The 56,543-nt window shown below is 61.0% G+C and carries 49 protein-coding genes and 2 pseudogenes (2 of these 51 cut by a window edge); 20 read left to right on the plus strand and 31 right to left on the minus strand.

All coding sequences use genetic code 11. The annotated features are described in order from the left end of the window. Nucleotides 1-820: the 3' portion of a hypothetical protein gene (locus J3P92_RS12095; RefSeq protein WP_434650921.1), read on the plus strand. Its footprint begins 245 nt before the window's first position; 820 of the gene's 1,065 nt are visible here — the last part of the coding sequence; its start codon lies beyond the left edge, outside the window; the stop codon is at nucleotides 818-820. A gap of 172 nt (nucleotides 821-992) precedes the next feature. On the opposite strand, the pseudogene J3P92_RS12100 reads toward J3P92_RS12095, so the two are convergent. The 7 genes and pseudogenes from J3P92_RS12100 to J3P92_RS12130 all read right to left on the minus strand — a co-directional run. Next, a pseudogene (locus J3P92_RS12100) lies at nucleotides 993-1,520 on the minus strand (methyl-accepting chemotaxis protein); the annotation flags it as partial. Between the two features lie 378 nt (nucleotides 1,521-1,898). After that, nucleotides 1,899-2,984: pseudogene (locus J3P92_RS12105) on the minus strand (cache domain-containing protein); the annotation flags it as partial. A 105-nt stretch (nucleotides 2,985-3,089) separates the two neighbouring features. Next, nucleotides 3,090-4,034 carry a GNAT family N-acetyltransferase gene (locus tag J3P92_RS12110; protein WP_434650922.1) on the minus strand — a complete coding sequence of 315 codons (945 nt, stop codon included), beginning with the start codon at nucleotides 4,032-4,034 and terminating at the stop codon, nucleotides 3,090-3,092. Beyond that, nucleotides 4,031-5,305 (minus strand): phenylacetate--CoA ligase family protein, encoded by a 1,275-nt coding sequence (locus J3P92_RS12115; RefSeq protein ID WP_434650924.1) that lies wholly within the window; start codon nucleotides 5,303-5,305, stop codon nucleotides 4,031-4,033. The genes J3P92_RS12110 and J3P92_RS12115 overlap by 4 nt, the downstream gene beginning before the upstream one ends. Nucleotides 5,306-5,353: 48 nt before the next feature. Continuing rightward, nucleotides 5,354-7,768: an acyl-CoA reductase gene (locus J3P92_RS12120; RefSeq protein ID WP_434650926.1), complete on the minus strand. Its 2,415-nt coding sequence runs from the start codon at nucleotides 7,766-7,768 to the stop codon at nucleotides 5,354-5,356. A 1-nt stretch (nucleotide 7,769) separates the two neighbouring features. Further along, nucleotides 7,770-8,897 (minus strand): acyl-protein synthase, encoded by a 1,128-nt coding sequence (locus J3P92_RS12125; RefSeq protein WP_434650928.1) that lies wholly within the window; start codon nucleotides 8,895-8,897, stop codon nucleotides 7,770-7,772. Nucleotides 8,898-8,921: 24 nt separating this feature from the next. Then, nucleotides 8,922-10,157, minus strand: a complete 1,236-nt coding sequence (locus tag J3P92_RS12130) for an MFS transporter (RefSeq protein ID WP_434650930.1) — start codon at nucleotides 10,155-10,157, stop codon at nucleotides 8,922-8,924. Between the two features lie 258 nt (nucleotides 10,158-10,415). On the opposite strand from J3P92_RS12130, the gene J3P92_RS12135 reads away from it, so the two are divergent. Continuing rightward, a complete protein-coding gene (locus J3P92_RS12135) occupies nucleotides 10,416-10,604 on the plus strand; it encodes a hypothetical protein (protein ID WP_186631798.1) in 189 nt (62 codons plus the stop codon). A 7-nt stretch (nucleotides 10,605-10,611) separates the two neighbouring features. On the opposite strand, the gene J3P92_RS12140 is transcribed toward J3P92_RS12135, so the two are convergent. Next, the gene (locus J3P92_RS12140; protein WP_434563878.1) at nucleotides 10,612-10,992 is read right to left on the minus strand and encodes a fe2+ zn2+ uptake regulation protein; all 381 of its coding nucleotides are present in this window, start codon (nucleotides 10,990-10,992) and stop codon (nucleotides 10,612-10,614) included. 294 nt (nucleotides 10,993-11,286) lie between these two features. Between J3P92_RS12140 and pvdQ the strand changes: the two genes are divergently transcribed. Continuing rightward, nucleotides 11,287-13,635 carry a bifunctional acylase PvdQ gene (pvdQ, locus tag J3P92_RS12145; protein WP_434650932.1) on the plus strand — a complete coding sequence of 783 codons (2,349 nt, stop codon included), beginning with the start codon at nucleotides 11,287-11,289 and terminating at the stop codon, nucleotides 13,633-13,635. A 44-nt stretch (nucleotides 13,636-13,679) separates the two neighbouring features. On the opposite strand, the gene J3P92_RS12150 is transcribed toward pvdQ, so the two are convergent. Together J3P92_RS12150 and J3P92_RS12155 are read right to left on the minus strand one after the other, a co-directional pair. Next, nucleotides 13,680-14,678 (minus strand): FecR family protein, encoded by a 999-nt coding sequence (locus tag J3P92_RS12150; protein ID WP_434650934.1) that lies wholly within the window; start codon nucleotides 14,676-14,678, stop codon nucleotides 13,680-13,682. Between the two features lie 190 nt (nucleotides 14,679-14,868). Next, entirely contained in the window at nucleotides 14,869-19,161 is a 4,293-nt protein-coding gene (locus J3P92_RS12155; protein ID WP_434651120.1) for a dermonecrotic toxin domain-containing protein, read from the minus strand. A 776-nt stretch (nucleotides 19,162-19,937) separates the two neighbouring features. Between J3P92_RS12155 and J3P92_RS12160 the strand changes: the two genes are divergently transcribed. Then, entirely contained in the window at nucleotides 19,938-20,969 is a 1,032-nt protein-coding gene (locus J3P92_RS12160; RefSeq protein WP_420766821.1) for an Ldh family oxidoreductase, read from the plus strand. Between the two features lie 60 nt (nucleotides 20,970-21,029). On the opposite strand, the gene J3P92_RS12165 is transcribed toward J3P92_RS12160, so the two are convergent. Then, on the minus strand, nucleotides 21,030-21,347 hold the full coding sequence (locus J3P92_RS12165; RefSeq protein WP_420766822.1) for a DUF883 family protein: 318 nt from the start codon (nucleotides 21,345-21,347) through the stop codon (nucleotides 21,030-21,032). Nucleotides 21,348-21,511: 164 nt separating this feature from the next. On the opposite strand from J3P92_RS12165, the gene J3P92_RS12170 reads away from it, so the two are divergent. Further along, nucleotides 21,512-21,766, plus strand: coding sequence for a hypothetical protein (locus J3P92_RS12170; RefSeq protein ID WP_039591001.1), 255 nt, complete (start codon nucleotides 21,512-21,514; stop codon nucleotides 21,764-21,766). A 4-nt stretch (nucleotides 21,767-21,770) separates the two neighbouring features. Here the strand turns inward: J3P92_RS12170 and J3P92_RS12175 are convergent, their stop codons facing one another. Next, nucleotides 21,771-22,679, minus strand: coding sequence for a LysR substrate-binding domain-containing protein (locus tag J3P92_RS12175; protein WP_434650937.1), 909 nt, complete (start codon nucleotides 22,677-22,679; stop codon nucleotides 21,771-21,773). A gap of 84 nt (nucleotides 22,680-22,763) precedes the next feature. Between J3P92_RS12175 and J3P92_RS12180 the strand changes: the two genes are divergently transcribed. Next, nucleotides 22,764-23,687, plus strand: a complete 924-nt coding sequence (locus tag J3P92_RS12180) for a carbon-nitrogen hydrolase family protein (RefSeq protein WP_420766824.1) — start codon at nucleotides 22,764-22,766, stop codon at nucleotides 23,685-23,687. Between the two features lies 1 nt (nucleotide 23,688). Here J3P92_RS12180 and J3P92_RS12185 read toward each other — a convergent pair whose 3' ends face one another. Then, the gene (locus J3P92_RS12185) at nucleotides 23,689-24,159 is read right to left on the minus strand and encodes an LEA type 2 family protein (protein ID WP_434563890.1); all 471 of its coding nucleotides are present in this window, start codon (nucleotides 24,157-24,159) and stop codon (nucleotides 23,689-23,691) included. A gap of 147 nt (nucleotides 24,160-24,306) precedes the next feature. On the opposite strand from J3P92_RS12185, the gene J3P92_RS12190 reads away from it, so the two are divergent. The 4 genes from J3P92_RS12190 to J3P92_RS12205 all read left to right on the plus strand — a co-directional run bounded on the left by J3P92_RS12190 (nucleotide 24,307) and on the right by J3P92_RS12205 (nucleotide 27,180). Continuing rightward, nucleotides 24,307-25,023, plus strand: a complete 717-nt coding sequence (locus tag J3P92_RS12190; protein ID WP_434563892.1) for a helix-turn-helix transcriptional regulator — start codon at nucleotides 24,307-24,309, stop codon at nucleotides 25,021-25,023. 51 nt (nucleotides 25,024-25,074) lie between these two features. Then, nucleotides 25,075-25,416 (plus strand): nuclear transport factor 2 family protein, encoded by a 342-nt coding sequence (locus J3P92_RS12195; protein WP_434611252.1) that lies wholly within the window; start codon nucleotides 25,075-25,077, stop codon nucleotides 25,414-25,416. Between the two features lie 93 nt (nucleotides 25,417-25,509). Continuing rightward, on the plus strand, nucleotides 25,510-26,631 hold the full coding sequence (zapE, locus tag J3P92_RS12200) for a cell division protein ZapE (protein WP_434650939.1): 1,122 nt from the start codon (nucleotides 25,510-25,512) through the stop codon (nucleotides 26,629-26,631). Between the two features lie 54 nt (nucleotides 26,632-26,685). After that, nucleotides 26,686-27,180, plus strand: a complete 495-nt coding sequence (locus J3P92_RS12205; protein WP_420766829.1) for a GNAT family N-acetyltransferase — start codon at nucleotides 26,686-26,688, stop codon at nucleotides 27,178-27,180. A 17-nt stretch (nucleotides 27,181-27,197) separates the two neighbouring features. Here J3P92_RS12205 and J3P92_RS12210 read toward each other — a convergent pair whose 3' ends face one another. Continuing rightward, nucleotides 27,198-28,937: a phosphoethanolamine transferase CptA gene (locus tag J3P92_RS12210; protein ID WP_434650940.1), complete on the minus strand. Its 1,740-nt coding sequence runs from the start codon at nucleotides 28,935-28,937 to the stop codon at nucleotides 27,198-27,200. A gap of 269 nt (nucleotides 28,938-29,206) precedes the next feature. Next, nucleotides 29,207-29,380 (minus strand): DUF6026 family protein, encoded by a 174-nt coding sequence (locus tag J3P92_RS12215; protein WP_196304772.1) that lies wholly within the window; start codon nucleotides 29,378-29,380, stop codon nucleotides 29,207-29,209. Nucleotides 29,381-29,653: 273 nt separating this feature from the next. Here J3P92_RS12215 and gnd point away from each other — a divergent pair, with 273 nt between their 5' ends. The 4 genes from gnd to nhaA all read left to right on the plus strand — a co-directional run bounded on the left by gnd (nucleotide 29,654) and on the right by nhaA (nucleotide 34,322). Next, nucleotides 29,654-30,634, plus strand: coding sequence for a phosphogluconate dehydrogenase (NAD(+)-dependent, decarboxylating) (gnd, locus tag J3P92_RS12220; protein WP_434563898.1), 981 nt, complete (start codon nucleotides 29,654-29,656; stop codon nucleotides 30,632-30,634). Beyond that, nucleotides 30,631-32,151, plus strand: coding sequence for a glucose-6-phosphate dehydrogenase (gene zwf / locus J3P92_RS12225; RefSeq protein ID WP_434563900.1), 1,521 nt, complete (start codon nucleotides 30,631-30,633; stop codon nucleotides 32,149-32,151). The genes gnd and zwf overlap by 4 nt, the downstream gene beginning before the upstream one ends. Further along, a complete protein-coding gene (locus J3P92_RS12230; protein ID WP_420766833.1) occupies nucleotides 32,148-32,969 on the plus strand; it encodes an HAD family hydrolase in 822 nt (273 codons plus the stop codon). The genes zwf and J3P92_RS12230 overlap by 4 nt, the downstream gene beginning before the upstream one ends. Nucleotides 32,970-33,176: 207 nt before the next feature. Further along, nucleotides 33,177-34,322: a Na+/H+ antiporter NhaA gene (gene nhaA, locus J3P92_RS12235; RefSeq protein WP_434650942.1), complete on the plus strand. Its 1,146-nt coding sequence runs from the start codon at nucleotides 33,177-33,179 to the stop codon at nucleotides 34,320-34,322. Between the two features lie 113 nt (nucleotides 34,323-34,435). Here the strand turns inward: nhaA and J3P92_RS12240 are convergent, their stop codons facing one another. Continuing rightward, a complete protein-coding gene (locus tag J3P92_RS12240; RefSeq protein WP_030142711.1) occupies nucleotides 34,436-34,702 on the minus strand; it encodes a hypothetical protein in 267 nt (88 codons plus the stop codon). 343 nt (nucleotides 34,703-35,045) lie between these two features. Here J3P92_RS12240 and J3P92_RS12245 point away from each other — a divergent pair, with 343 nt between their 5' ends. Continuing rightward, a complete protein-coding gene (locus tag J3P92_RS12245) occupies nucleotides 35,046-36,371 on the plus strand; it encodes a sigma-54 dependent transcriptional regulator (protein ID WP_420766835.1) in 1,326 nt (441 codons plus the stop codon). A gap of 285 nt (nucleotides 36,372-36,656) precedes the next feature. Here the strand turns inward: J3P92_RS12245 and J3P92_RS12250 are convergent, their stop codons facing one another. The 9 genes from J3P92_RS12250 to J3P92_RS12290 all read right to left on the minus strand — a co-directional run bounded on the left by J3P92_RS12250 (nucleotide 36,657) and on the right by J3P92_RS12290 (nucleotide 44,859). After that, the gene (locus J3P92_RS12250; protein WP_434563902.1) at nucleotides 36,657-37,940 is read right to left on the minus strand and encodes a hypothetical protein; all 1,284 of its coding nucleotides are present in this window, start codon (nucleotides 37,938-37,940) and stop codon (nucleotides 36,657-36,659) included. A gap of 46 nt (nucleotides 37,941-37,986) precedes the next feature. Beyond that, nucleotides 37,987-38,733 carry a hypothetical protein gene (locus tag J3P92_RS12255; protein WP_420766837.1) on the minus strand — a complete coding sequence of 249 codons (747 nt, stop codon included), beginning with the start codon at nucleotides 38,731-38,733 and terminating at the stop codon, nucleotides 37,987-37,989. Between the two features lie 58 nt (nucleotides 38,734-38,791). Continuing rightward, on the minus strand, nucleotides 38,792-39,472 hold the full coding sequence (locus J3P92_RS12260) for a C39 family peptidase (protein WP_434650944.1): 681 nt from the start codon (nucleotides 39,470-39,472) through the stop codon (nucleotides 38,792-38,794). A gap of 76 nt (nucleotides 39,473-39,548) precedes the next feature. After that, complete coding sequence (locus J3P92_RS12265) at nucleotides 39,549-40,514, minus strand: heme utilization protein (protein ID WP_434650946.1); 966 nt, start codon at nucleotides 40,512-40,514, stop codon at nucleotides 39,549-39,551. A 60-nt stretch (nucleotides 40,515-40,574) separates the two neighbouring features. Continuing rightward, a complete protein-coding gene (locus tag J3P92_RS12270; RefSeq protein ID WP_434650948.1) occupies nucleotides 40,575-41,150 on the minus strand; it encodes an adhesin in 576 nt (191 codons plus the stop codon). A 1-nt stretch (nucleotide 41,151) separates the two neighbouring features. Then, on the minus strand, nucleotides 41,152-41,598 hold the full coding sequence (locus tag J3P92_RS12275) for a hypothetical protein (RefSeq protein WP_434650951.1): 447 nt from the start codon (nucleotides 41,596-41,598) through the stop codon (nucleotides 41,152-41,154). 306 nt (nucleotides 41,599-41,904) lie between these two features. Further along, entirely contained in the window at nucleotides 41,905-42,429 is a 525-nt protein-coding gene (locus J3P92_RS12280) for an AAA family ATPase (protein ID WP_434650953.1), read from the minus strand. Continuing rightward, on the minus strand, nucleotides 42,426-42,989 hold the full coding sequence (pnuC, locus tag J3P92_RS12285) for a nicotinamide riboside transporter PnuC (RefSeq protein ID WP_420766843.1): 564 nt from the start codon (nucleotides 42,987-42,989) through the stop codon (nucleotides 42,426-42,428). The genes J3P92_RS12280 and pnuC overlap by 4 nt, the downstream gene beginning before the upstream one ends. A 235-nt stretch (nucleotides 42,990-43,224) precedes the next feature. Beyond that, nucleotides 43,225-44,859, minus strand: coding sequence for a methyl-accepting chemotaxis protein (locus tag J3P92_RS12290; RefSeq protein WP_434650955.1), 1,635 nt, complete (start codon nucleotides 44,857-44,859; stop codon nucleotides 43,225-43,227). A gap of 276 nt (nucleotides 44,860-45,135) precedes the next feature. Here J3P92_RS12290 and J3P92_RS12295 point away from each other — a divergent pair, with 276 nt between their 5' ends. Next, a complete protein-coding gene (locus J3P92_RS12295) occupies nucleotides 45,136-45,966 on the plus strand; it encodes an undecaprenyl-diphosphate phosphatase (protein ID WP_420766845.1) in 831 nt (276 codons plus the stop codon). After that, a complete protein-coding gene (locus tag J3P92_RS12300; RefSeq protein WP_434650957.1) occupies nucleotides 45,963-46,385 on the plus strand; it encodes a DUF1294 domain-containing protein in 423 nt (140 codons plus the stop codon). The genes J3P92_RS12295 and J3P92_RS12300 overlap by 4 nt, the downstream gene beginning before the upstream one ends. A 4-nt stretch (nucleotides 46,386-46,389) precedes the next feature. Here J3P92_RS12300 and J3P92_RS12305 read toward each other — a convergent pair whose 3' ends face one another. Both J3P92_RS12305 and J3P92_RS12310 read right to left on the minus strand, forming a co-directional pair. After that, nucleotides 46,390-46,740 carry an MmcQ/YjbR family DNA-binding protein gene (locus tag J3P92_RS12305; RefSeq protein ID WP_434650959.1) on the minus strand — a complete coding sequence of 117 codons (351 nt, stop codon included), beginning with the start codon at nucleotides 46,738-46,740 and terminating at the stop codon, nucleotides 46,390-46,392. Beyond that, nucleotides 46,737-47,645 (minus strand): LysR substrate-binding domain-containing protein, encoded by a 909-nt coding sequence (locus J3P92_RS12310; RefSeq protein WP_420766848.1) that lies wholly within the window; start codon nucleotides 47,643-47,645, stop codon nucleotides 46,737-46,739. Before J3P92_RS12310 ends, J3P92_RS12305 begins: the two co-directional genes overlap by 4 nt. Before the next feature lie 129 nt (nucleotides 47,646-47,774). On the opposite strand from J3P92_RS12310, the gene J3P92_RS12315 reads away from it, so the two are divergent. Continuing rightward, the gene (locus tag J3P92_RS12315; protein WP_434650961.1) at nucleotides 47,775-48,383 is read left to right on the plus strand and encodes an FMN-dependent NADH-azoreductase; all 609 of its coding nucleotides are present in this window, start codon (nucleotides 47,775-47,777) and stop codon (nucleotides 48,381-48,383) included. 183 nt (nucleotides 48,384-48,566) lie between these two features. Further along, the gene (locus J3P92_RS12320; protein WP_434650963.1) at nucleotides 48,567-49,604 is read left to right on the plus strand and encodes an alpha/beta hydrolase family protein; all 1,038 of its coding nucleotides are present in this window, start codon (nucleotides 48,567-48,569) and stop codon (nucleotides 49,602-49,604) included. Here J3P92_RS12320 and J3P92_RS12325 read toward each other — a convergent pair. Continuing rightward, the gene (locus J3P92_RS12325) at nucleotides 49,598-50,791 is read right to left on the minus strand and encodes an MFS transporter (protein WP_420766851.1); all 1,194 of its coding nucleotides are present in this window, start codon (nucleotides 50,789-50,791) and stop codon (nucleotides 49,598-49,600) included. The genes J3P92_RS12320 and J3P92_RS12325 overlap by 7 nt on opposite strands. 342 nt (nucleotides 50,792-51,133) lie before the next feature. After that, the gene (locus tag J3P92_RS12330) at nucleotides 51,134-52,720 is read right to left on the minus strand and encodes an ABC-F family ATPase (protein WP_420766852.1); all 1,587 of its coding nucleotides are present in this window, start codon (nucleotides 52,718-52,720) and stop codon (nucleotides 51,134-51,136) included. Nucleotides 52,721-53,124: 404 nt separating this feature from the next. Between J3P92_RS12330 and lpxO the strand changes: the two genes are divergently transcribed. Next, on the plus strand, nucleotides 53,125-54,024 hold the full coding sequence (gene lpxO / locus J3P92_RS12335; protein ID WP_434650965.1) for a lipid A hydroxylase LpxO: 900 nt from the start codon (nucleotides 53,125-53,127) through the stop codon (nucleotides 54,022-54,024). 5 nt (nucleotides 54,025-54,029) lie between these two features. Here the strand turns inward: lpxO and ligD are convergent, their stop codons facing one another. Further along, on the minus strand, nucleotides 54,030-56,018 hold the full coding sequence (gene ligD / locus J3P92_RS12340) for a DNA ligase D (protein WP_434650967.1): 1,989 nt from the start codon (nucleotides 56,016-56,018) through the stop codon (nucleotides 54,030-54,032). Nucleotides 56,019-56,051: 33 nt separating this feature from the next. Continuing rightward, a protein-coding gene (locus J3P92_RS12345) for a Ku protein (protein ID WP_420766855.1) crosses the window boundary here: on the minus strand, nucleotides 56,052-56,543 show its 3' portion. The gene runs 399 nt beyond the window's last position; only the last 492 of its 891 coding nucleotides appear in the window; the start codon falls outside the window, past its right edge; the stop codon is at nucleotides 56,052-56,054.

Genomic DNA, 56,543 nt, shown 5'->3' on the forward strand with positions numbered 1-56,543 from the left:
CGCCTCGGTAGGGCAAAAGATTGAACTGTTCGACGGAAACACGTCCATAGGAGAATTTATGGCTGTCGCTGGTAACTGGACCAGCACGGCAATTACGGTGGCGGTCGGTGAACATAACTTCAAGGCCACAGGCCTTTACGGTGATCGTCCGACGTCGGCTGTTCGTCGTCTTAGGGTGATAGAACCCTTGGTGATAGATAACCGCATCGCCAATCTTGATGGCTTCTTCCTGTACTACAACGGAGCACGAAACAGCACACCGATGCCGGCGGGCACAACGGTTACTCGCACCCCCTCGCGTGGAAATCCTCCGTATGCATACAGCACGTCAAATACCGGTGTTGCCACTGTGAATGATCAGGGGGTCGTGGTCGGTGGAGGAAACGGCGAGGCGACCATTACAATAACCGACGCCTACGGGCAAACTGCGTCATATACAGTGAGCCGCTCAAATGCTTGGACACTAAGATCGACACGCTCCATTCGAGGCGGCCAGGCGCAGGGCTGGGCAAACGGTCAGGGCGCGCAAAGTTCTTTTAACCAAAATCCCTATCCCGATGGCGGCACTATGCAGGCAATCCGCACTTATTATGAGCGGGACCTAGGCTGGAACTACAACAACTGGACCGGCCGCTATGATAGCGGTAATCCATTATGGCCATGTTTTGCAAACATCTATCAAGGCACCAAATCTACATCGACCATTGAAAGTTACTTAGGTGCTTATTGTCGGGTGCCTTATAACCAAGGCACATTGTTGCTTTCAGAGCGAACTGAGTTGGGTGAGCCCCCCGAGCCACCTGAGCCATCTGGAAGTTAACCCGGTCGGGGCTCGCTGGGCTGTGTCCAAGCGCCACCTTCGCCTTCGTAGATGGGCTTGGAGAGGCCGCTTTCAATCGCCACAGCGGCAGGCGCAATGCCCTTTAACGTTGAACTGAAAGGGGGCCTGCTATCAACCCTGACAGGAGGCCCCCTTTTACTCAGGCGATGTTTCAGCGAACCTTGAACCGCCCCATGATCGCATTCACCCGGCTGTTGGCTTCCAGCAACTGACGGGTGTTGTTCTCGCTGGCCAGGCCGCTTTCCACCAGCTCTTCGACCATGTGCCGGATCTGCACCATGCTCCGGTTGATCTCTTCGGTCACTGCACTTTGCTGCTCTGCGGCGGTGGCGATCTGGGTGCTGAGGCTGTTGATCTGGCTGACGGAGCCGGCCATTTCGTCCAGGCCCGAGTTCACTCGGGAGGTGGCGTCGGCAGCCGATTGGCAACTGGTCTGGGTGTTTTCCATGGCCGCGACCGACGAGCTCACGCCTTGGGTCAGGCGCGTCAGCATTTCGTTGATCTCCGAAGTGCTGGCCTGGGTGCGGGCGGCGAGGGCGCGGACTTCGTCGGCGACCACCGCGAAGCCACGGCCTTGCTCGCCAGCCCGGGCGGCTTCGATGGCGGCGTTGAGCGCCAGCAGGTTGGTCTGCCCGGCGATGGCCCCGATCACCCCGAGGATCTCGGTGATGCGCTGCGCATCCTGCTGCATGCTCTCGACCTTGTGAGTGGCGCTGGCCACTTCCTCGATCAACGCGACGACACTGTTCGATGCCTCGCCGACAACGACGCGGGAGCGATCGGCATGTTCATTGGCCCGCTGGGTGAAGGCGGCCGTCTCGGCGGCATTCTGCGCCACGCTTTCGGCCGTGGAACTCATTTCGGTGATGGCCGTTACCGTCTGGTCGGTCTCCGAGGCATGGCGCATCAGGATTTCACTGGTGTGGGCCGAAGTCTGCTGCAGCTTGTCCAGGCTAGATGCCATGGCGCCGGTGGCCTGGGTGACTTCGCCGATCATGTCTTGCAGGTACGCGATAAAGCGGTTGACCGAATGACCGATGGCGCCCAGTTCGTCTTCGGCGCGGATGGTGATGCGGCGGGTCAGGTCGGCGTCGCCCGTGGACAGCGCATCGATGTTGCCCTTGAGCACTTTCATGCGGTTGGTCAATTGGCGGATCGCATACAGCTGCATCAGCACCAACAGGATCACCATGGGTATCTGCAACAGACTCAGCGTGTTCAATACGTCATCACGTTGGGCTGTGATCAGGCGGGTCGGCAGGGCAGTGGCGAGGAACCAGGGCGAGCCTTCGATAGGCCGCATGAAGAACGTGCTGGCTTCACCGTTGTTGTCGAATTCGACGCGCTGCGGTTGGTCACGGTTGGCCAGGCCAGCCTTGACCTGGGCGGCAAATGGCGAGCCAGCCGCCAGTTCGCTGATGTTCTTGAGCACGATCGGGCCGCTGATCCGCGAGCTGTTGCTGATGATCTTGCCGTCGCTTTCCACGATCAGCATCTCGGCGTTCAGTTCTGCTTCCTTGCGTGCGATCAGCTCGTTGAAAAAGCCGAGGGTCACGTCGATGGTGGAGACGCCATACGGCGCGCCATTCTTCTGGATGGCCATGGCGCAGTTGGTCCGGGGTTCGGCGCTCGCGTCGTCCTTGTAGGCTGCCGCCCAGGCGCATTTGCCAGGGGGAGTGGCCATGCCGCCCTTGTGCCAGGGTTGCTCGTAGTAGTTCGGCGCAGCATCGCTGTTCCAGAAGGTGTTGACGATCAGCTTGCCGGAAGCGTCGCGGTGCCAGAACGTGCTGAATTTGCTGCGACCTTCGGCGCGCTGGTTGGGCAAAGGCCAGATCCCGCCGCCGAACACTTTCAGCTCACCGTACTGGTCCACCAGGCCTGGCAGTACCTTGTCGATGGCATCGCTGTCGAGCAAGGGGATGGTCTGGGTAATGCTGCGTTGCTGGGCCTGGACCTTGTTCAGTTCGCCCTGGATCTGCTCGGCGACCTCGGCAATGCGGTTCAGCGCCACTTGTTCCTCGGTGTGGCGCAGCTTGGGTGCGACGAGGTAACTGATGCCGACGACCGTCAGGATGGATAACACCAGAATGAACAGAACCAAAAACAACGTGTAGCGGGCCTGAATGGTGCGCAATGAGGGCATGTGGGTGTTCCTTGCACGGGGCGACTTTCGGAAACAAATGGGATGAACGTTCCAATATATGTCGGCTTCTCTGCCAGGAGCTTGAGTGTGGGGCCTGACCAGCCGTCAGGCGGCGGAATGGGCCTGGGCGTTTTTCCAGGTTTGAGCGTGAGCCTGCAATTCATCGTGAAGGCGTTGCATGGGGGCCGAGTGCAGGCTGAGCCTGCGCGGATGTGCAACTCGGTGGAACAGCGCCTGCCAACCTTGCCCGGCGTCCGTGGGCATCATCCCAGTGAAGAAAAAACCCGCAGCCAGCAGCAGCTGGTGGTCGGCGCAAAAGTGTCGACCGAGGCCGATTCGGACCGAAAGCGGCCAATGGGCGGGCAAGCGCCGAAGCTGCCCGACGAGGCATGTATCCACCCGATCCGCCACGATCTCGATCCGGCCGGGTAAATGGCTAAGCCGCAACGGATGAATGCGCTGCGGCCTATCCACAAGGGTGGTCCCGAAACGCGTTTCCAAAGCGCCCATCAGCCATTGGTGGGGCGCGGGCCATTGAAGACGTGGCAGCGGTCGAGGGTGGTCGCCGATCACTTGGCAGCCGATCACGATGGTTTCGGCCTGGTCCGTGGCGAACGGAGAGGGCACGAAGTCGGGTAGCAGGCCGACGTCATGAAAACCCAGTCGTTGGGACAGCCGTTGGCTGTAGGGATGGCTGGTGACCTGCTTGATCGATAGCCTGGCGAGCCCGAGCTGCCGGCAACCGTCCAGTAATTGTTGCCCCAGCCGCGAGGCGATCTGCCTGCCCTGCAACTCGGGGTCCACCGCAACCAGCGCCAGCTCGGCATCTTGAGTGGCGTGTCCCTGGCGGCACAACGCGGCATGACCGACCACGCGCCCGTCGACCACCGCCACCTGCGAATGCCAGCGCCCCTTGAGATTGTGCTGGCAGATCATTTGCGGCATGTAGACGTCAGGGGAGACGTAGTGATCGCCGTACACCCGACGAAACAGCTCGCACGTACCGGCGCTGTCGGTGGCTTGGAACGGCCTGAATACCAGAAGGCTCATCCGGCATCCTCCGCTGCCCGCGAACCGTATACCCGACGATCGATGATCGACAGGTGCTTGCCGGAACGGGGGTGGCGCTCCAGGTCCTGTGCGGTACAGGCCTGGGTATCCACATGAAGTCGATCGAGGCCTGGATATTGCTCGATCAAGGCCGCTTTAAGCGCATGGGATCGCGTTGGGCCTGCATCCTCGGCTTTTTCCGGCAGCCACTTGAGCAACACGCAGTCATTGCCCTGGCTGTGCTCGATGATCAGTTGCCACTGCACACTGCCGGCCACGCGCCGCGCGATGTCGCTTATTTCTTCGGGAAACAGCGACAACACGCCAACACGCACGCGCCGGCTCTCTGCGCTGCGTCCTCGAAGGGCGAATTTGCGCCCCGGCGTGCCTGCCGGCTCGCACCAACTGGCGCGGTCTCCCACCGGGTATCGGACAATGGGCATGAGGGTCCGGTTGAAATTCGTCACCACCAGGTTTCCGGCTTGGCCAATGGCCTCGATCGCTTCCCCGCTCAGGTCGTCGACGATTTCCACCCGCGTGTGCTGATCGAATACCCGGTGCTCGCCCAAGCCGCAATCAGGCGTGCTCGCACCTACCAGTCCGGCATCCACGCTGGCGTATCCGATGGACGCGAAACGCGCGCCCGGGAAGGCGCGCTTCAATGTCGGCATCTGGCTTTCGAACAGGTTTTCCCCACCAAAGAGCACGGTGGTGATCTGTGGCAGTCTGCGCCCTTTGCCAATGACATGGCTGGCGAAGGCCAGCAAGTGCGCAGGCACGCCCACGAGTACGTTGATGCGGTGTCCAGCAATGGCGTCGGCCAACACATCGAGTTCCACCGAGCCGGAGAAGGGAAACTCGGTAATCGCAACATCGACGCTGCACAGGGCGCCGTGGATGAACAGGAAACTGGCGTAGAGATCCCCCGAGAAAAACAGATTGGCAATGCGATCTCCCGCAGCCAATTGGGCTGTCAAGCTGCGCCCGAAGCAATCGAGCATCAGTTGCCATTCTGCGTGGGTATACACCGATAACTTGCCTTCGCTGGTCGTACCGCCGGTCTTGAAGACCAGTGCGTCCTTAACGCGGCTGGTCAACACCGGCCAATGGTCCAGGTCGTGGCTGCCTTTCCAATACTCGCTGAGATTGACGATCGGCAACTGGTGGAACTCGCAGCCATGGACGGGTAGATGGCTCAGCTGCGTGCGATAGAACATCGAATGCGTGCGGATATGGTTGAGCCATTGGTCGTAGGTTAATGGGGCGCTCATCGGAATATTCTCAAGGCTATGGGTCGGCTTATCGGGTACCGGGCGAAATCAACGGCCGGCTAACCTGCAATCGATCACCAGCGGGACTTTGCCGCTGTGCTTGTTATGTTCGAACCGCTCAACCGGGCGGTGCTCGACGTCCAGAACCACCAACCCGGCGTTGACCGACGTGCGCAGCGCTGCGAGGCCCAGCACCTGGCGCCGTACCGTTTCGGCGTCGCCATCGGTACGAATCAGCAAACGCTCACCGCCACAGCCCGCATGGCTCAGAACGATCTGGATGGCCGTCTGCGCGTGCTCGGACAGGTCCCGGGTATTGATGAACTCCGTGGCGATGCGCACCAGTTGGCCGTGGCGCTCGCGCAGCTCGAATCTGGGCGACTCCAGGCCACACGCGCATGGGCCGGGTAGCCAGCGCCCTAGGTCGCCGACTTCGTATCGCTGGAGCGGGCGCGCCTGGCGTACGCGGGAGGTGAACAGCAAGCGCCCGATACCATCAGGGCCGACCGGCATATCCCGTTCCAGGTCAACGATTTCCAAGGATTGGATATCCTCCATCAGATGAAACACACCGTCGCCGCTGGCTATGCAGGCATGCCCGAGGGGGCCCGCATCGACGCTGCCGTAGATTGCCGAGCGAACGCAGGTGACGCCGCATTGCTCGAACAGGAGACGACAGTCCTGCCCCAGGTGTTCGCCACCAAGCATGATCTTGCGCACACCGCCGTAGCCTTGAAGGACTGATTGCTGGCTTGAGAACAGACGATGCAACGTGCTGGGCATGCCCATGAGCGTGTTGATTCGATGCTCGACGATCAACTGCGCGATCTCTGCAAAGTTGTCATCCGGCGGCGCACTCATCGGGTAATGCACGACATCCATCTGTTCGAGGATTTTGGTGAAACTGAGGAACCCACCGTACAGGCTGCCGCCATAGAACAGGTTCACCACTCGATCGTACGTCGGGTCGAGCCCCGCGGCGCGCACCCCATCGGCGGCGGCCCGCATGTGGCGGTCGAAATCACGATGGCTATAGGGGGACAAAACCGGCGCACCGCTGCTGCCGCCGGAACGGAAGAACAGCTGTGCCTGAGGGGCCGGGGGCAGCGCCACGAACGCTGCTTTGTCCATGATGGGCGTCGAAGGGGTCAGCGCCAATGGGCTCGCGGCGGCATCCAGCGTGACGCGATGGCTGGCAATGCCTGCATCAAGGCTGACCGATACCCGGCGACTCAATCGTTGCAGCCCGTAGACCCCATCGTGGGGCTCGCCGTCGTAACCTTGCTGGATTTCCCCCGTGGAGGTCACCCGGCCAACCCCAGCGGTCATCAGGCGCCGAACCAGCCCAGGAGCGCGTTCCGGCTCGCAGATGAGGGCGCAGCTCTGCAGCACATTGCGCCATGGCAGCAAGGTTTCGGCGAGCAGCACTTGCGGCATCGGCCGTAGCAGGAGCGTGCGAAACAATGGCGAAGGTTGCAGTTCGCGGTGGTGCTCCCAGAGAATGCGCCAGCCATTGCCCGTCCAGACCTGGCCGGTTTCGTTGGCAAAGCTGAAGTCCAGGCGGGCCAGTGCCGTACGGGTGGTGATCTCACTGGCTTCGGCGGCGGTGGTCTCCAGGGTGGGCCAGCGCCCGGTCCGGCGTTCGAACGCGGCGGCCAGGGCGCTTCCCACTGCTTGCAATTGCCCAGGATCATCGCTGTCCACCAGCAGCCATTGCGGGCTGGAGCAGGCCTGCTGGTCGAGGCGGCAGACTTCGTCCACCAGCGCATCCAAGGCCTGCTCGCTGGCGGCCAGAGGCGTGATATAGGCGAAGCTGATCCGGTGGCCCCAATCGATCCAGCGACAACCCGTTGGAATGCGCTCGCGCAATGCCTTCAAGGCAGCTTCGCCGCCCCAGGCACTGACGCCATTGGCAACGGCAAAAAGACGCCCGGTTTGTTCAGAGGGCACCGGCAATACCGCCAGATAACCACGTAACCGGCCGCCTGGATCGCACGCCAGGAACGCCGCTAGGAGTTGCGCCGTCAGGTCGCCCTCGCGGGTGCTGGGGCGCAGCCAATTGACGTTGCCCGCAAGTAGGCCTTCCAGCACCGCGCAAAACCCCAGCAACGGCGAGTTGCCCGGCGTGACATGAACCACCAGGCCCAAGGGCTGCCAACTCTCGAAGGGCCCGTCGCAATAATCGATTCGCCGTAGCGAACGTGCATCGACGCCCAGCTCCCGTTCCAGCTTGAAGCTCAACGACTTGCGAGCGCAGAAAGCAATCAGGGCCTGGCGCTGGTCCTCGTCCAGCAGCGGGCTTCGGTCTGCCGCACGCAGCCATTGCGCGAACGCCTCGGCACAGTCGATAACCTCCTCGCTGCGAGGTGGCGTTTCCAGCAAGACGGGCAGTTGCGCTTGGAGGCGTTCAAGCGCTGCATCGAGCGCCAGCCCGGCGTTCAGTTGGCCGTTGATGAGGTACATATCAGTTTTCCTTGATCAATTCGGCAGCGGCCATGGCGCAGCTTCGGCTGGCACTGGTGCCGGCCCGGCCATGCAGCTCGAACCACTGGGTTTGAAGGCCGCACTTGCAGTTGGCCGGGTGCAGGGTCGCCAGATCACTCATCACCACGGCGTGCGCGGGGCTTGACGAGATGTAGGGCGAAACGAACGACAACAACCCTGGTTCGCCGAACGGCTGGACACTGAAGTCCGAGGGGTGGCGTATGAAGACTTTGGAATAGACCGGCACGTGGAACCGATGATGGGCGCACTCGATGTAAGGCACCGCGTGCTCGACCGCACCGTAGCCGTCGCGGCAGCGTTGGACCTCGATGCCGAGTTGCTGTGTGATGCGCTCGTAAACGTGACGTCGGGGGATTTCCTCGGCCGCCTGTTTCTTCCAGCCGCCGCCCAGGAAGACCAGCGAACCGGCGGCGAGCTTCAGGTCTTGCATGCCGGTTTCACGCATGCGCTCAAGCACATGCCAGAGCAGCACCGGGAAGCCGAAGATGCGCACCGGCAGGCCCTCTTCGGCGAAAGATTGCAGGGTGCCGATGGCGCCGAAGACGTCGAATTCGTGGCCTTTTCCCGTGCATCGCAAGGCGTAGGCGATCCGATTGGCCGGTGCGAAGCGGCACAGGAACTGGTCGGTGTAGGCCGTGCCCAGGCGATTGGCCGCTTCGGGCTCATGGCTGAAGAGCAAGTAGTTGCACGGCGAGTCGGGTGTCGACCAGCCGTAATACTCAAAGATGTTTGCCACCATGCCTTGGGCCGCCGCCATGCTGCGCTCGTCGTAACGCATGCGACTTTTCTGCCCGCTGGTGCCCGAGGACGTGAGTTCCAATGCACCTTCGGCGGTGGGGCTGAGCAGTAGTCGCTGCTTGAAATAGCTGGCGTAAATGGGCGGCAGGCGCGACCAGTCAGTCAAACGGTCCAGGTCGTCGGCCCGAAGCCCGTTGGTGTTGAGCCAATGTTCGTAGCCTGGCGTGTGGTGGCTATGGAACAGGCTTATTTCAGCCATGGCTCTGTCGAACAGCCCCGGTGGCAGCGAATCGCCGTCATACGGCTGGGGCCATGCGCACAGCGCATCGGCATGGGGAAAGTGAATCATCGGGTCATCCTATGGGAAGGCAAATCAAGGAAGAGCAGCGGGGCGCGAGGTGAACAGGCGCAGCACGACAGGACAGCTGAGCCCGGCGATGCCGACCATCAGCGCGAAGGACTCAAGGTTCGCCCCGGCACCCAGCAGCGCCAACAGCGACCCTGTCGCGCTCATCACGGCGATGGAGATCATCCCGACCATGGCCGAAACCAAGCCCTTGCTATCGTCGGTGGCGAACAGGGCCAGTCGATACAGCGCGGCATTGCCCATGCCGAGCCCGATGGCATACAGCGACAGCCCACTGACCAGGACGGGAACGGACAGGGCGAACTGACTGCCGGCCACCAGCGCGGTCAGGCCTGTACACAACGGCCACAAGCTGTAGCGGACCACCCGATGCACCCCAGCCCGTTCCACCAGGGCGTTGAGGACGAGATTGCCGAGGATGACCGCCGCGAAAACCGGAATCTGCCAAACCCCATACGCCAAGGGGGACAGGCCTTGTCCTTGGATCAACAGCAGGGGCGACAGGCCGATCCAGGCAATCAGCGGCAGGCTCATCAACCCCAGCGCGACACTGGCCGACATGAAGCGACCGTGGCCCAGCAGCGCTGCGTATCGCCTTACGAGCGAACGCAGGTCGAATGCTTCGACGACCGGTGTTTCAGCGCCGGCATGTGTGCCAGGGGGCGTTCGCGGCATGAACCCCCACAAAGCCAACCAGCTGACCAGCCCGAGACCGGCCAGCAACATGAACAGCTCGCGCCACGACAGCCATTGCAGCAGCAGCCCGCCCGCCAAAGGGCCTAAAAGCGGTGAAAGAAGGGCGAGATTGCCCAGCATGGCCATGACCTTCACGGCGGCGGATTCGCAGAATATTTCCTGTATGGCGGGGTAGCTGACTGCAATCACGAAGCCCAGCCCCATCCCCTGGACCAGACGAAGCCCATTGAAACCCTGCATGCCGGTGACCTGGGTGATCGCCACGCAAGCCAGCACGAACCCGGCACACCCCACGAGCATGAAGGGGCGCCGCCCATGACGATCCGACAACGGGCCGATCAGCCACGGCAGCAGGACGCCGCCCAGCAGGTACAGATTGAACGCGTGGGGAATCTGATCGGGGGATGCATCGAGGTCCTGGGTCACGGTGAGCATGGCGGGCATGATCAAGTCGCTGGCCATGTAAGTGAGGAACTCGAAAAGAGCGATGGCCAGGCAGAAACCTGTCAGGCGAAAGGGTGAAAGAAGGGTGGGCTGATTTGGCATGGATTCCCAACGTCGGTTCTCGGAAAGAAGGAAATTTCTTCTTTTCCGAGCGTACGTTGGCGAGATCCAGGATCGAAAGACGACTTTTCCCATAATGAGCCAAGGAAAGTAGACGGGTAGGTGTGGGAAAGGTCTCTTTCGTTGCGCGAATATGCCCAGGCGGTTGTACCATGCGATCCTGGCTGCCTAGCCACCTTGCCTATGGTGGAAGAAACGCAAGGCTAGGGGGCAGAACGGAAAACTTCAGGAAACTGGCAAATGACTCATTCGCAACGTTTGAAATACTCGATTCTGGTGGTTCTCGTCGTACTGGCGATCATGCTCGGACTGTCCTGGATGCAAGGCAAGGGCATGATCAGCGAGCAGCTGTTTCAATACATCGCCATTGCCGTGGCGGTCATCGTCGTGGTGATCAACGGCGTGATGCGACGCAAGGTCAAGCCTTGAGCGCCGCTCATTCTTCGGTGTTGAGCAGGGCCACGGCCTGGTGGTGCAAGCTGTAGCTTTTATCCGAATTGAGCGTGACCACGCCTTCGCCGCACAGGCGCTTTAGCACCTCACGCACGCTCAGAAAGGACAAGGGAATGTCCAGCCCCAACAATTGGCTATGGACGCCGCGTACACCCAGCCGGCGGTTTTCATCGGCGGCCTTGAGCAAGGCGTCGATGACCTTCAAGCGAATCAGGCTCGTCCTGAGCCCATAGCTCTTGAGCAGACGCTTGATCTGCTCGTTGCCGCCTCGTTCCGCTGGCCCAGGGAACGTACGGTTTGTGGCTGTCATCGTGACACGGGCCGATCCTGGCTTGCCCTCCATGGGCATTTGCGCGTTATGCATGTAAAGACTCCTTACCAGCCTGACAGAAAAGATCATCAACGCTCTCCTGTATAGGACGAACGAGAGCGGCCAATCATGAGGACGTGGGTGTGAAAAAAATGCCTGGATACCGTCAAACCCCGGTAGAAGCGGCTTGCCAGCCGATTAATTTTTTTTCATCCGGTTCGTTCTCAAGGTAGGCACATCCGCGTTGAAGCGCGGCGCATGTGAACTTCCAGGCCGGGGCGGACGTACAAGGGCGTATCGGCGGCCGTCCTGGTTTTTGTACGCTATCGATCAGGAGTGAGTGTGGGAATGTCCGGGCAGTTATCGAGGTTTTGCCTTGCCGGTGTCTTGCTGGGGATGTCCCTGGGCTTGAGTACCGTTGTCAGCGCACGAGGCGAGGCCGGGCAGGCCACTGCCGAAATTCGTCGCACCAGTTTTGGCGTGCCGCATATTCGCGCCCAGGATGAGCGGGGGTTGGGATACGGCATCGGCTATGCGTACGCCCAGGACAACCTATGCCTGTTGGCCAATGAGATCGTGACCGTCAACGGCCAACGCTCGCGCTATTTTGGTCCGGAACAGGTCACCGTCGAGCAGCGCGAGAATCGTGCAAGCGACGTGTTTTTTGCGTGGCTCAACACGCCCCGGGCGGTTTCCGGTTTCTGGCAGGCGCAGACGCCCCAGGTCCAGCAGTTGGTGGAAGGTTATGCCGCCGGCTACAACCGCGCGCTGGCTGAGCGCAAGGTCAAAGGCCTGCCGGAACAATGCGCAAGCGAGTGGGTGCGGCCAATCACCGCGCTGGATATTGTCAAGCTCACCCGGCGCCTGTTGGTGGAGGGTGGCGTCGGCCAGTTCACCGAGGCGTTGGCCGGGGCGCAGCCGCCCAAGGCTACGGCAGACGCGGGGGGCTCGGCGTCCGGTTTCGCCATCGCGGCGCAACGGCAACAGCGCTTCGCCCTGGAGCGCGGCAGTAACGCCCTGGCTATCGGCAGCGAACGCTCGTTCAATGGGCGCGGCATGCTGCTGGCTAATCCGCATTTCCCGTGGGTGGGAGGCATGCGTTTTTACCAGATGCATTTGACCATCCCCGGAAAGCTGGACGTGATGGGCGCGGCGTTGCCGGGCCTACCGATGATCAATATCGGCTTCAGCCGGCACTTGGCCTGGACCCATACCGTCGATACGTCCAAGCATTTCACCCTGTATCGGCTACAACTGGACCCCAAGGACCCGACTCGCTACCTGGTGGATGGCAAGTCCGTTGCCATGAGCCAGCAAACGGTCACGGTGGACATCAAGCAGGCCGATGGGCAGGTCAAGCCGGTCTCCCGTGTGGTCTACGGTTCGCAGTTCGGACCGATCGTGCAATGGCCCGGGAAACTGGATTGGGATAACCGGTTCGCCTATAGCCTGCGGGACGCCAACCTGGAAAACGACCGGGTGCTGGCGCAGTGGTACGCGATGAATCGAGCCGTCACGCTCAAGGATCTGCAAGAGGCCGTTCATGGCATTCAGGGGATTCCCTGGGTCAATACCCTGGCCGTTGATGACCAGGGACAAAGCCTCTATATGAACGTCTCGGTGGTGCCCAACGTCGATGCCGGCAAGCTTGCCCGATGCAGCGACCCCAAGGCCGGGCTGCGGCTGATCGTGCTGGACGGTTCACGCGGCGAATGCGCCTGGGATGTGGACCCCAAGGCGGTGCAGAAGGGTACCTATGCGGCGGACAAGCTCCCGCAACTGTTGCGCCGCGATTATGTGCAGAACTCCAACGATTCGGCGTGGATGGTCAATCCGTCGCAGCCGTTGGCCGGTTATTCCCCGGTGATCAGCCAGCAGGACCTGCCACTGGGCCTGCGGGCGCGTTTTGCCCTGGACCGACTGGGACAACTGGAAAAGGCGGGGCCGGTAACGGTGAGCGATTTGCAGGGCATGGTCATGGACGACCGGGTATACCTGGCCGATCAGGTCATGCCGGACCTGCTGGCTTTCTGTGCCGAGAAGCTGGGGGCCGATGCACCGGCCCTGACGCAGGCATGCAGTCAGCTCAAGGCCTGGGACCGTACCGCCAGCCTGGACAGCGGCGTGGGGTTCGTCCATTTCCAGCACATCATGCAGGCATTGCAGGCGGCGCCGGGCATCTGGCGGGTCGCGTTCGACCCGAACGATCCGCAACATACCCCGCGCGGCCTGGCGATCGAAGCATCGCCAGTGGCTGATGCGCTGAGCCAGGCCATGGTCGCATCGGTCCAAGCGGTGGACGCTGCGGGACTGCAAGCGGATAGCCAATGGCGGGACGTGCAGGTGACCCGCAGCGGCGACCGCCGGATACCCATTCACGGTGGACCGGGCGAGCTGGGCATCTATAACGCCATCCAGAGCATGCCGGGCGCGAACGGCCAGCGGGAAGTGGTCAGCGGCACCAGTTATCTGCAAGTGGTGACGTTTGACGGCAACGGACCCAACGCACAGGGACTCTTGGCGTTCTCACTGTCCAGCGATCCTTCATCGCCCTATTCGGCGGACCAGACCCAGGCATTCTCGAAGGGGCAATTAAGTGTGCTGCCTTTCTCTGAACAGCAGATCAAGGCCGACCCGCATTACCAGGCGCAGACCATCCATGAGGGCGCGCAGGCGGGCAGGGTGGCGACGCAATAGCCGTGGGAGCAATCAGGCCGCGTCCCCAAGGGAGGCGGCCTATGTCAGTTTCGGGTAGGACGAGCGATGGCGTTCAATACCAGGTTGCCGTCGCTGTTCTGTGTCAGGTACACCGGCAAGACCTTGGGCAGCGAAGGCACCAGGTTCTTCACTTCGTTCAGGTTGTAGTTTCCACCGATGCGCAGAGTGCCCGTTGCGTTGTCCGCCAGCATCACGGGACGGTCGAGGTAGCGGTTGATCAGCGGCAGCGCGTCGGACAGGGCCAGGTTATCCAGCACCAGCTTGCCACTTCGCCATGCCAGCGAGCTGTCATCGAGGGCGACGTCACGAACCTTCGGCTGGAAATCGCCAGCCCTGTAGCTCGCCTGCATCCCAGGTGACAGTTGCTGGCCGCCCGCTTTGGATGCCCGATGGCTGGTTACCCACACGGAACCTTCCACCAGCGTAACCCGCACTTGATCCTGGTACATCCACACGTTGAAACGGGTCCCGGTCACGCGCACCTGGCCCTGGCCTGCTCGAACGACGAAGGGGTGGCGGCTATCGTGGCGGACATCGAAAAACGCTTCGCCTTTTTTCATCGTGACCCGGCGTTCGTCCTTGTAGTTGGCAAACACCAGCTCGCTTGCGAGGTTGAGCTCTACCTGACTGCCGTCCTCCAGAGTGATGTGACGCACGCTCGAACCTGCCTCGAATCGCTGGTAGGCGTTGGGCAACCACCCCATGTTCCAACCGGTAAAAGCAGCCAGGGGCAGGCCGAGGGCAAGCACCGTCGCCGCGATCGCCATGGAGCCTGCGCGAGACCGCGGGCGCTGGGTCGCAGGGATGGCCATTGGCTCGACGCGCGGCAGATGCTCGGCAACGCCCCAGATTTCCAGCATGGCTGCGTATTCAAAGGCGTGCAGCGGATCGGCGTCGTGCCATTGCTTGAACGCCAGCCGTTCGGCATCCGTGCAGTCGTCCGCATGCAGACGCATGCACCAATGCGCGGCCGCATCGGTGATGGCATCGTATTCGGCTTCCGGGAGTGTACGTTCGGTCATGGGCTCTTCCTGGTTTGCCGCATTCTAACCCTCGGGGCCCATTGCCGAGAACAGGGATGATGGCATTTGCACGGCATGCATGGAGTTTTCCGTTGGTCAGACGTAGGAGCGTCCAGGTCCGGGTCGTACTGTCGCACACATGCCGTGAAAAAAAGATCAACGGCCTTGGCATGCCCACGGCTCAACGCACTCAAGTGGAACGCGATGGACTCGGATCGAGCTGGCGCCCCAATTCACAAATCAGCAGCGTGACCGAATCGGCGTTACGGAGTATGACGTCGATGCGCTTGTCCGGCAAAACCGGGTTCAAGAACGCGTTTCGTGCTTCGTCCATGCTCCGTGTGTCGGTGACTTTCAAAATGGTCTTGGCAATGTCTTTATACATTGGCAACAACTCCAGCCCCTTGTAGCTGTTGTCGGTACTGTCCCACTGTCTGAACAGCTTGGATTTTGCCGTGCCCAGGGAGAGCCCATTGAGTTGCAGCTCCTTCTGCGTGTCATAGCGTGTTTGCCCCAGGTGGGTCGAGGTTGAAATCAAGTCGGGAAACGGCAGCGCAGCGTCCAGGTAGATGATGTCGATCGTGTCGATGAGCTGATGGGATATCTCGTGGATAAGCGTCGCGCCTTGGGCATGCGCGTCGACGTTGAAGAACGCCGGCACCACGGTCTTGTACCAGTCCAGCCCCGGTTCGAAGAAAAACTGCGTCAGGTAGATTCGCCCGCGGGCCGCAGGTTCGAGCACAAATGCGGTTGCCCGGTCTTCCAGGTATTTCAAATTGCCAATGACGATACGGCTGGCGTTCTGCTGTTCCCAGGTGGGGTCGGCCAACGCCCTGCATATCGGGGAAATGGCGGTCTCCACTTTGCCGATCAGGGCGCTGTCGACCTGTCGGACCCCAAAGAACGACATCAGGAAGCTATCTAGCCGAGAACCTGGCAAAGGCTGCTTTTTGAACTGCTCTAGATTGAGCAAGGCGTTCAGCGAATAGAATCTGGCGGTTTCCACTGCCTGTACGATGACGTTGGCGCGATAAGGAGACTTCTTGCGTATCTCAGCCATCCCGCGCGCTTCGATGTTCAAGGATCCCTTTGCCTTGAAATCGCTATAGGTCACCGCCATTTTCGACCCCGCCTTGCCGAAACGAATGGTCTGTCGCTGTGGGTCGATTGCCCATGTCGTTTCGTCGGCGCTATACCTTAGCAACGGTCCTTGGTCATCACCGTGGATAATGCGCCAGCCCCGGCCGGCCCTTGCCACTTGATAGACCTTGCCGGCCAGGGGCACGTAGAACTTGCCGCCGTCGTTTGATTCATAGGTGCCGTCGGCCCGGTTCTGCTGGAGCGCCCAGAGGCTGATGCCTATGGCTTCGAAGGCCTGTAAGTCGGTGCGCAGTGGCGCGGTGCAGGCGATTTCCTGCCACCCGGGCGTCGAGGAGCCGCTTGGCGAGGCCGGTTCGGCGGGATCGAGGAGACCGAATGTATCGTCGCGATTGAGCAAACCCAGCGACACCATTTCCGCGGCGCCGGCGATGAAATCATGCAGGCCGGTTTTCCAGTCGTGCTGCTGCAGGGCTTCGGCCGAACCCTTGAAGTCCTGATAGCTCTCCCAAAGCGTTTCCAGGAACGTCAACCTGGCCGGTAGCTGCCTACCCACCAATCCGATCCCAGAACTGAACAGGTGCAGCACCGTTGCCCAGTCGAATGGGCGATGGTCCTGGTTCTTCGTCCCCAGCATATCCAGTAGCAACGTCGCGTTGTCGTTGTACAGGGTTTCGAATACATCGGTGTCGATCGGATTCGAAGCGAGGGTAATCTCCGACAGTTGCCCGAGGGTGGCGGTAAACAGATTCCGGAAGGTGGCTCGCTGGTCTTCGGGCAGCCGGCGGACCAGCAGGTCCTGAAGCGCGCCGGGGGCATTGAGGGCGGCGACGATGCTTGGTTCATCCTTGAACTCGGCCAGGGAATGCCCCTCGTGGTAGGGAGCATATAAAACATGAGGGTCCGCCGGATCGGCGCTCGAGCTGATCACATAGAGCCCGAGCGCCCTTACCGCGGCGGCGCCGCCGGTCTTGATCAGCTCCAGTGGACGTATGAACGCACCGGCACCCCTGACCGCTCGACGGGCGATGGCGTCCGGCATGTCCAGGACCTGGAGGATCAAGTCGAACGCCTTCGGGGAAATGTGCTGTTGCAGAAGACGTGAGTGAGCGTATTGCAACAATTGCCATGGCAGCTGCTGGCGAAAGCGTCGCTTCCTGGGCTGGACATCGGAAATTGCGCCGCAAAGCGCTTGTTTCACCTGATGTTTGTAAGTGCTCTGGATATCGAGCGACGACAACATCTGCCGCACCGCCAGTTCGTTCAGGCTGTCTGGCAATGATTGCGTGGAGGTCGAGGAAACCTTGAAGCCCTTGCTGGTGACATCGATGGGGTGCAAGGCAAAGTCGGTCAATGAACTGGCAGGGCCGACCACCGCCAGGTTTGGCGTGATCTGGATGGTTTCGGGGTTGAGTCTGTCCTCGGGGAAACGTGCGTCCAGCAGTGCTTGCAGACGATTATGCACGTAGGTACGCAGGGGTTCGATGCCGTCCAGGTAATCCTTGCCATCGGCTACGCTGCTTTTGTATTGCTCCAGGATCTCGACGTGCAAACGTTGATCCTCGAGGGGGGCAGCGCCGAGCCAGGCGGGCAGTTTTTGCCGGTATTTGCTGGCCTGGGCGATGGCCGTGGCGCGTTTCAGGTTGGTGGGCGCTCCTTTTTCCAGCAGGGCTTCAAGACCGTTTGCCAGTGCCGAGCGGGTCAGTTGCCAATCCCCGCTTTTCAGGGCACTCAGGTAGGCGTACTCAGTCTCGAAAAGGTGGATGAACGAGGTCATTCGATTCATCAGAACGTTGTCTTCGATCAGTTCGTAGGTGTCCAGTTGATAGCGTCGGTGGGGCTGGCGCTGGGCCGGGGGAAGGTTGGACAGCAAGCCAAATCGCCTGCGGGAATCGAGCAATTGCCGATTCAATTGTCGAGTGGCCAGGTCGACCGAGGGGAATGCCTGTAGCCCGTCGGCAGGTGTCCAGACGATCGCCATGCCCGAGTACGGCGTATCGAGGCCACCACGCTCGGTCAATAGAAAACAGTTGGCCAGTGGCAGCGAGATGGCGACGCCGGACGATGCGCACGTCAGTTTCAATGAATAAACGTCTGGCCGGAATCCCCTGACGCCGATGCGCCGCCGGCGATCCGGGTAGTCGGGGTCGAAGGCGAACACCGTCGTGATCAGTTCATGGGCGATTGTCGGCAGCGTGGCGTCGATCGAGCGTAGATCAGCCTCTGCGCGAATACCCACTGAAAACACATTGGTCAACTGTGCAAGCAATTGCCTGAGTCCGTTTTGAAGCGAAGACCGGAGAAACGATGGCAGCCTGGAAAATTCGCTAGCGAAGGCGCCTTCCACATCAATGTAGCTCTTGGCCTTTCTTTCCATCTGATCGGCCAGGAAGTTGGAAAGTCGCAATTTTCCATGGAAAGCGGGCTGGGTCCCCCAATGTCCGGCGGTCTTTTGATTGAGTAGCTTGTTGCTGATGAAGGCTCGTATGTCGAGGGCCTTGTCGACCAGTGCATGGACATTCACCCGGCCCTGGCGGGACATTTGCAGCGCATACCGCAGGTTGTGCGTCTGTTTGTCGATGATCGCGCCAGCCAGTGAATCAGCGATAGGCATGTCTATCGGTTCGCCGCAAATTTGCGGATGCTCGAAACCCAGGAGCCGGTTGCGCTCGTCCAGGTCCAGCAGGCTGTAGATCGCCTCCTTTTGCTCGGGCGTGCTGACCAGCGCTTCTTTGAATCCAAGGTAATTGCCAACGACTTGAAGGCCGTCGGTGGGCGTGTAGAGGTAATGACCTTGCCCGCTGACCATCAGCGATCCAGCGAGCTCCACGAAGTTAGGTGCATATTCCCAGAGGCGCACCGTCTCGATGAATAGCACTGCCTCGTCCCGGCGCGACGGCCTGAACAGCCGAAGCAACTCGCGGCCCTGGGCCTCCGTCAGCTGGTTTTTTTCTCGTTTGATCAGAATGGCCGCCCACAGGGCGTCCTGAATGAATTGGGCCAGGAATTGGCGCCGAGACGTGTGGAAGGGGCCGCTGGTGTCCCAGAACGCGTTGACACGATCGATCAGCTTCGGGATCAGCCTTATCGCCGCACCCTTGATGATCGCTTCCCACTCCTGTCCGGAATAGGACGACGCAGGCGTGTCAGGGTGGGTCAGGTCGGCAAGATGCCCGGCTGGCCAGCCTTGATGGTGGAAATAGACCAGCACCGCCTCGCTCAGGGGAATGCTTTGGGTGACATGAATCGCCTCGGGCGCCTGGGTGTAGTCGATCCTGGACAGCGCAATGCGTACCTGCCTGGGATCGAGGCCGGGTAGCGCGTCGCCCAGTATCTGGTCCAGCAGCGTCGCGAGCGGGGGCAACTTGACCAATTCCTCCACCATGGACAGCACGTTGTGGTGCTGGGCATGTTCGATGGTGTTGATTTGAGTCTCGAAAACGTCCCCGTCGATGGCCTGCCAGGATTGTTCGATATCCGTCGTGCCCTTCAGTTCGCTGCGCTGGGCAATCGACAGGAGCCGAAACAGATTGTTGCGATCGCGGTTGTCCAGCAATGTCTGGTCAATCCAGGCCCGGAGCGCTGCGGGACTGTCGAACTTGCGAACGCCGTCCCATGGCGTGTACAGGAATGCTGGATCGACGGCGGTATCGCCGCGTCTGGGCGTGGTTCGCAGGCAAAAGCAGCCAGCCAACGCAATGGCCGGCTTGCCTTCGGCGCTGAACTGGATGGTCTCGGCGATCATCGGAGGCGTCTGTGCGGCGCGTTGCGCATGGGTGGGCAGCGAAACGTTTTGCAGCCAGTCGAGGTCGGCCTGCGTCAGGCCATGGTGTGCCTCCAGCTCATCCAAGCCCTTGGCGGCCAACAGCTGGGGAAATAATAACGGCAGTGCTGCTGTGCTCATCGTCGCTTCTCGTCAGGGCAGGCCAATGCGGCGTCCCGGTGGATGAAGCGGCCAGACTAGGCCACGCTGAAAGGGCACAGGTGGTACATAGTTACCGCATGGACGATGGGCGTGTCTGCCAGGCTCGCTGGCGAACGCCCCGGCCCAAAGGGTTGCTTGCGCAAAGGTTGACAGCGCGCTCATGGGGCAGTGTTAATCAGCCCAGTCTTGTCGTTTCAACGCTGTTGCTACCTCCTAAAATCACTCAGGAGCTTCAGATGTCCGCGCTTCCCGATCACACCGGTCCTTGCACGTTATCCCTTGACGCCTTGGTTGGGCTGTTGGAGCAGATCTTCCTGCGCCACGGCACATCGGCAGAGGTCGCCCGCACCCTCGCCGAAAACTGCGCCGCAGCCGAGCGCGACGGGGCCCATAGCCATGGAGTGTTCCGCATGCCGGGTTATGTCTCCACGCTTAAAAGCGGTTGGGTCGACGGCCGAGCCGTGCCGGTGGTCGAGGATGTCGCCTCAGGTTTCGTACGGGTGGACGCCGGCAATGGCTTTGCCCAGCCCGCTCTGGCGGCCGCGCGGCCCTTGCTGGTGGAAAAGGCCCGCAGCGCCGGTATCGCGGTGCTGGCGATCCGCAACTCTCATCATTTCGCGGCGCTTTGGCCGGACGTCGAGCCGTTTGCCTATGAAGGGTTGGTGGCACTGAGCGTTGTCAACAGCATGACCTGCGTAGTGCCTCATGGCGCGGACCGCCCCTTGTTCGGCACCAACCCCATCGCTTTCGCCGCGCCACGCGCCGGTGGCGAGCCGATCGTCTTCGACCTTGCCACCAGCGCCATCGCCCACGGCGATGTGCAGATTGCCGCGCGCAAAGGCGAGCTGCTGCCGCCGGGAATGGGGGTGGATAGCCTGGGCCAGCCGACCCGCGACCCGAAGGCAATTCTCGAAGGCGGGGCGCTCTTGCCATTTGGTGGGCACAAGGGGTCGGCGTTGTCGATGATGGTCGAATTGCTGGCGGCGGCGTTAACCGGGGGCAATTTTTCCTTCGAGTTCGACTGGCGCAATCACCCCGGCGCCAAAACGCCTTGGACTGGGCAATTGTTGATCGTGATCGACCCCAGCAAGGCCGCTGGGCAAGGATTTGCCGAGCGCAGCCAGGAACTCGTCAGGCAGATGCACGGAGTGGGGCTGCGCCGTTTGCCCGGTGATCGTCGGCACCGGGAGCGCGGCAAGTCCACAGAACAGGGCATCACGCTGGATGAACAGGCGTACGCTCAGTTGCGGGAACTGGCGGGAGCGTAGACCGAAGGCCAGTGGTTTTTTCATGGCAAGGGAGCGGTCTCCCTTGCCTTGGGTCGGTGCTCAACGTCGCCCGAGCAATAACCCCACCACGAGGCCAAACCCCGCAGAAATAGCCACAGTCTGCCAAGGGTGCCCGCCAATATAGACTTGCGTTGCATCGACCATCGGCCGCGTGCGCTCCCGGGCGCTGGCAACCGCATCCAAAGCCTGTTGCAGTTTCAGGGCGATCTGGCCGCGCAGGTTTTCAGCATCCTCGCCGACCAACGACGCACTGCTCTTGAGTAACTTTTCCGACTCTTCGATCAATGCCTTCAGTTCGCTGAAGGCTTGATCCTTGATTTGCTCTCCGTTCGGTTGCGCGGCGCTTTTACGGGCCATTGAGGTGCTCCTTGAGGATGGATGGCAGTGAACAGTGGAGTGCCACGCTTCGGTAAAAGTTGCAGCGCCAGGGGTGCGTCCGTACAGCGCAGGGCCAATTCGGTGTTAAGCCGTTTCCCCGCAAGGTGTAAGATGCCGCCTATTTACGCAACAGGAAATTCCCCATGAGTTTCAATCTGGCTGACAGGCCCCTGGCCGAGCGCGCCGCGCTGGAAGACGAAAAATCCCGGCTCTTCGAGCTTTGGCAGAACAACCTGGGCAAGGCCAAGGGCGACGCCGCCCGGTTGTTCGGCGAGCGTTCCAAGCGCAAGGGCAAGTGGGCCGAATGGGTACGCGCAGAACTGGACGGCATGTCGCCTCCGGAATACGCCAACATGGTGCGCAGCGAGGTCAATCGACTGATGGCCGCCAATAAATAAAAACTTACGCAAAGGTCGCGATGATAGCCTCGCGCACCTTGTCCACCGCCAGGTCCTTCTGCCCGTGGGTCCGCGACCCCAGCTCGATGGGATAGCGCGGCAAGGCCAGCGGGCAGGGCACCAATGCCAGGCCGCTGAGCTGGGCGATGGCGCGGGCGGCATGGTCTGGGATGGTCGCCACGGCCTGGCTGTCCTTGAGCAGGAACGGCAGCGCCGCAAAATGCGTGGTCGAGGCACATACTCTTCGTCGCAGGCCCAGCGCGGCCAGCCCCTCATCGGTGATGCCGATGAAGCCGCCGGACGACACCAACAGATGCTCCCGCGCCACGAAGGCTTCGAGGGTAAGGTCCTGCTGGCCCGCTGCCAGACTGGCCGGATCCATGAGGCAAGCGTAGCCACCTTCGCCGAGGACCCTGCGACTCAGCAGCCGTTCGGTAAATCCCCCCGCCGTAATCGCCAGGTCCAGACTGCGCTCCATCAAGGCCCTGCCGACGATCTGGCTATGGGTCTGGCGAAAGATCAAGCGCAGGCCCGGCGCCCGTCGTGCCACTTCCTCTATCAGGCGGCTTCCATAGGCGATCTCGAAATCGTCGGACAAGCCGAGGATGACGGATCGACCTTCGTAGTGGCTGGCGCCAGGATCGACCATTGCCAGGCTCTGGCGGCACTTGTCCAAGGCTTCACTGATGACGGGTTTCAACTGGTTGGCGCGCAAGGTAGGGGCCAGGCCCCGACCCGTGCGCACGAACAGTTGGTCGTCATAAATGCCGCGAAGCCTGCGCAGCGCCGCACTGATGGCGGACTGGGTAACCCCTAGGCGCAACGCGGCGCGGCTTGCGCTGGATTCGTCGTGCAAGGCTTCGAAGGTTTTCAGCAGGTTAAGATCGACGTCGACGATATTCATTTGGCTCATATCTTTTAGCAGCATTTCGGGCTTTATTGATGATCGGCCGTGGCGTGAAAATCAGCAACACCTGAAACCACGGAGTTCAAGACCATGCCCAAATCCATCGTCGCTGCCCTGCAAATCGGCTCGCTACCGGGTGGCAAAGCCGAAACACTGACGCAGATCCTTTCCTATGAAGAGGCAATTCGCGACGCGGGCGCTCGTTTGGTCGTAATGCCGGAGGCGCTGCTGGGTGGTTATCCCAAGGGCGAGGGTTTTGGAACGCAATTGGGCTATCGGCTACCGGAAGGACGCGAGGCGTTCGCTCGCTACTTCGCCAACGCCATCGACGTACCTGGCGTCGAGACGGAGGCATTGGCCGGCCTGTCGGCGCGCACCGGGGCAAGCCTGGTGCTGGGTGTTATCGAGCGGGCCGGCAATACCTTGTATTGCACGGCCCTGTACTTCGAGCCCGACGCCGGCTTGGTGGCCAAGCACCGTAAGCTGATGCCCACCGGCACAGAACGGTTGATCTGGGGCAAGGGCGACGGGTCGACTCTGCCGGTGATCGACAGCCAGGTGGGTCGCGTGGGCGCGGCGGTGTGCTGGGAAAACATGATGCCGCTGCTGCGCACGGCGATGTATGCCAAAGGCGTCGACGTCTGGTGTGCCCCAACGGTGGATGAGCGGGAGATGTGGCAAGTGAGCATGCGGCATATCGCTCACGAAGGTCGTTGCTTCGTGGTCAGTGCCTGCCAGGTCCAGGCATCCCCCGAGGCGCTGGGAGTCGAAGTGGCTAACTGGCCGGCACAACGGCCATTGATCGCCGGCGGCAGCGTGATCGTTGGCCCCATGGGAGACGTGCTGGCTGGCCCGTTGAAGGGTACCGCCGGGTTGCTGACCGCTGAAATCGACACCGACGAATTGGTGCGTGCGCGCTATGACTATGATGTGGTCGGCCACTACGCCCGGCCCGACGTGTTCGAACTGGTGGTGGACGAGCGGGCCAAGCCGGGCGTGCGCTTCACTGCATGAGTCACCAGGTGGCCGAGGCGCCTGGCAAGTCAAGGGTCCCGCGGTCGACGAAGCGCATCGTGCCGAATACACCGCCGGCGAGCTTGCCCTTGAGTACATAGGGCAGGTTGTCCAGGCGCTGGGTCTGGCTCAGGCCCAGCGTCTGGCGCAGCACCGAAAAGGCCGAGATGCTCACCGGCACGCTTAATACGCCTTCGGAGAAACGTGGGATCGAGCCGCTCTGGTCACTGACCCCCGTCGCCAGGGTGTGGCCGTTGACTTCCAGGTCCAGCGCGACGCCGTTGTACTCGATAGTGGTTTCGTTGGGGTTCTGTAAGCGCAGTTTCACCGCAAAGCGCAGTTCCATGCCCTGGCTGGGTAACGGCTCGATACCGACCACGTTGATGTTCAGCGGATCCCGTTGCTGGAAGAGGGCGCAGGCGCTCAGGCTGAGCACTATCAAAATGAAGGACAAGCCGCGGATTGTGCGCATGAAAGGGGCTCTCGCGTTGGGGCGGGTGGGACAGGACAATAACATTCCACTCGCCATGAGGCTCAAGTCAAAGCGGTGTCGCCTACTGACAGTTTCTGACACCAGCCTCTGCTAATCTGCTGCAACTTTCCTCGTGGGCCTATCATCGTGTCGCGAACCACTCGGCTGCTTACTTTGTTGCAAGTCTTGCGGGGCAAGCGATGCCCAGTCACGGCTGCGACATTGGCGGGCGAGTTGAAGGTCTCCGAGCGCACGCTTTATCGCGATATCGCCGAACTCACGGCCCTCGGCGCACCGATCCAGGGCGAGGCAGGCATCGGCTATGTGCTGCGCAGCGGCCTGTTCTTGCCGCCCTTGATGTTCACCGCCGATGAAATCGAGGCCATCGTGCTGGGTTTGCGTTATGTCGACCAGCGCGGCGACGAGGTGCTGGGCAAGGCAGCCGCCGATGCCCTGGCCAAGGTCGAGGCGGTGCTGGCGCCCGGTTTGCGCGATGCGCTGCACAACCCCACCGTATTACCGGGCCCGGCGGGCTACGGCTATCCGCAAAACACTGTCGAGCTGAATGTCTATCGCCAGGCCATTCGCACGCAGGCCAAGCTGCATATCGACTACGCCGATGTGAACAAGGCCCCGAGCCAGCGCTTGATCTGGCCGCTGGCCCTGGGTTTTTTCAATGAGGCTCGGGTGGTGGTGGCCTGGTGCGAATTGCGTGGCGCCTATCGTACTTTTCGCACGGACCGGATTGCCTCGGCCGTCGTCCAGGGCGAGCGTTATCCAGGCAGGCGCAGTGACTGGCTGCGCGCCTGGTTTGCGCTGATGAATCTCGACGAGACGGGGCGTTTCACTCCTGACAAAAACTGACACAGCGCTGTTTTAGCATGGCCTTGAAACGAAAAAACAAGGAGCCCTGACATGTCCAATCCCGTCTCTTCCCTGGCGCCGGCCATCGCCGGCTACATTGCCGCCGCCAACGCCCGTGACAGCTCGGCGGTGACGCGTTTCTTTGCCGAAGACGCCAATGTGTTCGATGAAGGCAACCATCGGGTCGGCACCCGGGCCATCGCTCAATGGATGGAAGACACCGCGCGGCGCTACCAGCCACGGGTGGAAGTGCTCAACGTGCAGCAGCGTACTGGAAAGGTGCTGGTCCACAACCTGATCTCCGGGACCTTCCCTGGCAGCCCGCTCGAGTTGCGCTATACCTTCCGACTCGATGAGCAGGGGAAGATCAGCCGGTTGGATATTTCTGTCTAGGGGGTGGGGTTTGGGTAAACCCAATTGAGGAGAAACGCACGGGATCGCCCCGCATGGCATACTCCCCACCTTTGCCTTCCGGACCCGGGCCGTATGACTTTCGACTCACCCTTGAGCGCTTGGCAACACGCTATCGAACACCATGGTTTTGTCCAGGATGAAGCCCAGGAGTTGGCCATCATGGCCCTTGAGCAATGCCACAAGGCATTGCATGAGGGCCGCAAGTCGATCAAGGGCGTCTATCTGTGGGGGCCGGTCGGGCGCGGCAAGACGTGGCTCATGGACCGCTTCTATGAAAGCCTCAAGGTTCCGGCCCGTCGGCAACACTTCCACCATTTCATGGCCTGGGTGCATCAGCGCTCGTTCCAGCTCACCGGCACACCGGACCCGTTGCAGGCGCTTGCGCGGGAGTTGAGCCGAGAAGTGCGCGTGCTGTGCTTCGACGAGCTGTTCGTCACGGACATCGGCGATGCGATCATTCTTGGCCGCCTGTTCCAGGTCATGTTCGAATTGGGCATGGTTGTGGTCAGCACCTCCAACCTGCCGCCGGATGAACTTTATGCCAGCGGCCATAACCGGGAGCGATTCCTGCCGACCATCGCGTCCATCAAACGCTACATGCAAGTAGTTCCGGTCAACGGCTGGCAAGACCACCGCCAGCACCCGGGGGCGCTGCAGCAGCGCTACTGGGTGCGTGACCCGGCCCAGGCGGACCCTTTGGCGGAGGTCTTCGACCGGTTGAGCAAGGGGCAGGCACCTGTCAGTCAGCCGATCGAAGTCGGCCATCGCCAGGTCGTGGCGCTCAAGGCTTGTGACAAGGTGCTCTGGAGCCGCTATCCGGATATCTGCGAACAACCGTTCTCGGCCGTCGACTTCATGGCGCTGTGCGACCGTTTCAGCGCCATCCTTCTCAGCGATGTCCCGTGCCTGAGCGCCGAACAGCGTGAAGGGCGTATCGCCCGTGGCACCGAGGACGGGGTGGAGCGGGTCGAGGCCGGCGACCGCGAGTTGCCGCAGCTGTCGATACACGACGATGGCGTCCGTCGGTTCATCGCCCTGGTCGATGAGTGTTATGACCGAAAGGTGCCGTTGTATCTGTCGGCCCAGGTTCCAATGGACCAGTTGTACACGGAGGGCTATCTGCAATTCCCGTTTCGCCGTACTCTCAGTCGCCTCCAGGAAATGCAATTGCAACGTTTCGGTCACCTCGCCTGACCGGATCCCGCCGCGGCCAAGCCGCCGGCCATACCGAAAACGAGATGGAAGATCATGGAAGAAGCCAAGGAAATCCTTGTATTGCAAGCCAGCTACAGCAATCCGATCCATGCCGAAGCGATTTGCCACGTGCTCAACGGCTATGCCGAGGATCCGATGGGTGGCGGCCATTCGCTACCGGCCGAAGTGCTTGCGCATTTGCCCCAGGAGCTGGCCAAGCGCGCGCATGCCTTCAGTGTGCTGGCGTTCGTCAATGGTGAACCGGCAGGGTTGATCAATTGCTTCGAGGGTTTCTCGACGTTTGCCTGCCGACCGTTGGTGAACGTCCACGACGTTGCGGTGATGCCAGCGTTTCGCGGGCTGGGCTTGAGCCAGAAGATGTTGCAGAAAGTCGAAGATATTGCCCGCCAGCGTGGGTGCTGCAAGATCACCCTGGAAGTGCTGGAGGGCAACGCCGTGGCCCAGGCCAGTTATGCCAAGTTCGGTTTTGCCGCCGGCATGTTCGACCCGGCCCATGGCCGTATGTTGTTCTGGATCAAACCCCTGTAGCAACGGGGACTTTTCGGCTACTTCAAAACGACCTGGCCCGCCGGCCCCTTGGGTTTCATGAGGCTGAAATCGATCAGCGCCTTATGCTGGCTTTGATAGGGGTTGCCGATCAGCAATGGGCGCGCCGTGAACGAATCGCTGACCAGGCTTTTGCTCCGGTCCAGCTCATCGAAGTTCAAGCCCGCCAAGTCCGCCCAGGTGTGGATCAGGTGTGAGCTGCTGTAAGGACGTGACAGGTCGCCGGTGAAGTTCCAGTCATGGGTTTCGCGCCATTTGGGCGAGGCCCAGGCCATGAACGGAATGGTGTACATCGGCGCGGTCGGCTTGCCTTCGTTGCGGCCCAGGGTGTCATGCCCTGGCGAATCGAAGACGTCCTCGCCATGGTCCGACAGGTACAACAGGAAACCGTTGGGGTCGGTGCGGGCGTAGTCCTTGATCAGGCTGGAGACGACGAAGTCGTTGTACAGCACCGCGTTGTCGTAGCTGTTGTAGGTCGGCACCTGGTCGTCACGTACGCCGGCGGGCACGCCCTGGCGATCGGTGAATTTATTGAAGGTCGGCGGATAGCGGTATTGATAACTCATGTGTGTGCCGAGCAGGTGAACCACGATCAGCTTGCGTGGCGCGGTGTCCGCCAGGGCTTTGTTGAACGGTTCGATCACGTCGCCATCGTATTGCGCGGCATTCTGGTTGCGGTTGTTGTTCAGGTAGACCTGCTCATCGGCCTGTTGGGAGAAGGTTGTGAGCATGGTGTTGCGCTTGGTCATCGTCTGCTGGTTGGTGATCCAGAACGTCTTGTAGCCGGCCTGTTTCATCATGCTCACCAGTGACGGTGTGCTGAGGTAGAGGTCGGGACTTTCCTCGTCGGCGAAGGTCAGCACCTGCTGCAAGGCTTCGATGGTGTAGGGCCGCGGGGTGATGACATTGTCAAATACCGCGAGTTGATCCTTGAGCTTGTCCAGCTCCGGCGTCGTTTCCCTCGGATAGCCATACAGGCTCATGCGCTGGCGATTGGTGGATTCGCCGATCACCAGCACCAGGGTCGCGGGCTGGTTGGCCGCGCTGTCTTTGAGGTTGCGCAGGGGCGCGATCTTGCTGGTGCTTTGAAGCATGCCTTGCATGTTTTCCAGCTGTTCACCGTAGCGACGATAAGCCACCAGCATCTGCCAGGGCACGGCCGGCTCGATGCGATCCTCGAATTTCTCCAGACCGCCGGCAAGCGTGCCAGTGCGCAGGGTCTGCTTGACCAATGGGTAACCGACGACGGCAACGACGATCAGGCCGGCGGCGATCATCGCCTGGCCCCGGGGCAAATAGACCGGGCGCAGGCGTGTCCAGAGGAAATAGCCAACCAGGGTGTGTGCAAGGAACGCCGGCACCATCCACCAAGCGAAATACTGGGTCATGTATTCGCCGGCTTCGTTCACGTTCGACTCGAACATGATGAAGATGACGCTTTGGGAAAATTCCTGCTGGTAAATAAAGAAATAGCCCAGGCTGGCCATCGAGCATGCCCACAGCACCACGCCGATCGCCGCGGCGAGCAGGCGCGTGCGAGCCGGAAACAGCAGCAGCGGCGCCAGCCAGAACGCACTCATGACGAAGGCTTGGCGAAACCCGGTGAAACCTGAGGTATCGCTTGCCAGGATAAGCAATTGGGTAATGCCGGAAAAATACCAGAAGAACAGAAAAAGCCAGCCGAACCCGGCCCAATCGAAACTTTTCGCAGTCGTTTTGCTGCGTTTGAACACACTCATCAAGCGCTCCAGCTTTTGCCGACGGGGTCCACTGGCCCCGATCTGGCGCCGGCAGTATGCGTCGTAACTATTTGTCAGCGCAGGAGTATTGCGAGGGTGGTGTGAAAACTTCGTGAGTTTTTTGCAGGCGAATCATGGCGTCCGGTTCCGCTGGTGTGGCGGGAACGGCTTTGTGGCGATGGAGCAAGCTCGATCGCCACAAGGGTAATTAGGAGTGTTTGTCAGTGTGACACCGGCTCGCCCGGTGCCACGTGCCGCCTGGGCCAGAATCAGCGAGCCAAAGCCTGGCTCTGGTAAGGAAGCTGTGCGTGTTGCAACTGCAAGCGCAACTGCGTCACTTCATCAAGCAGCAAATCACGCTCTTCTTTCAGCAGGCGTAGTTCGTCGCGACGAATGGTCACGTAAAGGGTCTGAGGAGGACGTGCGGTAACGACAGGGCCCATTGCTCACCTCGCAAATGGCTACATCAACTAGAGAGATGTCGTCAGTTTCTTGGCGACAATTCTTTATCGGCACCAATTCTGAATACTTTTGCCCGTTGATGGAACTTTTTTATTTTTCATGGTCGACGTGTCTTCGGCGGGTTATTGAACGTTATCCTTTGTGATCGGGCGATTTACCCGGAAACTATGCGGCAATGCTCTGGACTAACCTCCACAAGTCACCTTGAGCTAAACCTTTGACACACCTTAATTTGTAGTAGGGAGCATCAGCACATGCAACTCGGGATCATCGGACTGGGCCGCATGGGCGGCAATATTGCACGGCGCCTGATGCTCAATGGGCACACCACCGTTGTTTATGACCGCAATGCCGCTTTCGTCGAAAACCTGAGCCAGGAAGGCGCGACGGGGGTCGCGGACCTGCCGGCGCTGGTCGCCGGGCTGCAAAAGCCTCGGGCGGTCTGGGTCATGCTGCCGGCCGGCGCACCCACCGAGGACACCATCAACGTGCTCAGCGAACTGCTGGAGCCGGGCGACGTGGTCATCGATGGCGGTAACACGTATTACAAGGACGACATCCGCCGCGCCCAGACGCTGTCGGAAAAAGGCTTGAACTACATTGATGTCGGCACCTCCGGTGGCGTCTGGGGGCTCGAGCGCGGTTACTGCATGATGATCGGTGGCGACGCCGACGTCGTTCGTCGCCTGGACCCGCTGTTTGAAAGCCTCGCGCCAGGCATGGGCGATATTCTACGCACCCGTGACCGCAAGTCCGACGACGATCGCGCCGAACGAGGCTATATCCATGCGGGCCCGGCCGGCTCTGGGCACTTCGTCAAGATGATCCACAACGGCATCGAATACGGAATGATGCAAGCGTTCGCCGAGGGCTTCGACATCCTCAAGACAAAATCCAGCGAAAGCCTGCCGCCTGAACAGCGCTTCGACTTGAACCTGGCCGACATCGCCGAAGTCTGGCGTCGTGGCAGCGTGGTGTCGTCCTGGCTGTTGGACCTGACCGCCGATGCATTGGCCAGCGATCCGAAGCTGGATGGCTTTTCCGGCGAAGTGGCCGACAGTGGGGAAGGGCGCTGGACCATCGAGGCCGCCATCGAGCAAGCGGTGCCGGTGCCGGTACTGTCCAGTTCGCTGTTTGCCCGTTTCCGCTCCCGTCAGCAGGCCACCTATGGCGACAAGATGCTCTCGGCCATGCGCTTTGGCTTCGGCGGCCATGTGGAGACTACGAAAAAATGACCTCGATCGGCAGGAAGTCCAAGGCTCAACCTGCGCCACCGACCACGCTGTTCCTGTTCGGTGCCCATGGAGACCTGGTCAAGCGCTTGCTCATGCCGGCGCTTTACCACCTCAGCCGTGACGGGCTGTTGGGGGATGGCCTGCAGATCGTTGGTGTTGACCACAACGCCATCAGCGATGTGGATTTTGCAAAAAAGCTCGAGGATTTCATTCGTAGCGAAGCGGCGAGCAAGGGCGGCGATCCCGACCGCGCGCTCGATCCGACGCTGTGGGCCAGGCTGGCCCAAGGCATCAGTTACGTCCAGGGTGACTTCCTCGATGACAGCACCTACGAAGCGCTGGCGGCGAAAATCGCCGCCAGCGGCACTGGCAATGCGGTTTTCTATCTGGCGACCGCGCCACGTTTTTTCAGTGAAGTGGTCCGCCGCCTTGGCGCGGCCGGGCTGCTTCAAGAGCAGGATGACGCCTTCCGGCGCGTGGTGATCGAGAAGCCGTTCGGCTCCGACCTGCACACCGCCGAGGCGCTCAATGCCTGCCTGCTAAAGGTCATGGGCGAAAAGCAGATCTATCGGATCGACCATTACCTGGGCAAGGAGACGGTGCAGAACATTCTGGTCAGCCGTTTCTCCAACAGCTTGTTCGAGGCGTTCTGGAACAACCACTACATCGACCACGTGCAGATCACGGCCGCCGAAACCGTTGGCGTCGAAACCCGTGGCAGTTTTTATGAGCACACCGGCGCCCTGCGGGACATGGTGCCCAACCACTTGTTCCAATTGCTGGCGATGGTCGCCATGGAACCGCCGGCCGCTTTCGGTGCCGACGCGGTGCGCGGCGAGAAGGCCAAGGTGGTGGGGGCGATCCGCCCCTGGTCGGTGGAACAGGCGCGCGCCAATTCGGTACGTGGCCAATACACGGCCGGGGAAGTAGGCGGCAACGCAGTGAAGGGTTACCGCGAGGAAACCAATGTCGCGCCCGACAGCAGCACCGAAACCTACGTCGCCCTGAAAGTCATGATCGATAACTGGCGGTGGGTCGGCGTGCCGTTCTACCTGCGCACCGGCAAGCGCATGAGCGTGCGCGACACGGAAATCGTTATCTGCTTCAAACCGGCGCCTTACGCTCAGTTCCGTGACACTGAAGTCGACGAATTGCAACCTACCTACTTGAGAATCCAGATCCAGCCTAACGAAGGCATGTGGTTCGACCTGTTGGCCAAGCGGCCTGGGCCGGCCCTCGACATGGCGAATATCGAGCTGGGTTTTGCCTACAAGGATTTCTTCGAAATGCAGCCGTCCACGGGTTACGAAACCCTGATCTACGATTGCCTGACAGGCGACCAGACGTTGTTCCAGCGCGCCGACAACATCGAAAACGGCTGGCGCGCGGTGCAGCCGTTCCTCGACGCGTGGCGAGAAGACGCAACGGTGCAGCCGTACAAGGCCGGAGAGGATGGCCCGGCGGCTGCTGATGATCTGCTGACTCGCGACGGTCGCGTCTGGCATGGCCTCGGATGAGTAATCAGCTGAAACGCCCGATCCGCTTCCTGCTAAGTGATATGGACGGCACCTTACTGCTGCCTGATCACAGCCTCAGCCAGCGCACCATCGCCGCCGTCCGCTCGTTGCGCGAGGCCGGCGTGTTGTTCAGCCTCGCCACCGGACGGCCGCCACGGGCAATGTTGCAGCAGATCGAGGCGCTGGGCGTCGACCTGCCGACAGCAGCGTTCAACGGCGGTACGCTGGTGCATCCGGACGGCACCTTCCTGGCCGTGCATTACCTGCCGCCCGAGGCGGCGCTGGCCACCCTGGCCTTGTACGCCGATCAGCCCGGCATCGAGGTCTGGGTGTTTGCCGACGGCGATTGGCTGGTGCGCGACGCCAATGGGCCCATGGTGCCGGTGGAAACCCGTGGCCTGGGTTATCCGCCTGTCGAAGTGGACAGTTTCGAACCCTATCTGGAGCGCATCGACAAGATCGTTGCGACAAGCGCCAACACAGACTTGCTGGTGGAGCTGGAGGCGCGCTTGCACCCACTGCTCAAAGGCCAGGCCCAGGTATCGCGTTCGCAACCGATCTATCTGGACGTGACCGCGATGAAGGCGAACAAGGGGGAGGCGCTGTCGACCCTGGCCGAGTTCCTCGGCGTGCCGCTGGAGCAGACCGCCGCAATGGGGGATGGTGGCAACGACCCGGCGATGTTCCATCGCGCGGGGCTTTCGATTGCGATGGGGCAGGCCGAAGAGGCGATCAAGCGCCAGGCTGACGTTGTCACCGCAGCCAACACCGAGGACGGTGCGGCGTTGGCGATCGAGCGGTACATCCTGCCGCGGTGACTTCCCTTCCATCCCGGATGATTGGGCGGGCTCTTTCTTATGGTGGTCATGCTTGCCAGCCGCCGTTTTTTCCCGAGCCTGAAATTTGTTTCCATCAAGTTGTAAGACAACTGCCCCGCTGGCTTGAGTATTGGGTAGAATCCGACGCTGATCGGATTATGGGAGGAAACAATGGGGAATAGCTCAACTCAGGGCGGTGATACGCGCATGGCCACGCCACTGGAACGCTTCATGCAATCGGAGTCCTCGGGCGGCATCGTGCTCATGTTTTCGGCGCTCGCCGCGCTGATCGTGGCTAACAGCCCACTGTTCACCACTTATACCAGCGTACTGCATGCCTCTTTTCTGGGTATGTCTGTTGAACACTGGGTCAACGATGCGCTGATGGCGATATTTTTTCTATTGGTAGGCCTCGAGATCAAGCGTGAGATGCAGATTGGCGAACTCGCCAAATGGAGCCAGAGGGCACTGCCGGGTTTTGCCGCCCTGGGGGGCATGATTGTCCCCGCGCTTATCTACGCCTGGGTCAATAGGCATTCTTCTGAAACGTTGGCGGGTTGGGCCATCCCCGCAGCAACCGACATTGCATTTGCGCTGGGTGTGCTCTCGTTGCTGGGCAACCGAGTGCCGATGTCTCTCAAGGTCTTCCTCTCAGCCCTTGCCATTCTGGATGACCTGGGCGCGGTCGCTATCATTGCCATGTTCTATACCAGCGGCCTGGACGTGACCATGCTTGCGGCTTCCGCTGGGGTGATTGCAGTGTTGCTGATCATGAACAAGGCCGGGGTAACCAGACTGTTGCCCTATCTGGCGCTGGGTTTGGTGTTGTGGGTGCTGGTTCTAAAATCCGGTGTACACGCAACGCTGGCGGGGGTCGCACTTGCCTTTTGCATCCCGCTGAACAAAGACGCCCCTGCGGAGGATTCCCCATCCCTCAGGCTTGAACGACGGTTATCGCCGTGGGTCGCTTTTCTCATCATGCCGATCTTCGGTTTTGCCAATGCCGGCGTCTCCCTGGCGGGTGTGTCATTGAGCAATCTGCTGGATCCCGTGCCGTTGGGGGTCGCCGCGGGACTGTTGCTGGGCAAACAGCTCGGCGTCTTCACCTTCGCGCTGGTGGCGATCAAGACCGGGCTGGCGCAAATGCCGACCCACAGTTCGTGGCGGCAAGTATATGGCGTGGCGTTGTTGTGCGGGATCGGGTTCACGATGAGCTTGTTTATCGGCAACCTGGCGTTTCCCGGTGCGCAGTTGTTGATCGATGAAGTGAAGGTTGGCGTATTGGCTGGTTCTACATTGGCTGCACTTGCGGGCATTCTGGTGTTGCGGTTTTGCGCCACTTCCAAGGCTTGAAAGAAGAAGACCGCCGAACGGCTTGATCTCACCTATAAAAAAACGGCGCTTATCCAGAAATGGAAAGCGCCGTTTTTTTGGTTCTGAAAAAGAACCGGTATTTCTTGGGGAAGTTATTCCGGCATCGACCAGGATTGAAGTTTGTAGCCTTCCTGGCTCAGTTCGGCACGGGCCTGTTTCAACAGGTCGGCAAGTTGCGCCGGGTCGGTGTAGGCGCTGCTTGGAATCTGGGTACGACCGATATGGGTATTGGTGCGGTCAATGACGGTCAGGCTCAGTTCGCCGTTACCGTCTTGTGGGGCCCAGGCCACGCATTGGAAAGGACGGAATGCGCGGTCGGCAATCAAAAGAGCTTCGTTGATACGGAGCGGGGCGTTCATGGCGTTTATCTCTCAAGGGTGCCCAATCAAATGATGTGCCGTCGGTTGGGCATACCGTGCGGCGGGTTACTTGTACTGATGTCCCGAACCCGGGACCAGGTCACACAATCTTTGAATAAATTTCGATTTTCTTTCAGACCAGGCTTTTCGGCTTTTGTTTGAAAGCGTGGTGAAAGATTCGACGCGCGGAAACTAACGAAGCGCATTTCTTATAACCGGTTTGTGGTCGACTTGATAACTAATCGATACAAGCAAGTGTCAACTTCTTGCTACTGTTACATGCAGGTTCGCCAAACGCCTGTTTCTAATCATATTTCCTTAATTTTGGCGCCAAGGATCAGTCATGATCGAAGCCAGTGCGTTGCGTCGCCTTCTCGTGGTTGACCCTTGTGATGATTGCCATCGCCTGATGCCAGGCTTGCGCGCCATCGGCTGGGATGTCGACAGCTGTTCCCTTGAGCATGCCAGCGACCGGAGCTGTGACGTCGGCCTCTTGCGCTTGCAGCCCTTCCATCTGGAGCGGCCGGAAGCGGTCAAGGAACTGATCAGCCGCAGCGGGACTGAATGGATCGCCGTGCTCAGCCAGGAAGTGCTGCGCCTGCAGAACGTCGGGGATTTTGTCTGCGAATGGTTCTTTGACTTCCACACCCTGCCGTTCGATGTGTCCCGGGTCCAGGTGACGCTGGGGCGGGCGTTCGGCATGGCGCGGTTGCGGGGGCAGGGCTCTGTCCACATCGATCAGCCTGAACACGAGCTGCTGGGCGACAGCAAGCCAATTCGCGAGCTGCGCAAGTTACTGAGCAAACTGGCGCCGGCTGAATCGCCCGTACTGATTCGCGGCGAGAGCGGCACCGGCAAGGAGTTGGTGGCGCGCACCCTGCATTGCCAGTCCCATCGGCGTAACAAACCGTTCATTGCGATCAATTGTGGCGCGATCCCGGAGCATCTGATCCAGTCCGAGCTGTTTGGCCACGAGAAGGGCGCCTTCACCGGCGCCCATCAACGCAAGATCGGACGGATCGAAGCCGCCCACGGTGGCACGTTGTTCCTCGACGAAATTGGTGACTTGCCGCTGGAATTGCAGGCCAATCTGCTGCGATTCCTTCAGGAAAAACACATCGAGCGGGTCGGTGGCAGCCAGCCGATTGCCGTTGATGTCAGGGTGTTGGCGGCGACACATGTGGACTTGGAAGCGGCCATCGAGCTCCGGCGTTTCCGAGAGGATCTGTACTATCGCTTGAACGTTCTGCAAGTCGTGATGGCGCCGTTGCGGGAGCGTCATGGCGACTTGGCGATGCTGGCGAGCCATTTTTCCCATTTCTACAGTCACGAAACCGGTCGCCGACCTCGCAGTTTCAGCGAGGACGCATTAGTGGCGATGGGGATGCACGACTGGCCCGGCAACGTGCGCGAGCTGGCCAACCGCGTCCGTCGCGGCCTGGTACTGGCGGAAGGGCGACAGATCGAAGCCCGGGACCTGGGCCTGGCCAGCCATCAGGGCGTCGTCGCCCCGATGGGTACTCTGGAAGACTACAAGACCCGCGCCGAACGCCAGGCCTTGAGCGACGTGCTCAATCGCCACAGCGACAACCTCAGCGTGGCGGCCCGTGTGCTGGGCGTGTCGCGTCCGACGTTCTATCGGCTGCTGCACAAGCACCAGATTCGCTGAACGGCCTCGCTCCCACAGTGGGGAGTCAGCTTTCCAGACCGCGTCGTTCGATCAGGCCAAATACGTCCGTCGCTTCCAGCCCCCACAACCGACCGGTAGGACGCCCCCACGATACTTGTGGGAGCGAGCTTGCTCGCGATGACATTCGAGATTTGTACTGGGATTGCCCGCGCCAGTAAATGTCGCCATCGAAGCCAGCAATCTCCATCACCAGGATTCGCCGACCTGGCTAATGCGCAAGGCTGTGATCTCCCTCAGTTGTCGATTGCATGATCAGCCTTTGCATCAGAAGTAATACGGGAATTTCAGGCTGAAGGTGAAATCCGGTGCGTCGTCGGTCAGCCCGATGGACAGGTTGGGCACGATGGTCAGGTTGTCGCTGGCGGCCAGGGTCATGCCGATGTTGAAGTAGCCCGCGTTGGCGTCGCTGGACACCACCGATTCCCAATCCCCGCCGTCCTGCTTGAGCTTGCTTTTCTTCTGGATCAAGTCGGAGACCGAAAACGACATGCTCATTTTCTCGTTCAGGGCAAAGGCGATACCCGCGCCGATCTGGAAGCTGTCGCCGATCCGCACCTTGCCAGGCACCTCCTGGTTGACGGTCGAGCTGATGTCGTCGAAGGATTCTTCGAAATTGTGGGTGTAGGAAAGGCTGCCGAACAGCACGGCCGGATCGAACGTCTTGACCAGGGAGATGCCCGGGGTGATCGACCAGACGCCGTTGCCCGTGGGCAAGTCTTCGGGAACGAACAGGTTGGTGTTGGCCTGGGACTGGCGCAGCTTGATGCCAAACGGATCCTTGCCGGTGGGTGCCTTGACGCGAAGAGTCACCACGGCATCCGGGCTGCTGACCGATTCATCCATGAATTTGTAGGCGATGCCGAAATTCACGTCGCCGATGGTCGGGTCGCGGGTGACGGTTTCTTCGCTGGTCACCCCGGCGGCCCCTTGATTGGCGCCACCGGACTGGTAGGTTGATTCGCGATAGATCACCGGCACATTGAGGTCGAACTGCCAGCGGTTGTCGAAGTTGTAGCGACCGGTGAGGTCCAGCGTCCAGGTGTCGGCCTTGATCCGATCGAGGTTGATATTGCCCAGGAAAATCGAATCCAGGGCCAGGAAACCGTTGAGGATCAGCTGTCGCGTGTCGTAGCGCGAATAAGTCACGCCGGTTTCGAAGCTGAATTTTCCGCCGCCGAAGAAGCCGCTGGCTTCATCGTAGAGGTTGGAGACGCTCTGGGCCGGCTGCGAATCGTCGGCCAGGGACTGTCCGTAACCGCTGCCTCCTGAACTGGCCGCGCCGCTGCCCGCCACGCCCTGGTTGCCTTTCATGTCGGCCGGGGATTTAGCCAGGCGCTTGGGCGGCGGGGCGGTGGGTTGGTCTTCCACCTGGCGGACGCGTTGTTCGAGGACCGCCAGGGCTTTTTGCTGGACCTCGTACCGTTGCTTGAGCTCTAGAAGTTCTTGTTTCAGGGCCTCGATGTCCGAGTCCGGTGCAGCTTGCACCAGAGTTGCCGGGAACATCGTGCTTAAACACATCACAGCGCGCAACGATACGGATCGATACATGAAATATGCCGTCCCTATTTGCCCAATGATTGGAGATCAGCGTAGATCAATATCCGAGGTTTCGAAGGCCGCGCAGCTGCGTAAGGTTGCAGTCCAGGGCTCCGGTGCTGGGGCCATTGTTGTTCAGTACGACATTGAGCTGGGTCATGTTGTTGACCAGGTTGCTGTTACCCAGCAAGCGGGTGTTCTGCAGCAAGCCACCCTGGGCCACCTGCTGCAGGGTATTGCCCTGGTTATGGTTGGCCTGGATCGCCATCTGCACGCCGCTGCCGGTCGCGGTGACAGCGACGCTGCCGGCGGCGTTGCTGCCGCTGATGGTCTGGCCCTTGGTCAGCAGTTGGCCTTGCGAGGGGGCCAGGGCAGGGGCGTGGCTGCTTTCCTTCACGTTGATGCTGACGTTGTTATAGGCCGTGTTGCCGTCACCCGCGGCTCGCACGCTTTGGGTCACGCCCTGGCCCGAGCCCAGGCCGGCGCCGCCGGTGACCGTGCCGTTGCCCTGTTCCGGGACGCTGCCGTTGCCGGTCTGCTTGATGGTGGACACATAGAACTGCGGTTTGACCGTCGAGGCCTGGATCTGCATGGAGCTTGACGCGCCAATCACGTCGCCACTGGCGTTTCGCCAGGTGCTGCTCATGACGATGCCAAAGCTGATGACTCGCCCAGGCATGACATAACGACCCCGAAGCTCGGCGAGTTCCTGATCCTTGACTTCGATAGGTTTGAAACCGGCGTGGGCAAGACCCGACGTCGTTGCGGCCAGGCAGGCCAGCGTGAGCCAGTATGAGGTTTTCATGTGTTGCTCCCGGAGCTTCCTGCTCCTTTTTGTATTTTTATTGGCAGTTGTCCGGCGATTAGAAAAAATCGCTCTGAATGAAGCCGAAATCCATTAGTTCCGCGTCCTTGACCGGGTTGAAGCCGTCCAGTTTGTTGCGTGCCGTCAGGGGTTGCGGTGGGCTGCGCAACGCGTTGGTCTTGTCGTAGCCGGGGCCGACGATGGCGAAGACGATGCCGTTCCAGCCTTTGACGAATTCGTCATGGGCGTAGCGTTTGTGCCCCAGCACCGGGTCAGCGATGTAGACCCATTGCTTGTCGGATCGCTGCAGTACCACGAAGTGCTTGTAGCCGCGTATATCCATCAGGACCACGACTGGAATCGTCACCGCGGAAAGTTTCTCCGGCGGTATCCGATAGCCCCGCGCGCGCATGCCGATGGTTTCGACGTAGCGTTTCATGTCCAGCATGGAGAAGCCCTGGGTACGAACCAGGTCGTGGTCGGCATTGACCAGCATGCCCTTGATAACCTGTTCTTCATCCACGTCGAGCCAGTAGGCCTGGCGCAACACGGTGGCCAGTGCGGCGGCACCGCAGCTGAAGTCGGTTTTCTGCTCGACGATGTCGCTGAACTTGCGTTCGCGCACGCTCTGCACCGGTTTGTAGACGAGCATGCCGCCAGGCAGGGCGGCAATGGGCATCTGCGCGGCTTCGCTCGCGCAGGCAAAGCATAGACACAGGCAAAGCGCTCTCGCATGCATGATCGATACGCCTAGTGGATATCGGGAAAAGCCCCTGTGGGAGCGAGCAGGGCCCGCTGCCACAGGGAAGCTTTTTTTACATGCAGGCCTTGCAACCCGCAGCAATCGACAGCGAGTTGCTCTGCTGATTGCCCACGCCCGCCGACACGTTGGCGCCGCCGTTGCCGGAGAAGCCGTTCATGGAGTTGGTCATGGTTGCGTTGTTGATCACAGGGTTTTTCCAGCCGTCGCGGGTCAACACTTGTTGGGTGTTGCTGCCGGCCAGTTCGAAGGTGCCGACGGCGGAGAACTTGAACTTGTCGTCGTCGTGGCCGCCACCGTAACCGCCTCTGTTGCCCCAGCCGCCGTCATCTTCGACGGTACCGTTGCCTTTGGCCTTGAAGGTGCCAGAAGCCTCGTAGCTGTTGGTAAGGGTGACAACCTCGTTTTTCTTCACGCCTTTGTTGTCGACCACCAGGCCGGTGGAAGACTGGTCAGCCGACGCAGCGGCTTGAGCCACCCGGCCGCCCGACACAGCGATGGCCAGGTTGTTTTTCTGCTGGTTGAAGTTGCCGGCGGTCACGTTGATGCCGATGTTGCCGGAGCCGTTGTTGCCCGCGTTGGTGAGCGACGCGTTGTTCAGCGTGGAGTAGTTCTTGACGTAGTTGTTGTTATTGACTTGCGTGGCGCTGGACATGGCGACAGCCGAGCCGAAGATGAAGCTTTCATCGGCGGTGGCCAGTGCGGCGGCATTGTCCTGCTGGTTGCCATCCCCGGCGGCGATGTTGGCGCCCATGTTGCCGTTGCTGCCATTGAGGGAATCAGTGGCCTCGGCGGTGTTTCGGGTCGCCTGGTTGGTCACTTCGTTGCCGTCACTGTTCTGCACATCCAGCACCGTGGCCCCAGCGCCGGCGCTGATGGAGAGCAGTTGTTCCAGCGTTGGCCCTTTAGGGCCGTGGTTGCCATGACCATTGCCGTGACCGTTTCCGTCAGCCTGTGCAGCCATTGCCATGACAGCGGCGAGAGCGAAAACCAATGGTTTGAGCGCCATTGTGGGTTTCATGGTGTTTCTCCTTGCGTGTCGTTGGTTAAGTGTCGGTACTTTCTTATGCGCTGCGCCGGGTCAGTCAGCGACCCGGATGCTCAGGGTGTTAGCCATGCGGTTCCCCACCCCGGCACTCTGATGCACCTGGATAACCCCTCGGCTGCCGGTGAAGGCCTGGTCGCTCGTTGCGACCTGGCGGCTGCCGGTTGGGGTGTCAGTTGCTCCGGAGTTCGGTACCAGCGCCACGTTCTGTTGAGACAGGGCGCTGTCGTCCATGCTTTGCGGGCGGGCACTGATGCTCACCCGCATGACATTGGCCATCTGGTTGTTGGCGCCGGCGGACTGGTTGACGCCCAGCGCGCCGTTGCCGTTGGTGAATGAGCTGCCACCAATGCGCGCGCTTGCGTTCATCGATGCACTGGCCGGGGTGTCGAGGCGTTGCCGCACGACGGTGGTCGCCTGGGCGTCGGTGCCAATGGCAATGGCCCGGGTGTTGGTCTGTTGGGTCCGGTCCCCGGCCGCCTGGTTGACATTGAGGTTGCCGGTATAGCGACTGCCGGAGTTCTGCAGATCGGCATGGCTCACCGCCACGCCTGGATCGGCAAGCACGGCGGATGAGCCGAGCAGCGCGATCAGGAGCCAAGTCGAATTCATCTCACTGACCTCCCGCCAAGCGGCCCAATGGGGCCAGGCCGGAACTCAGCGAGCGGTTGATGGTGCCGGAAATGGCGCCGCCGCTACCGCCACCGTGTCCAGCGCTCATGCCCGGCAAGCCGTTGGGATTGGTCACGACGTTGAGGCCTTGCACGCCGGTATTCGGATTGACCGTGTTGCGGATCGTCGAGCCGCTGGCAATGCCGGCGAATTCGCCGTCGCTGAGCTCAGTGCTCGCGGTTGCCTGGTTGATCCGATCGGAAGGGTTGGCGTTGACGGTGGTCGGGTAGGGGTCTTTGCCGCCGTTGCGACCGATATGGACAGGCTGCACGTCACGGTCGAGTACGATGACGCCGTTGCCCTCGGCTTGTGCCGGCAGGCTGAGCGTTGCCGCGGTGGCGCAGCCGAACAGCAACAGACAGGTCAAGCTAGTGTTGATAGTCCCCATGACTTCGTTCCTTCTGCACTTGGCGCTGGCCTTAGTCAGCGTTGCGAAGGAGCGGAGCAGGTGTTGTGCCGGATTTGGAAAAGCGCGGGTTTTCAGTAAGTTGCGGGAATGACCAGGCGAGCGTCAGGCAATCTGTTTCATCGATGAAACATGCCTGCCGACGGGCTACCGGCCACAGGCCACTGTTTGGCCCCAGAACCGGGGTTGGGAGAAGGTGTATCAGTGACTTGACAGTCAGGCTGCCAAACCCTTGAGGCGGCGGTGGATCCGCGTTTGGCGAGAGCGGGATGTATCAGGGATGAAACATCACGCTTGGAGCAACCGGGAGACGGCAGCCAGAACTTGCTCGCGGCGCTGCGCCCAGTCACCTTCGATTTTCAGGAAGGGTTGCCGGTGGCGAACCAGCCAGTCTTCAATGGCATCAAAAAAAATCACCCGTTCGGCGAGGGCAGGCTGACAGCGCAAACCGTCGCCGATCCATTCGACCTGTTCGGGGCTGAGGAGCAGGTGTAAGTCGTAATGGCGTGCCAGCAGGGCCGGTTCGAGCCAGGCCGGGCAGTCGCCGAACAGCGTCTGGCTCCAGAGGATATTGCTCAACAGGTGCGTGTCGAGGATCAACAAGGCCGGTTGTCGCGCCCGGGCCGCATCTTCCCAGGCCAGTTGCCCCGTGGCGATAGCGGTAATGTCGTCCAGGGACGTCTCGCGTTGGGTCTGTTCCATGAAGTGGCGCACGTATTCATCCACCCGCACGCCGCCGAAGCGGGTCTGCAACTGGGCCGCCAACCAGCTCTTGCCGCTGGATTCCGGACCGGTCAGCACCACCACCTTCATGTGCGCAGCGCCGGGTCGGCACGCCATTCCCGCCAGCCTTGCACCGCCAGCAGGGTAAACAGGGCGTAGAGGGCGGCGGTCAGGTACAGATCCTTGTAGATGAACAAACCCACGAAAGTCACGTCGAGGACAATCCACAACGGCCAGCACTGCACGCGTTTCTGTGCCATCCACCACTGGGCAACCAAGCTGAACCCGGTGAGCGCCGCGTCGAGCCAGGGTTGCGCGGCGTCGGTCCAATGGGCCATCGCACCGCCCAACATCAAGCTACCCGCCGCACCGATGGCAAGGCCGAGCCACACCGACGGCGCGCCCAGGCGAGTGACTTGGCGTCCCTCGTGATCGCGCCCGGCGCGGGTCCACTGCCACCAGCCATACAGCTGCAAAACCGCGTAGACCACCTGCAACAACATGTCGGAATAAAGCTTCACTTCGAAGAAAATCCAGCTGTACAGCAGCACCATGACCAGGCCGATCGGCCAGCACCAGGGGTTCTGCTTGACGGTCAACCAGACAGCGATCACGCCGAGGGCTGCGGCAAACAGTTCAAGCCCGGACATGGCGATTCCTTGGGGAAGTCGGAGAGGGCGGGGATTGTAAACGCTATGGGGCGCAGAGCTCCAACTTCAGCGCTGAAAGCCTTGGCGCTATCGCGAGCAAGCTCACAAGGGATTACGGTGTAAATCCGCACTCCAGATCATCTCGCAACCCTGTGGGAGCGAGCTTGCTCGCGATGGCGCCGGGTCAGCTGGCATCCATGTTGGATGTGCTAGCGCATCGCGAGCAGGATGCATCTCAGACCCGGAACTGCTTGAGCAACCCGTTCAGCTGTTCGCTCAAGTCTTTCAGGCGCGCGCTCGCCAGGCTCGACTGCTCGGCGGCCACGGCGGTGCTGTGGGAGAGGCCGGCGGCCTGGGTGACGTTCTGGTTGATGTCTTCCACCACATGGGCCTGTTGAAGAGTGGCGCTGGCGATGGAAGCGTTCAGGCTGTTGAGGTTGCGCAAGGCTTGGCCGATGGCGTTGAGGCTGGCACCGGCCAGGCCCGCTTGTTCGATGGTCAACTGCGAGGCCCGGCTGCTGTCGCTGATGACTTTCACCGCGGCTTCGGAGTGGTTTTGCAGGCGTTCGATCATGGCCTGGATTTCCGCCGTGGATTTCTGCGTGCGCTGGGCCAGCAGACGCACTTCGTCGGCCACCACGGCAAAGCCGCGGCCTTGTTCGCCGGCGCGGGCGGCTTCGATCGCGGCGTTGAGCGCCAGCAGGTTGGTTTGTTCGGCGATGGAGCGAATCACCTCCAGCACGCTGCCGATCTGGGTGCTTTCACTCGCCAGGGTGCGGATCACTTCCACGGCCTGGTCGATGGTCTGCGAAAGCCGGTCGATCTGTTGCAGGCTGCCGTCGATGTTGACCTGGCCTTGCTGGGCCTGGGATTCGGCGTCGCGCATTTCGCTGGCGGCATGTTCAGCGTTCTTGGCGACGTCCTGCACGCCATAGGTCACTTCGTTGATGGCGGTCGCCACCAGTTCCATCTGTTGGGATTGCTGCTGGCTGCGCTGCTGGGCCTGCGCGGCGTCGTTGCCCAGCTCGCTGGATGATTGTCCAAGCGCACTGGCGGAGATCTGCAACTGACCCACGACTTGCCGCAGTTTTGCGGTAAAGGCGTTGAAGTGTCGCGCCAACTGGGTGACTTCGTCCTGACCGTGGGTGTCGAGGGTGCGGGTCAGGTCGCTTTCACCGCTGGCGATGTTGGCCATGGCGTTGACGGTGTCCTGAAGCGGACGGACGATGCTGCGCACGATCAGCGTCAGCAGCAGGCCCATGACCAAGGTAATCGCCAAACCGATCAACGCGGCCTTGATCAGCTGGGACTGGAATTCAGCCTGGACGTCATCCACATACACACCGGAGCCAATGATCCAGCCCCACGGTTCGAACAGTTTGACGTAGGACGTCTTGCCGACCGGCGCGTCGGCGCCCGGCTTGGGCCAGAGGTAGTCGACCATCCCGGCGCCCTTGGCCTTGGCGATGGTGACCATCTCGTTGAACAGCGCAAACCCGTTGGGGTCGCGGATCGCCGAGAGGTTCTGGCCTTCGAGTTTGGGATTGGTGGGGTGCATGACCATGACCGGCGTCAGGTCGTTGATCCAGAAGTAGTCGTTCTGGTCATAGCGCAGCCCGCGGACCGCGCTGAGGGCCTGCTTCTGCGCCGCATCGCGCGTCAGCGTGCCGGCGGTTTCCAGGCCATGGTAGTAGCTCAACACACCGCTGGCGGTCTGGACCACGTGTTGGGTCTTCTGCACCTTGGCCTGATACAGGTCCGTGTGGATCTGTTTGAGCATAAACGCGCCCAGCGTGAACAACATCACGATGGCCACGACCAGGATGAGCCACAAGCGTCGGCTGATCGATACACTGCGCAAGCTATTCATACGCTGTCACTCCGGTTCTTATTCTTGTCATTTTTAACGACGGCCGGCACTTTAACGCTCGGCAGGTACGCGTGATGGACCTGGGTCATGACGCGGCAGCGTTATCAGGGCTTGTCTGATAGGATTTCGGCCCCGCAGCGCAAAACCTGAGCCGGTTCTGCTTTTTTCATTGGTTTTTTTTGCAAGGTCGCGGTTATCGTGCAGCCCGCTGCGCTCGCCGCGTAATGTTTGAATATAGATAAGGCCTGGATAGACAGGCTTTTTTTTGGGGGATGAATGGATTTGTGGACTGCCTTTTCGGCATTGATTCTTGGCGTGGTAGAGGGCCTGACGGAGTTTCTGCCGATTTCCAGCACGGGGCACCAGATCGTTGTTGCGGATTTGCTCGGGTTTGGCGGCGAACGTTCGATGGCGTTCAACATCATCATCCAGCTCGGCGCGATCCTGGCGGTGGTCTGGGAGTTTCGGCGCAAGATTTTTGATGTGGTGTTGGGCCTGCCGACCCAGCCCGGCGCCCGTCGATTCACCGCCAACCTACTGATTGCCTTCTTTCCCGCGGTGATATTGGGCGTGCTGCTCGCCGACTGGATCCATCATTACCTGTTCAACGCCATTACCGTTGCGACGGCGCTGGTAGTGGGTGGGTTGGTGATGCTGTGGGCCGAGAAGCGCCAGCACACGGTGCACGCCGAAACCGTCGATGACATGACATGGAAGGACGCCCTGAAAGTCGGCCTGGCCCAGTGCATCGCGATGATTCCCGGCACCTCCCGCTCCGGGGCAACCATCATCGGCGGGCTGCTGTTCGGCCTGTCGCGCAAGACCGCCACGGAATTCTCTTTTTTCCTGGCGATGCCGACCATGGTCGGCGCGGCGGTTTACTCCGGCTATAAATACCGCGAATTGTTCGTTCCGGCGGATTTCCCCGTGTTTGCCATCGGCTTCATCACCGCGTTCATCTTCGCCATGATCGCGGTCAAGGGCCTGCTGCGCTTCATCGCCAGCCACAGCTATGCAGTCTTCGCCTGGTATCGGATTGCGTTCGGCCTGTTGATCCTGGCGACCTGGCAGTTTGGCTGGGTGGACTGGACAGCGGCCAAGCCATGAACGATTCAGGCCGGCGCGGCGCGCGTCACACCAGCGGGGCCGTGCAGAACCTGCGGCTCAAGCTGGGCGTGTTCGCGCTGCTGTGCGCCTTGCCGCTCGCTGGGTCGCTTCTGCTGGGGCTGCAAGGCGAGTCCTGGGTGCCGATGACAGCTTACGGCCTCGTCAGTGTCGTGGCGTTTTTGCTCTACTGGAGCGATAAGCGCAAGGCGCGTTCGGACGCCTGGCGCACGCCGGAAAATGTGTTGCACGCCGTCGAGCTGGCCGGTGGCTGGCTCGGTGCGTTGCTGGCTCAACAGGTGTTTCGCCACAAGACCCGCAAGGTTTCGTTTCAGGTGGTGTTCTGGTTCGTCGTGTTATTGCACCAGGGGTTCTGGGTGGATCAGTTGTTCCTGGGTGGGCATCTGCTGGCGTTGTTCTAGGACGCTACAGCAACAACCCAACCTGCGTCCGCTTCGGCAATTTGCTGACCACCAGTTGATGGGAGCGTTGCAGCAACCCCCGCAATTCGTCATCGCCCAGCGGGTAGCGCACGTTCATGATGATCCACTGCGCCCGGGCCAGATAAGGCGCGGGGTGAATGCCGGGCCGGTCGCAGTGGCCTAGAAACAGGTCCTTGTCGACCTTGAACGCCAACGAATCACTGCGCAGGCCCTGCAAGGCGAACATCTTGTTTCCAGCGATGGAAAAAACCCGCACGCCGCCCCACTTGTAGTCTTCCCTGACCCCAGGCAGGCCCAGGCAAAACCGTGCGACATCCTCTTCGCTCAAGCTCATAGCGTTTTCTCTCCACATTGTTCAAACGCCGCCACCAAATGATCGATCCAGGCGCGCACCGCCGGCAGCATACCGCGCCGGTGAGGATAAACCGCCAAGAGCCAGCCATCGGGGGATGACCAGCCAGGCAACAACTCCACCAACCTGCCGTCGCGCAATTCCTCTTCGCAATACATGCTTGGCAAAAGGGTGAAGCCCAGGCCGGCGAGGGCGCAGGCGCGGCGCACGATGAAATCATCGATGCCCAGGCGCGCTTCCAAGGCCAGTTCGGTGCTTTGGCCACGGCGGTCAAGCAGGCGCAGGTGAACCTGTCGATCTGCTTCCAACGCCCCCAGCACCGGCAGTTGCCGTAGATCCTCCGGGGTTTCGATTCGGCGCCCCTCGGTAAAGGCGGGGCTGGCGACCATGATCAACCGGGCCTGGCGCAAGCGGCGGGTCATCAATAGCGGGTCCTCGTCACCCAAGTCTCTTACCCGCAGCGCCACGTCGATGCCTTCGCTGACCAGGTCCACCCGCCGATTGAGCAGAATCATCTCCAGTTGGACCTGCGGGTATTTCGCCAGGAAGGTTTCGATGATCGATGGCAAAAACTGGTGCGCCAATCCCACCGGGCTCGACACCCGCAGCCGTCCACGGGGTTCGCTGGACATGCTCGCCACGGCCTCGTCGGCCATCTCCGCTTCCAGCAACATCGCCTGGCAGTGGCGAAGGTAGCGTTCACCCACGGCGGTCAGCTTCAGTTGGCGAGTCGTACGTTGCAACAGGCGAGCATTGAGACGCTCTTCCAGCTCGGCTATACGCCGTGAGAGCCGCGATTTCGGTATGCCGAGCAAGCGCCCGGCCGCCGCGAAGCCGCCGGCCTCGACCACCTTGGCGAAGTAATAAAGATCGTTGAGGTCCTGCATGGCCAGCTCGATTGTCCTGTCAGTGGAACGAACTATCGCATTGTTGGTGTCTTATCGGCTATTGGTTTCATCGGTAGGATTGTTCTCAATTGATCGCCTGGTCGCGATCCTCACTTGGAGAGCACTCACATGAAACTGTTGCACATCGATTCGAGCATCCTCGGCGACAACTCCGCTTCGCGCCAATTGAGCCGTGAAGTGGTTGACGCGTGGGTCGCCTCGGAGCCGGGCATCACGGTTATCTACCGCGACTTGGCAGCCGATGCGATCAGCCATTTTTCCGCCCAGACGCTGGTCGCCGCCGGCACCAGCGTTGAATTGCGCGATGCTGCCCTGAAATACGAAGCTGACCTTAGCGCTGAAACCATGGCCGAATTTCAAGCGGCAGATGCGCTGGTCATCGCCGCGCCCATGTACAACTTCACCATTCCAACCCAGCTCAAGGCCTGGATTGACCGCATTGCCGTGGCCGGCCAGACGTTCCGCTACGGCGAGGCGGGCTTCGAGGGCTTGTGCGGTGGCAAGAAGCTGGTAATCGTTTCCACCGCAGGCGGTTTGCACGCTGGGCAACCGAGTGGTGTAGGCCATGAAGATTATCTCAAGCAAATGTTCGGTTTCCTTGGCATCACCGATATCGAGTTTGTCCGTGCAGAAGGGCTTGCCAAGGGCGACGCCATGCGCAGCAAGGGCATGAGCGAAGCTCACGCGCAAATCAGTCAGCAATTCGCCGCCGCGTAAGGCTTGCGTAAAGGCGCCAGGCGCTTCGGGCAACCTTTGTAAAACCCTGTATTCTCGTCGTCATGAAGCGGCTGGAATACGGGGTTTTTTCGTATGTCGGCGCTGGGCTTGATGGCGCAGGTTATGCACGGCCAGAACGGTAGCGACGGGGCCTTCCCCGTGCGTGCGAAGGTGGAAGATTCGATGACACGTGTTGGTGCAGCATTACTGCTTTGTCTGTTTGCCAGCCTCAGTCCGGTGCAGGCCGCGCCGGCGCCGCATCCGCATTGGAGCGCCGGTTTCCATGAGTTGGATTTTCTCGATCCGCTGGACCAGCGGCCGATGCATGCCATCGCGTTCTATCCGTCCACCGCCAAGGATCAGTCCAGCTCCCTGGGCGGCTATCAGATCGACGCGGCGCCGGATGCCCAGATCGCCATCGGCCGGTTTCCATTGCTCATGCTCTCCCATGGCAACACCGGCACGCCCTTGGACCTGCATGACCTGGCCACCTCGCTGGCACGCAAGGGGTTCGTGGTGGTGGCGGTGATACATCCGGGGGACAACGCCCAGGATCACAGCCGACTCGGTACTTTAAGCAATTTGTACGGGCGGCCGATCCAGATCTCCGAAGCCATCACCGCAACGTTGAACGACCCCATGCTCTCGCCATTCGTCAATGCCGGACAGGTGGGCGTGATCGGTTATTCGGCCGGCGGTGAAACCGCCCTGATTCTCTCTGGCGCCACGCCAGACCTCAATCGCCTGCGGCGCTATTGCCAGGAACGGCCCGATGACCGTGACGCCTGCAATACCCAGGGTGAGCTGATTGCCGATCGCGATGACCTGTCGCCGGTGGCTGATCCCAGGGTTCGCGCATTGCTGCTGATGGCGCCGTTGAGCCTGAAATTCGGCCGTCACACGTTGGCCGACGTCCATGTGCCGGTGCTGCTCTACAGTGGCGACGGCGACAAACTGGTGGCGTTCGACAAGAACGCCGCGGCCCTGGCGCGCAAGCTGCCCACCGCGCCGGACTTCAAGACATTGGCCGGGGCCGGCCACTTCGTCTTCATGGCCCCATGCACCGACGAGCAGATCGCGGCAATGCCGGCGCTGTGTACCGATGCCGATGGGGTCGATCGCCAGGACATCCACCGCACCATGATCTCCGAGGCCAGTCGCTTCTTCAGCCAGGCACTGGGCAAGCCGACCCGCGCGGGCATGAGGACGGCCGATCAGTGATCGCTACGCTCGGCCCGCCGGCGCAGCAGTAGCGCCAGGCCCAGGCCGATAAGCGACAGCAAGGCCGCGAAAAAGAAGATCGACGAGTAGCCGAGGTTCAACGCCACCGCGCCCATCAGCGGGCCGGCAATCGCCAATGCCAGGTCGAAGAACACCGCATAGGCGCTCAACCCGGCACCTCGGCTGCTGTTGGGCACCTGCTTGATGGCTTCCACGCCCAACGCCGGGTAGACCAGCGACAAGCCAAAACCGGCCAAGCCCGCGCCCACCAGGGCAAACGCGGTGGAGGGGGCGAGCCAGAGCATCACCAGCCCCACGGTCTCGATGCTCATGCAGACAATGGCCGAGCTGAAGCCACCGAAACGGGCGATGCTGGAAATGAACAATAGCCGCGACAGGATGAAGCAAATGCCGAAGACGGTCAGGCACCACGCCGCGCCGGTCCACCCGCGGCTGACATAGAACAGCGTAATGAAGGTGGTGAGCGTGCCGTAGCCGATCGAGGCCAGGCACAGGCTCGCGCCAAAGGGCGAAATGCGCCCGAACACGGCCCAGAAGGGCAGACGCTCACCGCGCACGACCGGTACCGACGGCTTGTTGCGTATCAGCAGCAGCGCCATGCCGGCCAACAAGGATAGGGCGATGCCCAGGCTGTCGAAGCCGAGGCTGCCGACCATCACCACCCCCAATGGCGCTCCGATGGCGATGGCGCCGTAGGAAGCAATGCCATTCCATGAAATCGAGCGGGCGGTGTGCTCCACGCCGACCTGGCCCATGCACCAACTGATCGTCCCGACACCGATCAGCCCTTGGGCCACTCCTAGGAGCAAACGGCCGGCTATCAGGATCACCAGGCTTGGTAGCGGGAAATCCTGCAGCAATGTCGAGATCAGCGTCAGCACGCCGCTGAGCAGAATCCCCAGCAAACCATACACGATGGCCCGCTTGGTCCCGACGCTGTCCGACAGCCTTCCGGCCATGGGGCGGCTGAGCAGGGTCGCCAGGTATTGCGAGCCGATGGTCAGCCCCGCGATGACGGCGCTGAAGCCCAATTGATCGTGGACATAGCCTGGCAGCACGGCGATGGGCAGTCCGATGCAAAGAAAGGCGATAAAGGTGTAGAAAACGATGGAGACGATCTGCAGGGTGATCGACAAGGAGCTGGGAGCGGGCTGGGCTGTTGGCATGGTGGCTCGTTCGCGGGCAGCGGCAGGAGTGCTTCATCATGGCGCGTGGCGGGGAGAAAAGGAAGCTGGCTAACGGTTGTTGAGCGGGATGACTGTGCCAACGCCATCGCGAGCAGGCTCGCCACAGTGTTTGGGTGTACTTGAGCCTTGGGGCAGGCCACAAGTGCCCCGTCGGAGCGAGCTTGCTCGCGATGGCGGTGGGTCAGGCAATGGGATGCTGGCAAGAGTGGCCATTTCGCGAGCAGGCTCGCTCCCGCCGGTTTTTGGGTTTGGAACGAAAAAGCCCCGTCACATGGACAGGGCTTTCGCTTGCAGCTTGAGGCTTACGGCTCGTGGCTGTTCTTAGAACATCACGCCCTGGCTGCGCAGGTAGTCATCGTAGGTGCCGCTGAAGTCGACCACGCCATCGGCGCTCAGCTCGATGATGCGGGTCGCCAGGGACGATACGAATTCGCGGTCGTGGCTGACGAAGATCAACGTGCCCGGGTAGTTCTCCAGCGCCAGGTTCAGCGCTTCGATGGATTCCATGTCCAAGTGGTTGGTCGGTTCGTCCATCACCAGTACGTTCGGCTTTTGCAGGATCAGCTTGCCAAACAGCATGCGGCCCTGTTCACCACCGGAGATGACTTTGACCGACTTGAGGATCTCATCGTTGGAAAACAGCATGCGACCCAGGGTGCCCCGGATCATCTGTTCGCCCTGGGTCCACTGGCCCATCCAGTCGAACAAACTGACGTCGTCCTCGAAGTCGTGGGCGTGGTCCTGGGCGTAGTAGCCCAGTTCCGCGCTTTCGGTCCATTTGACCGAGCCGGCGTCCGGTGTCAGCTCGCCCATCAAGGTACGGAGCAAGGTGGTCTTGCCGATGCCGTTGGGGCCGATGATCGCCACGCGCTCGCCGGCTTCGACAGTGAAGCTGAAGTTCTTGAACAGCGTCTTGCCGTCGAAGCCCTTGGACATGCGCTCGATGGTCACGGCCTGGCGGTGCAGCTTCTTGGTCTGTTCGAAGCGAATGAACGGGCTGACGCGACTCGATGGCTTGACCTCGGCCAGCTGGATCTTGTCGATCTGCTTGGCGCGGGAAGTGGCCTGCTTGGCTTTCGAGGCGTTGGCCGAGAATCGGCTGACGAACGTCTGCAATTCGGCGATCTGGGCTTTCTTCTTGGCGTTGTCCGACAGCAACTGCTCGCGGGACTGGGTGGCCGCGATCATGTATTCGTCGTAGTTGCCCGGGAACAGGCGCAGCTCACCGTAGTCCAGGTCGGCCATGTGGGTGCAGACGCTGTTGAGGAAGTGCCGGTCGTGGGAAATGATGATCATGGTGCTGTTACGCGCCGTGAGGATGTTTTCCAGCCAACGGATGGTGTTGATGTCCAGGTGGTTGGTCGGTTCGTCGAGCAACAGCACTTCCGGATCGGAGAACAATGCCTGGGCGAGCAACACACGCAGCTTCCAGCCTGGGGCGACTTCGGTCATCGGGCCGAAATGCTGTTCCAGGGGAATGCCCAGGCCCAGCAGCAGTTCACCGGCGCGGGATTCGGCGGTGTAGCCGTCCATCTCGGCGAATTCGGTTTCGAGCTCGGCCACGGCCATGCCGTCTTCTTCGGTCATCTCCGGCAGCGAATAAATGCGGTCGCGCTCGGCCTTGACCTTCCACAGCTCTTCGTGGCCCATGATCACGGTATCGATCACGGTGAATTGCTCGTAGGCGAACTGGTCCTGGCGCAGTTTACCCAGGCGCACGTTCGGCTCCAGCATCACCTGGCCGCCGGATGGCTCGAGGTCGCCGCCGAGGATTTTCATGAAGGTCGACTTGCCGCAACCGTTGGCACCGATCAGGCCGTAGCGGTTACCCGCGCCAAATTTGACAGAGACGTTTTCGAACAGCGGCTTGGCGCCGAACTGCATCGTGATGTTAGCTGTAGAAATCAAAGGTTTATCCTGCGGAACATTCAGAGTAGCTAAGGGTGCGGCAGTACCTGTTAAGTACCTGTTTGCGCCGATCCGCACCGCGCTGGAAGCTTCGCGGTCGCAAGCGCAAGGGTCCATCCGGCATAAGAGGACAGCTGCATACGGAGCGCCTCGCCCGAATGGATAGGCGCCGAGGTCGGTTTTCCGGCATCGGCCAAAAGGGGGCGCGTGATATTGGGCGGCGATTGTACTGATCTGGACGCGTTAACGATAGGGTATTGCCCGGGCGAGACAGTTTTTCACAACTGAGGATAACTTTCAGTTACAAAGTCTGGCTAAAATGCCATCTCACTCGACGCCCTCTACCTCGCCGCTTGGCTGGCCAGGAGACGCCGCCTGTCAACTCTTGCATTGTGACGGACTCCGTGAAGCTCATCATCGTTGCGATCTATATCCTCTCCATCGGCTATGTGCATCTGCGTGGGCGCGTGCGGCATAAGCTCGGACGCCAGCTGAGCGATCACTCGTCCTTCCTCGCGCCGGTCAATTGCCTGCTCTACCTGTGCTCGAAATTCCCCAACAAGCCGTTCCTCAGCCCAGGCGAGTTCCCGGACCTGAGCCCGTTGCAGGCCCATTGGGAAGAAATTCGCGCCGAGGGACAGAACCTGTTGCAAGCAGGCGAGATCAAGCGCTCGAACCAATATGACGACGTGGGCTTCAACTCCTTTTTCAAGACCGGCTGGAAGCGTTTCTATCTCAAGTGGTATGGCGACAGCCATCCGTCGGCCATGAAGCTGTGCCCACGCACCACCGAGCTGGTGCAGGGCATCGGCTCGATCAAGGCGGCCATGTTCGCTGAACTGCCGCCGGGCTCGAAACTGGTCCGACATCGTGATCCGTACGCCGGCTCCTATCGCTACCACCTGGGCCTGCAGACGCCCAATGATGCCGGTTGCTACATCGATGTCGACGGCCAGTCGTATCACTGGCGGGACGGCGAGGCGGTCATATTCGACGAGACGTTCATCCATTACGCCGAAAACACGACGCCAGATAATCGCATCATCTTGTTCTGCGACGTGGAACGGCCCATGAAGTACCGTTGGGCCACGGCGTTCAACCGTTGGTTCAGCCGTACCGTGATGTCCGCCGCTGGAGCGCCGAACGATGCCGGTGACAAGACTGGCGGCCTGAACCGGGCGTTTTCACGGTTATACAAGATTCGTCTGCAAGGCAAAGCGCTGAAGAAACGCAACCGCGAGTTGTACTACTTGCAGAAATGGGCGTTCTTCGGCGCTCTCCTGGCTATTTTCGTCTGGATCTGAAAGGTTCAGGAACCGGGCTTTTCAGCCTCCAGCTGTGTCCACATCCTGGTGGTGATCCGCTGGCGATGGCTATAACCTTCCCACGGATCGGCGCCCAGCCTCTTGGCCCGTTCCAGCGCCGTCTGGATGTCCCATTGCTGGGCGTTGCGCAGGCCGTCCAGTTCGTCCCGTGCTATCGGGACCGAAACCGGCAGGCCCGGTCTTGCGCGAACCGAGTAGGCGGCCACGGTGCTGGCGCCACGGGCGTTGCGCAGATAGTCGACAAACACCTTGCCCACTCGGTTCTTCGGCCCCATGGTCGCGGTGATTCGTTGCGGCATCTGCCGGGTCAGGAATTGTGAGATGGCCTTGGCGAAGGCTTTGGTGACATCCCACCCCTCGCTGCGCGCCATCGGCACGATGACGTGCATGCCTTTGCCACCGCTGGTCTTGAGAAATCCTTGCAAGCCCAGTTCGTCAAGCACCGACAAGGTCATGCGTGTCGCTTCCAGCATGGCGCTCCAGGGCAGCGACGGGTCGGGGTCCAGGTCCAGGACGAACAGGTCGGGCGTCTCGATCCGATCATGGGTCGCCGTCCAGGTGTGCAACTCCACCGCGCCCATCTGCGCGGCGCCGACCAGCGCATGGACGCTGTCGATCTCCATCAGCGCCGCATGGCCTGGGTCCAGGTCCGGGTCCAGCTGTTTGATATGAGGGATCTCCAGGCGGTCGGCATGTTTCTGGAAGAACAGTTCTTCGCCGATCCCCTCCGGTGCCCGCACAAGCGCGACCGGGCGCAACTTGAGGTGGGGCAGGATCCACGGGCCAATGTCCAGGTAGTATCGCGCCAGCTCTGCTTTTTGCACGCCGCTGACGCTGTCGACGACGCGGTCGGGGTGGGTGATCACCACGCCGTCGACCTTGGCGGCGTTGGCCTTGGTCCGACGCTTGGGCTTGGGGGCCGCCGCTTTTATCGGCATGGGTTGTTCGCGCACAACGCGACTGGCTTGCCCGTCGCCCGGTAGCTCAAGGAATACCGCCTGGCGGACCAGGCCGTCGCCGGTCCATTCAGCGAATTCGACTTCGCAGACTTGTGTCGGCTCGACCCAATGCACGCCGCGTGCCTGTGCGCCGCTGAGCGGTTTGTCCAGCGGTGAGGTTTCGCGCTCCTGGGCGCAGAGTTGTTCATGCAGTTGCTTGAGTTGGGACTGGCTGAAGCCCGTGCCGACCCGACCGGCGTACACCAGCCCCGACGGCCCGTTGACCGCCAGCAACAGTGCGCCAAAACCGCTGCGTTTGCCTTGCGGGCGCGTGAACCCCACGATGACGAAGCACTGGCGCAGCCGGCATCTGAGCTTGACCCAATCGGGGTTGCGGCCGGAGACATAGGGGCTGCCCAGGCGCTTGCCGACCACACTGTCCAAGGAAAGGGCGGTGGCACTTTCGAAGATGTCGTGTTGGCTGGCGGAGAATGCCTCGGAAAACCGCAGGCGCTTGCTGGTGTTGTTCTTCAGCGCGTTCTTGAGTGCGGCGCGGCGTTCTTCCAACGGCTGTTGGCGCAGGTCGATGCCATTGAGAAACGGCGCGTCGAAAAGAAAGTAGACCATGTCGACGCTACGACCGATCTCGAAGGCCTGGCGCAGGGCAGGGAAGTCGGAATGGCCGGTGTCGTCGAGCAGCACCAGTTCCCCATCGAGCCAACAGTCACCCAGGTCCAGCCTCGCCAGGGCGTCGGCGTGCAGCCTGAGCCGTTCGGTCCAGTCCGTGTGGCTGCGATTCAACAGGCGTACTTCGCCGTTCTCGATTCGCGCCAGGAGTCGATACCCGTGGAACTGGACTTCATAGCGCCATTCACCCGCCGGTGGGTGCTCCACCGGCGTGGCCAACGGTGGTGACAGACGTTCCGGGAGCCGGCCGTTGTCTACCTGTTCGCCCCGTCGGGCGCGGGTACGAGTCGTTATTGGGTCCGCTTCCACATCGGACAGACGGGCAGATTCACTCTCGGCCTTGGCCATGACAGATTCCCTTGTATTGCAGGCGCCCGGGGTTTAGCCCTGGGAGGCCTTGGTGGCTTTTTTAGCTGGAGCGGATTTACGCGTCTTGGTCGATTTTGCCGCAGTCTTTTCGGCTGGTTTTTCCGGGGCCTTGCCCTTGCCGCCAAGGCTGCGCTTGAGCAGTTCGGTAAGGTCGATGACGTCGGCGGTCTTGCGCTGTTCTTCGCCAGGGTCGGTTTCCACCGCTTCGAGCCGGCCTTCGGTGGCCTTTTTCTCCACCAGCTCCATGATTTTTTCCTGGAAACTGTCGCGGTACTCCTGGGGCTCCCAGTCACCACTCATGTCTTGCACCAGGCGTTTGGCCATCTCCAGTTCGCCTTTCGCCAACGTGGGGTTGGTCACTTCGTCGCCCAGTTCCAGTACATCGAGCTCGCGGACTTCGGCAGGCCAGCGCAGCATCACCAGCACCAGGGCCGATTCCAGCGGCATGAGCGCCGCCAGGTGCTGGCGGGTATGCAGCACCACATTCGCCAGGGCGACTTTGTT

Source organism: Pseudomonas sp. D3-27 (assembly GCF_051132165.1).
Lineage (GTDB): Bacteria > Pseudomonadota > Gammaproteobacteria > Pseudomonadales > Pseudomonadaceae > Aquipseudomonas.

Bases quoted from the DNA above. Each gene is read 5' to 3' on its own strand.
- J3P92_RS12110 (WP_434650922.1), bottom strand. From the start codon at position 4,034: ATGAGCCTTCTGGTATTCAGGCCGTTCCAAGCCACCGACAGCGCCGGT.
- J3P92_RS12115 (WP_434650924.1), bottom strand. From the start codon at position 5,305: ATGAGCGCCCCATTAACCTACGACCAATGGCTCAACCATATCCGCACG.
- J3P92_RS12120 (WP_434650926.1), bottom strand. From the start codon at position 7,768: ATGTACCTCATCAACGGCCAACTGAACGCCGGGCTGGCGCTCGATGCA.
- J3P92_RS12125 (WP_434650928.1), bottom strand. From the start codon at position 8,897: ATGATTCACTTTCCCCATGCCGATGCGCTGTGCGCATGGCCCCAGCCG.
- J3P92_RS12130 (WP_434650930.1), bottom strand. From the start codon at position 10,157: ATGCCAAATCAGCCCACCCTTCTTTCACCCTTTCGCCTGACAGGTTTC.
- J3P92_RS12135 (WP_186631798.1), top strand. From the start codon at position 10,416: ATGACTCATTCGCAACGTTTGAAATACTCGATTCTGGTGGTTCTCGTC.
- J3P92_RS12140 (WP_434563878.1), bottom strand. From the start codon at position 10,992: ATGCATAACGCGCAAATGCCCATGGAGGGCAAGCCAGGATCGGCCCGT.
- pvdQ (WP_434650932.1), top strand. From the start codon at position 11,287: ATGTCCGGGCAGTTATCGAGGTTTTGCCTTGCCGGTGTCTTGCTGGGG.
- J3P92_RS12150 (WP_434650934.1), bottom strand. From the start codon at position 14,678: ATGACCGAACGTACACTCCCGGAAGCCGAATACGATGCCATCACCGAT.
- J3P92_RS12155 (WP_434651120.1), bottom strand. From the start codon at position 19,161: ATGGTGGAGGAATTGGTCAAGTTGCCCCCGCTCGCGACGCTGCTGGAC.
- J3P92_RS12160 (WP_420766821.1), top strand. From the start codon at position 19,938: ATGTCCGCGCTTCCCGATCACACCGGTCCTTGCACGTTATCCCTTGAC.
- J3P92_RS12165 (WP_420766822.1), bottom strand. From the start codon at position 21,347: ATGGCCCGTAAAAGCGCCGCGCAACCGAACGGAGAGCAAATCAAGGAT.
- J3P92_RS12170 (WP_039591001.1), top strand. From the start codon at position 21,512: ATGAGTTTCAATCTGGCTGACAGGCCCCTGGCCGAGCGCGCCGCGCTG.
- J3P92_RS12175 (WP_434650937.1), bottom strand. From the start codon at position 22,679: ATGAGCCAAATGAATATCGTCGACGTCGATCTTAACCTGCTGAAAACC.
- J3P92_RS12180 (WP_420766824.1), top strand. From the start codon at position 22,764: ATGCCCAAATCCATCGTCGCTGCCCTGCAAATCGGCTCGCTACCGGGT.
- J3P92_RS12185 (WP_434563890.1), bottom strand. From the start codon at position 24,159: ATGCGCACAATCCGCGGCTTGTCCTTCATTTTGATAGTGCTCAGCCTG.
- J3P92_RS12195 (WP_434611252.1), top strand. From the start codon at position 25,075: ATGTCCAATCCCGTCTCTTCCCTGGCGCCGGCCATCGCCGGCTACATT.
- zapE (WP_434650939.1), top strand. From the start codon at position 25,510: ATGACTTTCGACTCACCCTTGAGCGCTTGGCAACACGCTATCGAACAC.
- J3P92_RS12205 (WP_420766829.1), top strand. From the start codon at position 26,686: ATGGAAGAAGCCAAGGAAATCCTTGTATTGCAAGCCAGCTACAGCAAT.
- J3P92_RS12210 (WP_434650940.1), bottom strand. From the start codon at position 28,937: ATGAGTGTGTTCAAACGCAGCAAAACGACTGCGAAAAGTTTCGATTGG.
- J3P92_RS12215 (WP_196304772.1), bottom strand. From the start codon at position 29,380: ATGGGCCCTGTCGTTACCGCACGTCCTCCTCAGACCCTTTACGTGACC.
- gnd (WP_434563898.1), top strand. From the start codon at position 29,654: ATGCAACTCGGGATCATCGGACTGGGCCGCATGGGCGGCAATATTGCA.
- zwf (WP_434563900.1), top strand. From the start codon at position 30,631: ATGACCTCGATCGGCAGGAAGTCCAAGGCTCAACCTGCGCCACCGACC.
- J3P92_RS12230 (WP_420766833.1), top strand. From the start codon at position 32,148: ATGAGTAATCAGCTGAAACGCCCGATCCGCTTCCTGCTAAGTGATATG.
- nhaA (WP_434650942.1), top strand. From the start codon at position 33,177: ATGGCCACGCCACTGGAACGCTTCATGCAATCGGAGTCCTCGGGCGGC.
- J3P92_RS12240 (WP_030142711.1), bottom strand. From the start codon at position 34,702: ATGAACGCCCCGCTCCGTATCAACGAAGCTCTTTTGATTGCCGACCGC.
- J3P92_RS12245 (WP_420766835.1), top strand. From the start codon at position 35,046: ATGATCGAAGCCAGTGCGTTGCGTCGCCTTCTCGTGGTTGACCCTTGT.
- J3P92_RS12250 (WP_434563902.1), bottom strand. From the start codon at position 37,940: ATGTATCGATCCGTATCGTTGCGCGCTGTGATGTGTTTAAGCACGATG.
- J3P92_RS12255 (WP_420766837.1), bottom strand. From the start codon at position 38,733: ATGAAAACCTCATACTGGCTCACGCTGGCCTGCCTGGCCGCAACGACG.
- J3P92_RS12260 (WP_434650944.1), bottom strand. From the start codon at position 39,472: ATGCATGCGAGAGCGCTTTGCCTGTGTCTATGCTTTGCCTGCGCGAGC.
- J3P92_RS12265 (WP_434650946.1), bottom strand. From the start codon at position 40,514: ATGAAACCCACAATGGCGCTCAAACCATTGGTTTTCGCTCTCGCCGCT.
- J3P92_RS12270 (WP_434650948.1), bottom strand. From the start codon at position 41,150: ATGAATTCGACTTGGCTCCTGATCGCGCTGCTCGGCTCATCCGCCGTG.
- J3P92_RS12275 (WP_434650951.1), bottom strand. From the start codon at position 41,598: ATGGGGACTATCAACACTAGCTTGACCTGTCTGTTGCTGTTCGGCTGC.
- J3P92_RS12280 (WP_434650953.1), bottom strand. From the start codon at position 42,429: ATGAAGGTGGTGGTGCTGACCGGTCCGGAATCCAGCGGCAAGAGCTGG.
- pnuC (WP_420766843.1), bottom strand. From the start codon at position 42,989: ATGTCCGGGCTTGAACTGTTTGCCGCAGCCCTCGGCGTGATCGCTGTC.
- J3P92_RS12290 (WP_434650955.1), bottom strand. From the start codon at position 44,859: ATGAATAGCTTGCGCAGTGTATCGATCAGCCGACGCTTGTGGCTCATC.
- J3P92_RS12295 (WP_420766845.1), top strand. From the start codon at position 45,136: ATGGATTTGTGGACTGCCTTTTCGGCATTGATTCTTGGCGTGGTAGAG.
- J3P92_RS12300 (WP_434650957.1), top strand. From the start codon at position 45,963: ATGAACGATTCAGGCCGGCGCGGCGCGCGTCACACCAGCGGGGCCGTG.
- J3P92_RS12305 (WP_434650959.1), bottom strand. From the start codon at position 46,740: ATGAGCTTGAGCGAAGAGGATGTCGCACGGTTTTGCCTGGGCCTGCCT.
- J3P92_RS12310 (WP_420766848.1), bottom strand. From the start codon at position 47,645: ATGCAGGACCTCAACGATCTTTATTACTTCGCCAAGGTGGTCGAGGCC.
- J3P92_RS12315 (WP_434650961.1), top strand. From the start codon at position 47,775: ATGAAACTGTTGCACATCGATTCGAGCATCCTCGGCGACAACTCCGCT.
- J3P92_RS12320 (WP_434650963.1), top strand. From the start codon at position 48,567: ATGACACGTGTTGGTGCAGCATTACTGCTTTGTCTGTTTGCCAGCCTC.
- J3P92_RS12325 (WP_420766851.1), bottom strand. From the start codon at position 50,791: ATGCCAACAGCCCAGCCCGCTCCCAGCTCCTTGTCGATCACCCTGCAG.
- ligD (WP_434650967.1), bottom strand. From the start codon at position 56,018: ATGGCCAAGGCCGAGAGTGAATCTGCCCGTCTGTCCGATGTGGAAGCG.